Raw genomic sequence first — 56317 nt, 5'->3', positions numbered from 1 at the left:
CCTCGAACGGCTGACGCCGACTTTCATTCTGGTGGAGGACGGCGTGGAAGTGGCACGGCTGCGCGGGTATCCGGGGGCTGATTTCTTCTGGCCGATGCTGGGTGCGATGTTGTCGAAGCTCCCCGCAGAGAAAGTGAAAGCAGACGCCTCCTGATGGAGCGGACTGTCAGGCCTCAGGCGGCTTCCCGCCCAGGCAAACTGAATACTGGTACGAGTGGACGATGACCCTTCCAATCCTCAAGGCCGGAGTGGCCCCTGCCGATCTGGACGCGCTGATGGAGCAGGCCCGAAAGGCCAGTGATCTTCTGAAGGCCCTTTCCCATGAGGTGCGCCTGCTGATTCTCTGCCTTCTGGCCGAGGGGGAAAAGTCTGTTTCAGAACTGGAAGAGATCCTGACCATGCCACAGGCGGCAGTCTCCCAGCAGTTGGCGCGGCTGCGGTCCGATGGTCTCGTTGCCACCCGCCGGGATGGGCGCATGATCTATTATTCGATGGTGGATGGCGAAGTCTCGAACATCGTCTCCTCCCTCTACGAACTGTTTTGCAGGGACGTCCGGCCCGCACTGGGACAGGACGCCTGAGGCAAGCCGGCACCCGCCGAGGAGGGGATGCCGGATTTCTTGCTGAACCATGGGGGAGGAGACCATGGGAGACATCGACCCGCATTGGGCCCTGCCCATGCTGGGAGCGATTGCGGGCATCGTGCTGGGGTTCACAGCGCGGGTGAACCGCTTTTGCACCCTGTCTTCGCTGGAACGCTATTGGTACATGGGAGATGCGACTGGTCTGCGCACATGGGTGCTGGCGGCTGCCATTGCCATTGCCGCAACGCAGGCGCTGGCAGCCTTCGGGCTCGCGGATATCGAGCGCAGTTTCTATCTCTCCCCGAACCTTCCCTGGACCGGTGCCATTCTCGGCGGCCTGATGTTTGGCATCGGCATGGCGCTGGTAGGCACTTGCGGGTTCGGTGCGGTGATCCGTTTAGGGGGCGGCAGCTTGCGGGCGCTTGTTGTCCTGATCGTTCTGGGCCTTTCCGCCCTGGCAGCGCAGCGCGGTCTGATCGCGCAGCTGCGCGTGCTGATCGTCGACAATCTGATGCTGGATCTCAGCGCCGCCGGAGATCAGTCCATCGGCAGTGTCCTGACCGCTTTGACCGGGCTGAACCTCAAATCCGTGGTGCCTGTTGTGGCCGCTGGCGGACTGGCGTTCTGGGTGTTCCGCTCCAGCACCTACCGGCAAAAGCGGCTGCAGATTCTCACCGGCGTGATCATCGGTCTGGTGATTTCCTTTGGCTGGTGGGCGACCAGTTTCCTCTCCCATGAGGCCTTCTTTCCAGTGCAGATCGAGGCGGGGTCCTTCGTGGTGCCGGTGGCGGACAGCCTCTTGCAGCTTGTGACCTACACGGGGACCGCGCCCGACTATGGCGTGGGGCTTGTCGCAGGAACTTTGCTCGGCGCGTTCCTCGGCGCGCGCTGGAAGAAGGATATGCGATGGGAGGCCTGCGATGATGCGCGGGAATTGTCCCGTCATCTTCTTGGCGCGGTGCTCATGGGAGTGGGCGGGGTCTTTGCCATGGGCTGCACCATCGGCCAGGGCGTCAGCGGCGCTTCCACGCTGGCCTTGTCCGTGCCGCTGGTCATGGGGTCCATGGCGCTGGGCGCCCGCATCGGTCTGGCCTGGCTGATCGAAGGCTCGCCCTGGTCGGCGTTCCGGCGCAACTCTGCCGAAGCGCCCTGAACACGTCCTCTCGGGCGGTTCCTCAGGCCGGAACGAAGCGGTAGGCCGTTCCCTTGCGCTCCGCCATGCCGAGGCCCGGATGGGGCAGGTGATAGCCGAGTATGCGAGTGCGCTCCGTCGCAATCCGGTCCAGCAGGGCAGAGCGGGTCCTGGCCCCCAGAACAGGATCCTGGTCCGTGCCCGAATGCCAGTCCGGGCGCTCGAAGGAAATCACCGAATTGGAGATCGCATCTCCCGTCACCAGCAGGCTCTCGCCGCCCGAATGCAGCATATAGGACATGTGGCCCGGGGTATGGCCGGGCGTTGAGATGGCTTCGACGCCCGGCAGAACCTCCATTCCGTCCGTCACCATGTCGACCATGTCTGCAATTGCCTCAAGGCGGGTCTGTGCCCCTGCCACAAGGCTCTTGCGGTCGTCGGGAGTGTTGGCCAGCGTGTCTTCCGCCCGCCAGTAGTCCCATTCGCCCTGCGGCACCCAATGGCGGGCCGAGGCAAAGAGCGGGTCGCCGAAATCGTCGAGAACGCCCCACAGATGATCCGGGTGGCCATGGGTGAAGATCACGTCTGTGATTTCCTCCGGTGAGATACCGGCTGCCTCCATGTTCGCGCCAAGCTGACCGGCCGTTGCCTGAAAATTTGGACCCGCGCCGGCGTCGAACAGGACAACGCGGTTTGCGATGCGCAGCAGGGTGACATTGCAGTCCGGCAGCAAGGCATCGGTCGCAAGTCCGTAGGGTTTGAAGAGGCTTTCGATCTCCGCGGCGTTCTGGTCGGGAAGCACGAAATTCACCGGCAGCGTGAGCGATCCATCCGATATGGCTTCAACGGTTACCGAGCCGAAGGCCAATGGGGCTGCATATACCGGGCGGCCACTCCAGAGGGCGGTGCTGGCGGCAAGGCTGCCTGCGAGGAAGCTTCTGCGGTTCAGGGCGCAAGGGATCGAGCCGGCCTGATGCTGCAGCTTTGCTTTTGGTGCCTGTGGCAATCGAATGGACATGCTTCCTCCACATATGCAATTTTTTGAATTTATCGGCGTTTCCTTGCGAAACGTCAATGCGGCGCGGCATCCCGGCGCGGATTGATGGGCTTGTAACCCGATCTGGAGGTGCGGGCGAATGGATCTGACGGTTTTACTTGAGCGATTTCCCGAGCCGGTGATCCTAGCGGGAGGCGGGCTTTTCGTCGGCATGATCTTTGGGGCCTTTGCCCAGCAGAGCCGTTTCTGTCTGAGAGCTGCGGCGCTGGATTTTGCCCATGGTGTGTTTGGCGCAAGGCTGGCGGTCTGGCTCTTTGCCTTTTCGGCTGCGGTACTGACAACCCAGATACTCGTCGCGTTGGGCGAAGTGCAGGCAAGCGAAGCCCGGCAGCTGGCCTCACCGCAAAGTCTCTCCGGTGCCTTGACCGGGGGTCTGATGTTCGGCGCAGGCATGGTGATGGCGCGGGGCTGCGCGTCCCGGCTGCTGGTTCTTTCGGCCACGGGTAATCTCCGCGCCTTGCTGTCCGGTCTGGTCTTTGCCGTCATGGCGCAGGCGAGCCTGCACGGCATCCTGATGCCTCTGCGCGGCTGGATTGCCGGCTGGTGGACGACGGCGGATACAGGGGGCAACGATCTGATCGCGCTCTTATCTATCCCCGCATGGCTTTCCTTTGGGTTTCTGGGAGCGTGGCTTGTTGCGGGACTGACCATTGCCGTCCGCAGCCGGGCAGGGCTCTGGCACATGGTTTCTGCGGCGCTTGCCGGGCTTGCCGTGCCGCTGGCCTGGTGGTTCACCAGTTCCATGGCGTCCCAGGCCTTCGATCCGGTGCAGGTGGAAGCGGTCACCTTCACCGGCCCTTCCGCCGATGCCTTGATGCTGTTCCTGTCGCCTCCGGGCTCTCAGGTGGATTTCGCCATAGGTCTCGTCCCCGGTGTGTTTCTCGGGTCGTTTCTGGCCGCACTTCTCAGCCGGGAGCTGGTGCTTCAGGGATTTGAAAGCGGGCGCTCCATGGCGCGCTATCTGTCCGGCGCCGCGCTGATGGGGTTCGGTGGCATGCTGGCCGGTGGCTGCGCGGTCGGGGCCGGGGTCTCCGGTGCGTCAATCTTTGCGCTCACCGCCTGGATCACCCTCTGCGGCATCTGGCTGTCGGCTGTGGTGACGGACAGGCTAATCGGGGATCAGTGAGACGTTCGGACCCTCACCCCAGCCCTCTCCCTGAGGGAGAGGGGGCAGGCTCTGCCATGGAGAGGCGTTGTGCCTCCGGTCGAGATAATGCCCAGTATTGGCACAAACCTCGCGCCAGGCTGCAGCCGTCACCTCTCCCCGGTGGGGAGAGGTCGGACCGAAGGTCCGGGTGAGGGCTTCTACAGCGGCAGGTCCCGGCTGTCGGCAATGGCTTCCATGGTCATGTAGGAGGTCACAGTTTCCAGATCGATCTTGTCGATCATCTTCTGGTAGATCCGGTCGAAAGCGTTCATGTCCTCGGCGATCACCTTGAGCATGTAGTCGTAGTCCCCGGCGATCCGGTAGAAGTCGATCACATTGGGAATATTGGAGACTTCCTTGCGGAACTGGTCCAGCCATTCGCGCGAATGGTGCCGGGTGCGGATCATCACGAAGACGGTCAGGTTGAGCCCCAGATCGGACGGGTCCAGGCGGATCGTGTGGCCCTTGATCAGGCCGCTTTCGCTCAAGGCCTTCATCCGCCGCCAGCAGGCGTTTTGCGACAGGCCGACTTCTTCAGCGATGTCCCGCTGGGAGAGACGGGAATCACGCTGAAGCGCACGGAGGATCTTTCGATCAATCTTGTCGATTTTCTCGTTCATGATGGGTCATATGACACAAAATTAACGCAATGGCGATCAAATCAGGTGAGGAAATCACCCAGCAGCCTATCATAGGCTCTGCCCCGGGTTATTCGACGGGGAATTCCATGGCACTTCAAGGCGGTACGGCACTTCTTTCTGACTTTCGCGCGTCATTCGAAACGCCGGATCTTCTGCGCCGGCTTCAGGACGGACTGATCGGCGACGGCATGCCGGTAGAGGGCCCGTTCGGCGTCAAGCCGCTGATCTATGCCGATTATGTCGCCTCCGGCCGGGCACTGCGCCAGGTCGAAGAGTTCATGCTCACCAAGGTGCTGCCCTACTATTCCAACAGCCATACGGAAGCGTCCTTCTGCGGGGGCTACATGACCCGCCTCAGGGAAGCTGCCCGTGGCGAGATCGCCAGGCTGTGCGGAGCGGATGACCGCCACGCGACGATCTTCTGCGGATCCGGAGCGACGGCAGGCCTGAATCGTCTGGTTCATCTTCTGGGCGTCTCGGAGGCGGTTGAAGCCGGTGAAAAGCCGCTGGTCGTGATCGGCCCCTATGAGCATCACTCCAATATCCTGCCCTGGCGCGAGAGCGGGGCTGAAGTCATCGAGATTTCCGAAGCAATGGACGGAGGCCCGGACCTTGCGGAGCTCGAGGCGGTTCTGACCGGAGCCCGCAAGGGCGGAGCCGGGGAAGACCGGCTGGTGGTCGGTGCCTTCTCCATGATGTCCAATGTCACCGGCATCGTCACGGATGCCGATGAGGTGAGCCGGGTGCTGAAACGCCACGGGGCCCTGTCCGTCTGGGATTGCGCGGGCAGCGGCCCGTATCTTCCGATCGACATGGCTGTGGGCACGGACGCTGAAAAGGATGCGGTGGCCGTGTCGCCGCACAAGTTCATCGGCGGACCTGGAGCTTCGGGCGTCATGATTGTCCGGAAGGGAGCGGTCCGCCGCCGTCTGCCGGTTCTGCCTGGTGGTGGCACCGTGCGTTTCGTCTCGCCCTGGGGGCATGACTACACGGCGAAGCTGGAAGCGCGCGAAGAAGCCGGTACGCCCAATGTTGCGGGAGATATCCGCGCCGCGCTTTGCTTCCTGGTGAAGGATGCGCTCGGTGCGGCCTATCTGGACCGCCGTCATGAAGAGCTGCGGCAGAAGGCTCTGGCCGCCTGGCGGGGCAATCCTCTGATCGAGATTCTGGGCTGTGAAGCGGCCAAGCGGCGCCTGCCGGTGTTCTCTTTCCGGGTGCGGAGCGGGCAAACCGGCGGGTACCTGCATCAACAACTTGTTACTCGCATGCTTTCGGATCTCTATGGCATTCAGGCGCGCGGCGGTTGCGCCTGTGCCGGTCCCTATGCGCATCGCCTGCTTGGGTATGACCAGGCCCGCTCGCAGGAACTGCGGCAGGCGATCCTGTCCGGCCAGGAGCTGGAGAAGCCCGGCTGGACCCGTCTCAATTTCTCGGTTCTGATGAGTGAGGACAAGGTGCAGACCATCCTGGATGCAGTTGATGATCTTTCCCGGCGGGCGCCGGAGTTTGCAGGTGCCTATGCCTGCGACAGCGCGACCGCACGCTTCCGCTATCGCGGGGAGGCTGCCTGATGTGCCGCTGGGCTGCCTGGAGCGGAGCTCCGAAGTATCTGGAAGAGCTGATCTGCGATCCTGAACATTCGCTGATCCACCAGAGCCGCAACGCCTTCTCCTGCAAGACCCAGGTGAATGCGGACGGCTTCGGTATGGCCTGGTACGACAACCGCAAGGAACCCTGCATCTACAAGGATGTGCGTCCGGCCTGGGCCGATGCCAACCTGCTGCAGCTTGCCCATCATGTGCGCTCGCCGCTGTTCCTGGCTCATATCCGCGCCTCAACGGGCACGGCGACAAACCATGACAATTGCCATCCCTTCACCCATGGCCGCTGGTGCTTCATGCATAATGGCCAGGTGGGCGGCTACGAGCATATCCGCAAGAAACTGGACGGGATGATCCCGGATCATCTCTACCGATACCGGACCGGCGCGACCGACAGTGAAGCACTGTTCCTGATCGCGGTCGGCTATGGTCTCGATCATGATCCGGTCGGGGCAATGGTGCGGGCGGTGCATGACGTCGAGCAGATGGCACGGGAACAGGGCGGCTTGCCGCATATGCGCTTCGCTGCCGCATGGTCTGATGGTACCCATCTCTTCGCGGCCCGCTATGCGTCGGACAATCTGGCGCCGAGCCTGTTTTTCCGCAGCTTCCGCGATGGCACGACTGTGGTTTCTGAACCCTTTGACACTGCCAGGGATGCCTGGATGGAAGTTCCGTCTTCCAGCATTCTCATGGTCGCGGACGGATTCGTGCAGCAGCAGCCTTTCCGTGAGCCGATGGCGCCTGCCGCCTGAGGTCTAGAGGATCGGAGACATCAGCCTTGCGCCTTGCGCGGCAACGCGGAAGGCGTAGCTGCGATGTTCCAGATCGTCGGCCTCTGTTTGGCGGGCATCGGCAAAGTCCCGCTCCAGCATCTCGGTGACCTTGGAGATCATCCGCTCATGGGTGAACCACAGGGTCACTTCGAAATTGATGCGGAAGGAGCGGTTGTCGAAGTTGACGGTTCCGACCGAGGTAAGCTGATCATCGACCAGAACCACCTTCTGGTGCAGGAAGCCCTTCTGATAGCGGTAGACCTTGATCCCGCGAGAGACCATCTCGTCCGCATGGGCGTGGCTGGCGAGCCAGACCATCGTGTGATCCGCCTTTTCCGGCAGGAGAATACGCACATCCACGCCGCGCATGGCCGCCGCGTAGAGGGCGGTCTGAATGTCTGAGCCGGGGACGAAATAGGGCGTGACGATCCAGAGCCGCTCCTTGGCCCGGGAGGCCGCCTCGGCAAAAGCGATGGCGCAGTTTTCAAGATTGTCTGCAGGACCGGTGGGCATGACCAGAACGGATTCGTCACCCGGCTGGGGAATGGAGGTGATGCCCTCGAGCGAGATCTCCGTGCCATTGGCCCACTGCCAGTCTTCGCTGAAGCTGATGGCGGCGGCGACAGCGGCAGGTCCGGACACCTTTACATGGGTGTCGCGCCAATGGCCGAAACGCTTGGAGCGGCCGAGATATTCGTCCGCCAGATTGTGTCCGCCGATCCAGGTGTGCTGGAAGTCGGTGACCACCACCTTGCGGTGATTGCGATAGTTCAGCCGCATTGGGCCGAGCATGCGCAGATATTTATGCTGCTCGTTGAACCCGCTGACCATGATGCCGGCGGCGGTCAGCCGTTCCAGATAGCTCCAGGGCAGGGAATTGCTGCCGATGTCGTCGTAAAGGAAATAGACCGAGACACCGGCTTTCGCCCGTTCGATGAGGGCATCGGCGACCTGATTGCCGATCTCGTCATCCCGTACGATGAAGAACTGGATCAGGATGCTGTGCTCGGCCTTTGCGATGCCGTCGAGGATCGAATTGAAGGTCGCCGTGCCATCGATCAGGAGTTCGGTCTGATTTCCCGCAAGGAAGGGGGTGCCTGCTATACTGGTCAGCACTGGCCAATGAGCCGAGCCTTCCACATCGGACAACTTGAGCTCGTTTGCCCGGCGGGCTCTTTCGCGCCGGCCAAGCCGCTTTTGGACCTTGGAATAGTCCGAGAAGGACCGCCAGGCGAAGACCAGATAGAGCGGCACGGTGAAAAGCGGCAGATAGAACAGGGACAGAAGCCAGGCGATGGAGCCCTGTGCCGTCCGGCTGCTCATGATCTCGCGGATCGCGCAGATGATCGCCGCCGCATAGAGAACCGTTGCGGCGGCGGCAAGGATGCCCAGGTTGTTGAGGACCGTGTCGAGCAGGAAAAAGCCCGTCTTCACGTCCGTGGCGGCGTCAACGATGAGAGCGGCGTCGCCGGAAGCTGCCATGGCGGGTCCTCAGGTTTCAGGTCTCAGAGGAAAGGGGCTTTCAGGGTCACTTCCCGCTCCAGCCAGCCTGGAACCGGCAGGTTCTTGGACTTCAGGAACTGCGGATTGTAGAGCTTGGACTGGCTGCGGGTGCCATGGTCGCACAGGATGGTCACGATGGTGTGGCCCGGTCCCATGTCCTTGGCCATGCGCCGTGCACCGGCCAGGTTGATGGCCGAAGAGCCGCCCAGAAGCAGGCCTTCATGCTCGGCCAGATCAAAGACCAGCGGCAGGGCTTCTTCATCCGGGATCGCATAGGGGAAGTCGACGGTGATGTCGCCGACGATCGGCGTGGAGCGGCCAAGGCCAATGCCTTCCGCAATGGAGCTGCCGTCGGTGGCCTTGGCTTCTCCATCCTTGAAGAGGTGGTACATGCCCGCGCCCAGCGGGTCTGCGCAGCCGATCTTGATGCCCGGCTTGTTGTCCCGCAGGAAGGTGGAGACACCGGCCAGCGTGCCGCCGGAACCCACTGCGCAGATGAAACCGTCAACCTTGCCGCCGGTCTGTTCCAGGATTTCCGGACCGGTGGTCAGGTAATGGGCCTTGCGGTTGTCTAGGTTGTTCCACTGGTCGGCAAAGAGCACGCCGTTCGGCTCGGTCTTGGCCAGTTCCTCGGCGAGGCGGCGGGCAACATGCTGGTAGTTGTTCGGGTCGGAAAAGGGCTTTGCCGGAACTTCAAGAAGTTCGGCGCCGCACATGCGCAGCATGTCCTTCTTTTCCTGGGTCTGGGTTTCCGGGATGACGATCACGGTGCGGTAGCCGCGGGCGCTGGCCACCAGGGCCAGACCGATGCCGGTGTTTCCGGCCGTACCTTCCACGATCAGGCCGCCCGGCTTCAGATCGCCGCGGGCTTCCGCTTCCAGAATCATCTGGCGGGCAGGGCGGTCCTTGACCGACTGTCCCGGATTCATGAACTCGGCCTTGCCGAAGATTTCGCAGCCGGTTTCCTCGGAGAGGGCGTTGAGGCGGATCAGGGGCGTGTTGCCGATGGCATCGACAACGGAAGAGACGGCGGTCATGTCAAAAATGCTTTCCAGGTCAGGTCCGGTGTCTGCAGGGAGCAGTCCGGTTCCGGGCATAGATCGTGTTCGGATTAGGTGGGGACGCTAATGGTCCTTGCAAGCCGGATCAAGCTTTTGGCACGGCTTGTTGCTGCGAATTGGTTGAAATCCGGGCCTTGCCTGTTCTACATTGCGCCCTAGCAACAGGTGACCAAACTCGTAAAATTCGGGAATGGTGTGATCTAAATCCCGCGTGGCTCCGTAAGGTGGAACAGGTTTGCTATTTCCGCCTTTCGGGAGTGCTATGAGCAATTGCATGGAAAAGAACGTCTCGGGACTTGATGAATTGCTGGCCGGCTTTGCGGCCGGGACGCTGGCAGCGCCTGCGCGGGCCCTTGTGGGGGCGCATCTGGAGCTGTCGGACCGCAATCGTCCTTACGTTTCCGGCCTCGAAGACCTTGCCGGTCTGGCACTTGAAGAGACCGTTCCTGTGGCTGTCAGCAACCGGGAGCGGGCCCTGGCCGATATTTTCGCGCTCGATGATCTGGACCAGACCTCTGTGGCAGAGCAGCAGGCGGGCGATCCGGTGCTTCCGGACAGTCTGCGGGAAATCATCAGCAAGCCGCTTGATGCCTTGCCGTGGAAGACGCTTCTTCCCGGAGTGAAGGAATGCAAGTTCGGTGAGATTGACGGCTGCGCAGCGTCGCTCCTGTGGGTGCGCGCAGGGCGGGCCATGCCGGCCCATACCCACGAAGGCACGGAACTGACGCTGGTCCTGAAGGGTGGCTTCAAGGACGCGGAAGGACATTTCGTCCGCGGTGACATCGCCTTTGCCAATGATGAATTGGACCACAAACCCATCGCCGATGACGATGAGGATTGCATCTGCTTTGCCGTCACCGACGGCAGCTTGCGTCTGACCGGGCCCATCGGCCGGTTCTTCGCTCCCTTCATGCGCTAGGGTTTCGCCCCCAAGCCTCTGGAAAAAGGCTGATCCGGCAATAGGTTTCGCACGTAGGTTCAGGACCTGCCGCGAAAGGAGCCGTCATGGCATCAGCCCGTATATCGCTCACCAAAGCCAAGCCGGAAGATGGATGTGTCTGGATCACCGGTGCCAGTTCCGGCATTGGCAGGGCTCTTGCGCTAACCCTTGCCCGGGACGGGTGGCGCGTTGCGGTCACCGCGCGCTCTGGCGACAAGCTGGCGCGGCTGGAGGAAGAGGCGGAAGGGCTGCCCGGGCAGATCATCAGCTTTCCCGGCGATATCACCGATGCCGCCGCCATGAAGGCGCTTCTGCGCATGATCGAGACACGTGTCGCGCCGCTGGCCGTGCTGGTTGCCAATGCCGGTGTCTATCTGCCGCAGGATGGTCTTGCTGGAAACGAAGACGAGTGGCGCACGACCATCAATGTCAATCTGATGGGAACCGTGAATGTGGTTCTGCCCGCCATCGAGGTGATGAAGGCCCGCCGCAAGGGGCAGATCGCCATCGTGTCTTCCAGTGCCGGATATGCGGGATTGCCGACCTCCGCAGCCTATGGGGCAACGAAGGCCGGGTTGATCAACATGGCCGAGGCGCTGAAGTTCGATCTTGACCGGGCCGGGATCGCTATCCAGGTGATCTGCCCGGGCTTTGTCGACACGCCTGCCACCGCCGGTAACCCGTTTCCGATGCCGGACATCATCACCGTTGACCGGGCGGCGGAGGAAATTGCCACCGGCCTGCAGCGGCCCGATCAGTTCGAGATCTATTTCCCGCGCGGCTTTGTCACCCAGCTCAAGCTGCTGCGGCTGCTGCCCTATGGTCTCTATTTCCGTCTGGTCGCCAAGGCGACCGGCTGGTCGAAGAAGCCGCTCTGAGACTTTCTAGAGCGGAATTTGATGCGGAACAAACTCCCAGCAGAATGAGGGTCTTGGACGGATTGTCCGTTACATGAAGAGGCTGCTAGCTCTTGGTTCATGAGCAATGCAGTCCGCACGAGTTCCAGCAAGTTTCTAAGCGCCGTCCTGGCGCTTTCCGTGCTGCTGTTGCTTGGGGCGCATTCCGGTGGCTGGGTCTCCCTGAGCCAGTCCTCCCGGAATGACCTGTCTGCCTATGCTCTTCCCGACGGCACGTTGCCGCTCATCTGTGAGCATTCCGAAGCTGGAGCAGATGGGCAAGGTGACAGGCCCTCTGGCCTTGGCAGGGAGTGTCCGGCCTGTGTGCTCTGCAAGACACTGGTGCTTGCATCCGCTCCCGTTCTTCCCGAATTCCGGTCTTCTGTCCGTGAGATCTTCCCTGATCCGCTCTTTGATCAGTGGCGCCCGGTTGCCCGAGCCGGACGGCATCAGCCACGGGCGCCGCCGGTGAGAGTGCCTGTCTGACCATGCCGCAGCGGGTCATCCGGACTGCGGCCGCGCATTCTCCCGACACAGGGGCGGTCTGAATCCGCCCAGCCAATGGACTGAACATCATGAAATCGTTTGCAATCGCACTTGCCGCCCTTGGTTTGTCTACTGTTTCCGCCTTTGCCCATGCGACCTACGAGGCAAAGACCGTGGAGCAGGGCAGCACCGCGAAAATCGTCTTGCGGGTGCCGCATGGCTGCGGCTCGGAACCGACCCTGAAGGTGCGCATCCAGATCCCGGAGGGCATCATCTCGGTCAAGCCCATGCCCAAGGCAGGCTGGACGCTGGACGTGGTGACGGGCGACTATGCCAACACCTATGAAGCCCACGGCAAGAAGGTGACCCGTGGCGTGAAGGAGATTATCTGGACCGGGGAGCTTCCCGACGCCTTTTATGACGAGTTCACCTTCCGGGGCCAGTTCACAGATAAGCTTCCGGTGGATCAGATGGTCTACATTCCCGCTGTGCAGGAATGCGCCACCGGCACAGCGCGCTGGGTGAATATTCCGGCAGACGGTCAGGATCCGCATGATCTTGAGGACCCGGCGCCGGGCGTGAAGGTTATCGCGCCAGAAGTGCATCAACATCACTGAGCTTTACTGGCCCAAAATGACGAAAGGGGAGCGCTTCAGGCGCTCCCCTTGAGTATTTCACGACCATGCTTTGTGCAGGTTTCAAGCCTGCTTCACATAGACCATCTGGCGCACGTCGATGTTGCCGGAGCGGAAGCCTGCTTCGCAATAGTGCAGGTAGAACTCCCAGAGCCGCTTGAAACGCTCGTCGAAGCCGAGGGGGCTGATGCGCGGCCAGGCTTCGCGGAAGCGGACGCGCCATTCGGCGAGGGTGCGGGCATAGTCCTGCCCGAAGATCCTCTGGTTGGCGAGATCGAGACCGAGCCGTTTGCCGATTTCCTCCAGTTTGCCAGGAGGCGGAAGCATGCCACCCGGGAAGATATGCCGCTGGATGAAGTCCGGTGTCCGGCGGTAGTCGTCGAACATGCGGTCCTGAATGGTGATGATCTGAAGACCGGCCTTGCCGCCGGGTCTCAGACAGTCCGAAAGCTGCTGGAAATAGGTCGGCCAGTAACGCTCGCCAACCGCCTCGAACATTTCGATCGAGGCGATCCGGTCGAAGGTGCCCCGTTCGTCCCGGTAGTCCTGGAAGACGACCTTGACCCGCTCGTTGAGCCCCGCTTTGAAGATTCTTTCGCTGGCGAAGTCGAACTGTTCCCTTGAGATGGTCAGTGCCCGAACATTGGCACCGATTTCCTTGCCGGCGAATTCCGCAAAGCCGCCCCAGCCGCAGCCGATCTCCAGCACCTCATGGCCGGGACGGATGTCGGCTTCCCGGGCGAGGGAGGCATATTTCAGGCGCTGGGCGGTTTCCAGATCCTGGGTGCTCTCGTCAAAGATCGCCGAGGAATAGGTCATCGTCGGATCGAGCCATTCCCGGTAGAAGGCATTGCCGAGATCATAATGGGCCGAGATGTTGCGGCGGGACCCTTTTCGCGTGTTGGCATTCAGCCAGTGGCGCAAGGACAGGAGCAGGCGGACGATCGGACGCCCGTTCAGGGCATCGACGGTCGCATCCCGGTTGATGCAGAACAGCTCCAGGAATGTGGTGATGTCCGGAGAGGACCAGTATCCGGCCATGAAGGCCTCACCGACCCCGACGTCGCCTCCCTGGATGACCATTTTCGGGAACCGCCAGTCGTGGACATTGAGTTCTGCGGAAGGGCCGGGCTCCTGACCCTCGAAGACAAAGGCCCGCCCATCGGGCGTGGTTACTTTCAGCTTGCCGTAGCGCAGGCGAAGCAGAATCTGGAACCCAAGTTTGGTGAGTCGCGGCAGTCCGGCCATGGCGGCGCGGGCGTTCTGGCGGGTAATGACAAGTGCATCAGTCATGGGTCGCGTCAGCCTCCATATCGGTCATTCGACCAGTTCTCGCGATCAGGGTCAGATGAATGACTTCAACCAGCTTTCAGCGATCCGCGGGTCTCGTCCGGAGCAGTCTTTCCGGAGGAGCCATTTGCGGGTCGTGGGTGAAATCGTACACCTTTGCGCCAGATTTTAAAGGCCTCCCAATGGATGCCGGCCATCACCTTGAGGGGCAGGAAGGGGATCTTCGCACAGAGCTTCAGGAGGGAAGCTGAGGTGAAGGGTCTGGCCGTGCCGTTGAAGGTGGCTGACAGGAGCGGACCTTCCTTGTCACTCTCCAGAATGCGGATCCGGACAGCTTCGCCAGGAGGAAGCAGCCGGAAGCGATAGGTCTGCTCCATGCTGACAAAGGGCGAAACATAGAAGAGCTTGTCTTGCTGCTGGCGCAGCCCCGCTTCGCTCAACTCTCCGTCCTTGACGCCCAGCACGTAGTGATGGATGCCGCCGAATGTGTTGCGGACCTCGTAGATCACGCCGGTCAGGGCGCCAGCAGCATCATAGGCATAGTAGACGGCCAGAGGATTGAACACGTAGCCGAGGATGCGTGGATAGCAGAGGAGCAGCACCCGGGCCGGCCGCTCGACGCCTTCTGCTTCCAGAAGCCTGTCCGCGTGAGCCCGCAAGCTTGAGCCATCCCTCGGGCCGTGGTCCCGCGCATGAAAACTGGACAGGTTGAACCGGCCGACAGAGAAGAGCGGGGTCATCCGGTCTGCTGCCTCCAGGTGATCCAGGTCGATCAGAATGCTGAAGACGTCATAGGTGAACCGGTGTTCCTCCGGCTTCATCCGCGCATGCATCACCGGACCGGCATAGAGCGTCAGCGCAGCACCGGGGGGCGGGCCGTTGTCACTCATGCTGGCTGGTTGTGCGGCGCGTGTCATTCGGCAGCTTCCAGAACCGGGTTGGCAAGATCGGTCTCCCAGGGCAGAACCGCCCCGAGACGCCCGGCAACGCTCAGGCCCGACTTCAATCCATCCTCATGGAATCCATAACCGGCCCAGGCACCGCAGAACCATGTGTTGTTGACACCCTGGATGCTGTCCAGCTGGCGCTGGGCGGCGAGGGCACCGGCATCGAACTGCGGATGGTCATAGACGAAGTGGGCGAAGGTCAGATCTTCGCGCGGCGGTTCCGGCGGGTTCAGGGTCACGATCAGTGGACGGCTGTTGTCGATGTTCTGCAGCTTGTTCATCCAGTAGCTGACGGTCACATCCCGCGTTGCCTCGCCGTCGGACCAGGCCATGTAGTTCCAGGACGCCCATGCCCTGCGGCGCTTCGGCATCAGGGAAAGATCGCGGTGCAGGTAGACATTGTTCGGGCGGTAGCGGATCGCGCTCAAAATAGCGCGCTCGCGCAGTGAGGCGTCCTCCAGCATGGCGAGGTTCTGATCCGTGTGACCTGCCAGAATGACCTGGTCGAACGTGTCGGTTCCGCCGAGACTGTCAGACACATGCACCTTCCCGGCTTCCCGGCGGATGCCGGTGACCATGGCGCCATAGCGGATCTGGCCTTCGAGCGGCGCAAGGAGCTTGCGCACATAGTTGCGGCTGCCACCGGACACCGTGCGCCAGATCGGCCGGTCGAAGTTGATCAGGCGGTGGTTTTCGAAGAACGAGACAAAGCTCTCTGCCGGGTAGGAGCGCATTTCCTCGATCGGGGTGGACCAGATGGCCGCGCCCATAGGCAGAAGGTAGTTCTGAACGAAATAGTCCGAGTAGCCGTTGCGGGCCAGGTAATTGCCAAGGCTGATCCCGGCGAGACGTCCAGCGGCCAGATCGACCGCACATGCCTTGTTGAACCGGAAGATCTCGCGAAGCATGCGCAGGAACCGCGGAGACAGCAGGTTGGAGCGCCGTGCAAACACCGTGTTGAGGTTCTGGCCCGACCATTCCAGCCGGCCTTCGTCGCGCGACAGGGCAAAGCTCATGTCGCTGGCTTCCGTCTCGACGCCCAGATGGGAGAGCAGGGCGGTGAAGTTGGGATAGTTCAGCTCGTTATAGACGATGAAGCCCGTATCGACGGAGATCGGTACGCCGTCATAGTCGATGTCGACCGTGGCGCTGTGACCTCCTGGCCGCAAGCGCTTTTCATAAAGAACGACCTGATGGTTTGCGCTCAGTGCCCAGGCTGCGCTGTTCCCCGAAATCCCGGAGCCGATGACGGCTATCCGCATTGGCAGCATCCTTCTTGTTCTTGTGGCCGATCCAAGGCGGCGCACCCTTTTGGTCTTGTTGTCAGCTTACGGGGGAGAAAAGAGGATGGATCAGGGCAGCTGCAAAATAAGTTGCGGAATCCATTAAAAAAATCGGCCAGGCACAGGGCCCGGCCGATTTTGGCTGTCAGGGAGGGTCAGCATGGTTCATCTGCCCGTGGAACTGCAGATCACGCAGGCAGCGTGTCCTTGATCCAGTTCCAGGCGACCTGGATGCGGGACGCAGCAGCATCGAAGAAGGCCACGACGTTCGCCCAGATCACCTGACCGACGGCGGCAAGGCTGAGCATCTGTGATGGCTTTTCCTGCTTGGGGGCAGGGGCGGCTTCCACGAACTCGACCGAGGCGGAGGTGTCAGGAGATTCAACCACGCGGCGGGTCACCAGCATCGGCGTATCTGAAATGACGCGGGAAGTGTCCAGCTTCGCAACGTTGGTGTCCGAGTGGAGGTCTCGAACGACAACAGCGCGGCCGTCCGGCAGCAGATGGGTCTCGTTGGTGCCGACTTCGCTCTCGTAGACAACCTCGCCATAGCTGTCGATCAGCTCGACCCAGACCGTGTTGCGTCCCTGGATCTGAACTTCTCCGACCCAGATGGTCATTTCGCTGTCGAGCGGATCTGCCTGACCGTCTGCGGCTGCAGACACCGTCACGGCAAGATTGTCCTCATCCAGAACCACTGTCTCCTGAGGACCATGATCCAGAGCGGCCTTGTTGAAGGCCATTGCCGGAGCGGTGCCGAGGCAGGTTGCGGCGATGAGCACTCCAGCCACGCCAGCGCGAAGGGCTGCCGGCAGAGCCTTGCTGCGGGGTGCTGTGTCAGTGCGGGTGTTCTGTGTCCATAGCTGTTCCATGACGACCTCCCGTTTGGGATATTCATGAACATTAACGCGATGGTGCCGGTCTGGTTCCCTCATTTTTGGATCGCCGCATCCATCCGCCTAGGTCATGTTCTTGCCATTTTTGCACCACAATTCTCTCAAATGGTCAAAAAGACCGCAAGAAAGCGGGACTTATTTTTAACTATTTGTTAACAAATTGGGTGACGTCTGCCGGTTTTTCCAGTGACTTCACGAGTCTGTGAACTTTTCAAACTGTAAAATCAGGCGGCCAGGACAGCGGGAATTGTTAACGCTTTAAGGCGCCCGGATTTGTTTTGGAAAGAGAATTTCGCCCCGGACAGGTGCAAAAATAAATTTCTTAGGCTGTTCTTTTCCTCCCCTTGGGAACCCTGCGGATAGGGCTTTCAGGTGCGGGGAGGCTCCGTCACATTTTCGCGAGGCATACAAAAAATCCGCCGCAGAGGCTGCGGCGGATCAAATCTCTTGTCCCGAAACGGTGTCTACCGCCCCTAGTTGAAGGAAACCGGCAGACGGAATGGCCAGGAACTGCGTCCTGCTTCCGCGGGGATCGGCGGGAAGGGGGCTGCACGGCGCACGGTTTCCAGCGCCGCGGCGTCCAGAATGTCCGAGCCTGAACTGCGGATCACCGAGACCCTCGACAACTGGCCGGACTGGGTCACGGTGAAGCTGACGTAGACATCGCCCGTGATCCGCTTGCGTTTGGCGGCAGAGGGATAGCGCAGGGCGCGGCGAAGGGCACGGGCGACCTTGCCCGGATAGTTGGAGACGGCCGCATTGCCTTCAGCGCCGGATCCGATGGTCTTGGCCCCACCCTTTTGCGCGTTGGCGTTGCTCTGACCGCCCGCGCCTGACTGGGCACCGGACTTCTCAGCCCGCTTCTTGGTTTCCTTCTTTTGCGCCTGTGCGGTCTGGGTCTTCTGCTTTACGGGCTTCTGGACTTCCGGTGGCGTTTCAGGGCGTGCGGTCGGCAGAGGGACTGGTTCAACCGGTTGTTCGACCGGCAGTTCCATCGCTGTTTCCAGAGGCTTTTCAGGCTCCGGTTGAACCGTCTCAAGCGGGGGCTGTTCCGCGGGTTGAATTTCCTGGGGCTGGATCGTCTCGGGTTGAACGGCAGCCAGCGGCTCCAATGGCAACTCGCGGGGTTCTTCAGACTCCACAAAGCTGCCTTCGATGGTGCTGTTCACGGCCCTTGCCGTCAGCTGCGCCGTTTCCGCGGGCTTGATCACATCCTCGACAGGTGTCTGTTCGAGCGGCTTCACCGGCTCGGCGACTTCTTCCATCATGGTTTCAGGCTGAAGTTCCGGCATTTCCGTGCCTTCGACGAGCATGTCGTCAAAGGCCTCGCCGAGCGTGACGGCCTGGCTTGCTGCGCCGCCTGCGATCAGCACCTCATCAGGGGCCTTGGCGAAATACCACATGGCAAAGCCGCCATGGGCCACAACCGAAAGGGCGATGGCGAGGGCAAGACCCGAAAGGCGCGGGGGCTCGAGCACGTCCGTGGTCATTTCGACCTCGCAGTGACGATCGTCATGCGTCCGGCACCGGCCTTTTGCAGGTCAGCCACCACATCCAGCAGCGTTACGGCCTGCGTGTCCTTGTCGGCGATGATCCGCAGGGCTTCGTTCGGGGCTGCCACGCCGTCTTCCGATACAGCGCTGACGGCGGCCGCGGTCGTCTCAGGACGGCGGAGCAGGAACTCTTCCACGGTGATTGGCTCGCCCATGTAGTGAAGGCTGCCGTCCGCCCGCACGACGAGGGCATGGGGCGGGGGAACAGGGGGCGCATCTTCGCTGTCGATCATGGTGACCGACTTGTCGAGCGGAGGGGCAAGCTGACCGGCGACGAGAAAGAAGATCAGCATCAGGAAGACGATGTTGATCAGGGAGAGGGTGTTCTCACTCTGGCGCTGGATCGGGGCAAGCGGGAGCTTTTTCATAAGCCGGTACGCATACTCGTGTTATGTCGGGGCGGTGCCGGGCTTCCGGTCCGTTGAAAGGCCGGAAGCTCCTCGGGGTCACCTTATCGGGCGACAGTCACCGTGAGGCCTTCGATGCGGCGAACCTGCTCGAGGGCTGTGACGAGGTCCTGGGCGGTCGAGGTGCCACGCGGGATCAGGAGAACCGACTTGGCGCCCTTTTCCTGAAGCTCTGCCAGAGCTGCACCGAGCTCTTCTGCCTGAACGGGCCTGCCGTTCAGGAGCAGGCCGTTTTCGTCTACGGCCAGAATGGCATCCGGACCTTTTCCGCTGCCGGTGGACTGACCGCCCGGAGCGGCAATGTCGATTTCCCCGAAACGGGTGAAGGTCGACGTCAGCATGAAGAACAGCAGCAGGAGAAAGATCACGTCAATCAGGGACGTGAGCGACAGCTTCCGCGCCCGGGCGCGGGGCATGTTAATGTGCATGAGCTGCTGCCCCGTTCAGGGGAACGGCGCGCGGGCCGGTGGAGGCATGAGCGGCTTCAGTCGCGACACGGCCTGCGCCGGAGGACTTGCGGTCACCGCTTACGTGGGCCAGCAGAATGCCTGCGGTCAGTGTCTCGATGGCAACGCGCTCATGGTCGATGCGGCTTTCCAGGAATGTCAGGATCAATGACACCGGCATGGCAACGGCAAGGCCGGCAGCCGTCGTCAGAAGAGCGACCCAGATACCGCCTGCAAGCATGGACGGATCAACCGAGTTGCCTGCGGCCTGCAGAGCCTGGAAGGCTTCGATCATGCCGAGAACCGTGCCGAAGAGACCCAGAAGCGGAGCAATCTGTGCGATAGCATCCAGAGCCTTCAGGCCCCACTGCTGCTGATGCAGCCGTGCCATGGCCTTGCGGGTGATTTCCTGTTCGATTTCGCTGCGGTCATGTCCTTGAACGGTGAGCTGCATCGCGGTGAAGACAGCTTCGGAAGTGGCCGAGCGCGAGGAGGAGAGGCGTTCGAGCGCTTCGCGCTGCTGGCCGGAGCGCCAAAGGGCGACCGCAGAGCGGGCGCGGCCCGCGCGGCCGACGCCTTCACGGCTGAACTGCAGGAACTTGACCAGAACCAGAGCGAGGGCAATGACCGACAATCCGCCGATCAGCATGACGACCGGGCCACCGGTTTCCAGAATGCCGAGGATGGGCTGAAGCAGGCTGGACACGTCCATGATGTCAGATCTTTCGTTGGGTGTCTGGGGCGGGCCGCCCGGGGCGGCTCACGGAATAGGATTGTGCGTTACTTGATGAAGGCGATGTCGGTGCGGCTGGTCGGGGCCAGAGCGCTGACACAGGTATTCTCTGCGCCTTGAACCGGATCGGCTTGCTCGCAGCGGGCTGCGCCATTGACCAGGATCTGGCTGAGGCCAGGGCACTTGGAGCCCTTCAGTTCGAACTGGCGCACGAAGGTCTTGCCGTCCGGCATGGAGCCGAAATCGAAGGCGGACATGCGCTCGACCAATCCATCCTTGTCGAACAGGACCAGTTCATAAGCGACTGAGGACAGCGGCAGGCCGGTCTCGTTTTTGCCGACGAAGGTCAGGAGACATCCGGTCTGGGTGTCCGTTGCCTTGTTCAGTTCCAGCGCAAGCGGCTTGGCTGCATTACCTTCCGCCATCGCAGATCCCATCGAAAGGCTCAGCGCGAGGCTCGCAGCGGTCAAACCGGTGAGGGCGCCGGAGCGGAAGAGGGCTGCAGGCATGTTCAGGTCCTTAAATGTCGTGCCTTGTCCGGCGGAGAGAGGAGGAGCCGGAAAAGGTGAAAATTCAACTCATGTATTGCAGTGGCTACAAAACATGACCTATAGAGTCAAGTAAATGATGGATTGCACGATCTGCAAAGGCGCCATTTGTGGCTGAAACCGGCAGATCATAGCGAGCTTGCCTGAAGTCCTTGCCGAGAGCCGCTTCCCCGCGGGCTTTTCGAACGGGACCCTCTCATGGCCCCTGTGAAGGGCCGGTTTCAGGTGCCAGCCGTGCAGTTTTAGTGGCGGTGAGACAGCAGTCTCTCCGGCCTGAAGCGCGGCGAATCTTTGATATCCGCGCCCTCCTTTCAGATGAAGCAGCCGACTAAGCCTGATTCTTCCCGGCGGCGAGCTGCAGCGCTCACAGCAAACGGATACGACATGAACATCAGACCTCACACTGAACAGGGCTCAACGGAAAACGCTCTGCTTACCCCCTTTGAAGCTGGTGCACCTGTGGATGGAGCAAGGGTGCGGCTTGCCCGGGCAGAAAACCCGAAGCTGCGCGAGCGTGACCTTGCCCAGCGGCTTGGTATTTCCGAAGCCGAGTTTCTGGCTGCCGGCGGATCGGGTCCGGTCACGCGCCTGGATATCCGTTTCGAAGACATCTTCAACGGCCTGAAGACGGTTGGTGAAGTCATGTCGCTGGTGCGCAATGAAAGCGCCGTGCATGAAAAGATCGGCCCTTTCGAGAAGTTCCTGCCGGGTCGCCAGGCGGCCCTGGTCCTGGGCGAGCAGATCGATCAGCGGATTTTCCCCTCGCACTTTGTCTATGGTTTTGCCGTAGAGAAGGCCGATGGCACGTCCGTGCGTCACTCCCTGCAGTTCTTTGATAAATACGGCGATGCGGTGATGAAGATCCACGCGCGCGCGGCAACTGACATGGAAGCCTGGGCCAAGCTGGTTGCCAGCCTCAAATCCGCAGACCAGCCCGAGGGGCTGTCCGAACGCCTTGCGTCGGCTCCGGCTCACGTGCGTCCGACTGCTGATCTCACCAAGGAGCGTGAGTTGCGCGAGCGCTGGAAGGCCATCAACGATCCGCATCAGTTCTTCGGCATGCTGCGCGAACTGGAAATGGATCGTCTCAACGCATTGCATCTGGCCGGTGAGGAACTGGCCTGGGAGCTTGAGGGCGGCACGGTCGCAGCCATGCTCAAGCTGGCGGCTCAGGAACAGATTCCAATCATGTGCTTCATCGGCAGCCGCGGATGCATTCAGATCCACCATGGCGCCGTTCATGAAATCAAGGAAATGGGACCGTGGATCAACATCATGGATCCGACCTTCCATATGCATCTGCGCCAGGACCACATCACTGAAGTCTGGGCTGTCCGCAAGGGCGCCGATCATGGCCACGTTACCTCCATCGAGGCCTATGATGCGGCCGGTCAGCTCATCGTACAGTTCTTCGGTGTGCGGACCGAGGGGCAAGCGGAACGTGATGATTGGCGCGAGCTGGTCGAGAACCTGCCGCGTATCCGGTCCGTGGAGGTAGCGTGACATGGGTCGGACCTTTTCCCTCCTGAACACACTTGCCGTACCGGCATTGGCTTTGCTGGCGATGGGGGCTGGCTCCCTCAAGGCCGAGGAACTCGCGCAGTCGCGAAAGATCGTCTCCATCGGCGGCTCGGTCACGGAGATCGTCTACGCCCTGGGCGGTCAGGACAGGCTGGTTGCCCGGGACAGCACCAGTCTTTATCCGGCAGAAGCCACGGCCCTGCCGGATGCAGGCTACATGCGTGCCCTGTCTCCCGAAGGTGTCCTGTCGGTCGATCCGGATGGCATTCTTCTTCTGGAAGGCAGCGGACCGCCTGAAACCTTGTCTGTTCTGAAGTCGACCGGGCTGCCTTTGGTCGAAGTGCCGGAAGACTACAGTGCCGAAGGCATCCTGAAGAAGGTCGAGGTGGTCGGGCTCGCGCTTGGACTGGAGAAAGAGGCTGCTGCCCTTCAGGCGAAGCTGTCGGCCGATCTGACGGAGGCACAGGAAGAGGGCCGTACCAAGGGCAAGGGCGTCCGCGTCATGTTCATCCTGTCCACCCAGGGCGGGCGGATCATGGCATCCGGAAGTGATACGGCTGCTGCGGGCATTCTCAAGCTTGCCGGCGCGGTCAACGCCGTCGAGGGCTATTCCGGATACAAGCTCCTGACCGATGAATCCGTGATTTCGGCGGCACCGGACGTCATTCTGATGATGGACCGCGCAGGCAATCACGCAGCCAGCGCGGAAGAAGTTCTGGCTTCTCCCGCCCTGCAGCAGACACCCGCAGGCAAGAACAAGCGCATGATCCGCATGGAAGGCCTCTATCTGCTGGGCTTTGGCCCGCGGACAGCAGATGCAGTGCGCGAGCTTGCCAGTGAACTTGCCAAGTCGGGCTCCTGAGAGGATGTGAGATGATGCAAGCTCTGGAGACCATGACGTCTTCCGAGACACCGACCAAGGCACCTGGAGCAAAATCCGGCAGGCCGTTTTTCCGCTGGCGGCAGGTGGAAGACGGAGACCGGAGCGGCATCGCACGGCTGGTCATCTGCCTTCTGGCTTTGCTTCTTGCTGCCGTCATGGTCTTCAGCCTGACCGCCGGGGCAAGCGATGTCGGGCCGGCAACGCTGTTTTCCGCCTGGTTCGGAACGGGCGATATCTCCATGCGCGATGACATCATCCTCCATTCGATCCGGCTTCCCCGCGTTGTCCTCGGAGCACTGGTCGGTGCCGGGCTTGCGGTTTCCGGCGCGGTCATGCAGGGGCTTTTTCGCAATCCCCTGGCTGATCCCGGCATTATCGGAGTTTCCTCCGGAGCGGGGCTCGGAGCTGCCTTTGTCATCGTGCTCGGTGGCCTGCTGCCTGCCTCACTGGCTGCGGCCGCCGGGTTCTACATGCTGCCGATTGCGGCTTTCTTCGGGGCCCTGGCTGTCACAACGCTGCTTTACAGGATAGGCACGCGGTCCGGTCAGACCTCGATTGCCACCATGTTGCTGGCAGGCATCGCCATCGCCGCGCTTTCAGGGGCCTGCATTGGTCTTCTCGTTTTCATCGCAGATGACCAGCAGCTCAGGGATCTGAATTTCTGGGGCCTCGGATCTTTGGCGGGCGCCAACTGGGACAAGGTCCTCTCGGCCGGGCCGGTCATCGGTCTTGTTCTTGTTGCAATGCCGCTGCTTGGCAAGGGGCTCAACGGCCTCTTCATGGGAGAGGCCGTCGCCGGTCACATGGGCATCAATGTCCAGAGGCTGAAGCGAATGGCGATCGTGACGGTCTCCGCTGCAACGGGTGCCTCGGTCGCGGTCAGTGGTGGCATCGGCTTTGTCGGCATTGTCGTGCCTCATCTGCTGCGCCTGGTGATCGGTCCCGACAACCGGTATCTGCTTCCAGCTTCTGCCTTGCTCGGAGGCTCGATGCTGGTTCTGGCCGATACGGCGAGCCGCATCATGGTGGCACCGGCGGAACTGCCCATCGGCATTCTGACCGCACTTGCCGGTGCCCCCTTCTTCCTCTGGGTGCTTCTTGGCCGCAAGGGGCTCAACACGCAATGAACGGATCAAAGGGAATGCTGAGTGCAAGCGCACTTCAGGTGCATATCGGCAGACGCGCCATTGTGTCCGGCGTCCTGTTCGAAGCAAGGGCGGGTGAAATCACCGCCATCATCGGCCCGAACGGGTCCGGAAAAAGCACTCTGCTGCGCGGGCTGACCGGGGATCTGCCCTATCTGGGACGAGCATGCCTCAACGGGCAGGAAATCCGGGATATGCCCCAGCAGATGCTGGCGCGGCACCGCGGTGTCTTGCCGCAGCACAGCACCTGCAGTTTTCCGCTTACCGTGCGCGAAGTGGTGCGGCTTGGGGCGACCCAGCGCAGTCATGCCGGAGCCTTGAGTGAAGGCGAGTTGATTGCGCGCGCTCTTGCCTCGGTAGATCTGTCAGGCTTCGAGGGCCGTCCCTATCATGATCTTTCCGGAGGAGAGCAGCAGCGGGTTCAGCTCGCCCGTGTGCTCTGCCAGATCTTCGAGCCCAAGGTGGATGGGGCTCCCCGCTGGCTGTTTCTCGACGAGCCGGTCTCAAGCCTCGACATCCGGCATCAGCTGCAAGTCATGGACGTGGCAAGGGCCTATGCGGAAGCGGGCGGCGGCGTCGTCGCTGTGCTGCATGATCTGAACCTGACGGCCATGTATGCCGATCAGGTCCTGGCGCTCAAGAACGGCCGTCTTGTTGCCACCGGCGCTCCAGACGAGACACTGACCACCGCTCTGATCCGGGATCTTTACGAGTGCGATCTTTCGGTCGGAACGGTTCCCTCCGGTCACAAGCCCTTCATTCTTCCTCACGGTGCAAGGGCCTGAGGTCCAGTCTCCCGCTCCACTAAAATCTGTAGCGCGGACTTGCAGACCCTGCGTTCTGTCATAAATGATCGAAGTAGTTTCGATTATTAGGTGTGATGCTCAGAGAGAGGCACTGCCACTTGACGGATGGCCCGGAAACGAAAGGTGTTTTTGCATCTGCGAATACACGCTCCAGTCGTTTTGACAGGGGGGCGGGCCTTGGATAGGCTTCGCGGCAAGAGGGTATCTTGATGCTGCGTTGTCCTGACCGGACGGTCTTGCTGTTGTCATGCTGCAGGAGCGAACAGGGGAAGGTGCGCAGGCTTTGATATAGTCCGGATAGGCACGCGAACGGAAGATTGACCTGCAAGTCTGTCGATTGCGCCATTGGCAACGACAAGCTTCAAAATTGGCTAATGACGGGTGAGGGACCGGTTCAGGATGCTGAAGGGAACGATTGCGGCTCGTACATTCAAGACAGCGCGTTTCGTTTGCAAGGAATGCGGGCTGGACTGGCCTGCCATTGCCCGGGAGACGGGAGTCAATCCGGATCTGCCCACCATGCCATCCGAGATGATGGTGCCGTTGAACCATCTCATTTCGATCTACGAACTGATCGCCCTCAGGACTGGTGACGATGCTGTCTGTGCCCGATATGGTGCGCAGCTTCCCATTGGATCTGCCGAGATCTACGACTATGTCGCACTGACCGCCCGCAGCCTGCAAAGGGCGCTGGAAAACTGGACGAGGTTCCAGCGGCTTGCGTCGAGCCACATCGAGATGAATTTCGAGGTGTCAAATGGCTGGGGCAGCATGTCCTGGGAGTTTCCGGACCCGGAGACCGAGCACAGGCAATATCTCAGTCTCAACATGGCGGCGATGAGCCATCGGATCCACTACATGCTTGGGGGCAAGGCAGACGGCATCACCGCCGAATTCCGGTTCGCGGCCCCCCGCAACCGCGAAACCTACGAGGACGTCTTTGGACCGAAGGTACGCTTCGGCCAGACACGCAACAGGATCCTCATTCCGGCCGGTTTGCTTCCGGAAAAGCCCGTGCCAAGCGACCCCATTCTCAATGCCTTGATGGAGAAATTCGCGCTCAACCAGATGACCGCCTCGACGGCGCCGGAATCTCTTTCCGAGCGGGTGGTTCAGACGATTGCCAGCTCCCTGAGGGACGGGGATGTGTCCCTGGACAAGGTGGCTGCCAAGATGGGCATGTCCCGGCGCACATTGCAGCGCCAGTTCGAACAGGATGGGACGAATTTCCGCAAGGTTCTCGACGGGGTCCGCCGGTCTCTCGCCAAGCAATATCTGACGGAACATGACATGCAGGTGGGGGAAGTCGCCTATCTGCTCGGCTATTCGGACATGAGCAGTTTCTCCAGAGCGGCCAAGACCTGGTTCGGCACCTCGCCCAAGGCGGTCCGCCGCGCTCGCTGATGCTGCTTGATCTGGCCGGTTTGGCGTGCCTGGTTTTCAGGCCGCGCAATACTTGCGTCGGCTGCCAGCGAGTTGGGGGTTGGAGGCGGATACTGCCGCTGTGATCTCCACAATCCATCGGGAATATCTGAATGGTCAGGACCCGGTGGCAGTCATGAAACCTTGGGCAGACGGCATCAATCCTTCAGCAGTGAGGCTGAAAGCAGTGTGATGGGATTTCACTGTGTCAGCGTGTTCACCAGCTAAAACGTGAAAGCAAACACGGACCAAGCCCGGCAACCTAAGTTTTGCGGTTCAATCGAGCGCATGCAGTTGACGGTAAAACCGGACAACTCAAGCGTTTATATGTGTTTGCCCGGTCTTTTGCGATGGGGCCACATGACCGGACAAAATGGCAGACCCTATGGGCTGCAGCAGTCAATTTCAGGCCGGTTTTCCCGCAGAGACGAGGTCCGTGCTTCTGCGTGAATCCGGCATCTCATTTATGACGCTACGTTAGATTGGAGCGCGTGAGTCGTTCAAGTAAAAACACGTAGGGAATATAAAAGCTCTTCGCCGATGATTAATGCAGGGTTGAAAAGACGGTAGAAAAAGCAGAAGTCCGCCGCTTGCCATGGAGATTCTGAGAGGCTTGGAGGCGGGTGGAATGAAGCTGGACAACTATGTATGCGCACGGCGGGAAGGGAAGTTTGTTCCCCAGCATCTGAGCGCAAAAGCATGCGCAAATCTTTGCAGTGGTGCTGCAGCCGTTCAAGCAGTTATGTCGGGGTAAAAGAGCGGATGGCTCCCTGAGCAGGACTCGAACCTGCGACCATTCGATTAACAGTCGAACGCTCTACCAACTGAGCTATCAGGGATCACCGTGTCGGTGCGGCTCGTGTCCGCCCCGTCGATGGAGATGCGTATATCAAACGCTTTGCCGGTTTGCCAACCCCTCAGGTCAGATATTTTCATTGAAATGTCGAAAAGCCTGGGGAGGGTGTGGAAAACTTTCGTGTTTTCAATCTTCTAGCTGTTGTTTTTGAGATTGTATTTCCTGAATTCCTCCCGGAATCCAGCCGGTTTTCTGCTTTTTGGATGCTTGAGAGCGATGGCGCAGGCGGATGCAGCTCACATTCCCATTCTGCCGGAATGGCCGGAGGGGCGTGAGCCTGATGCGCTGAAACACGGGCAGGTGAGATGCGGGTAGGGCGTCCTGGCTTGTGTTGTTGGAGGCGAACACAAAATCGGGGCGCGCAAAAAGGGGCGCGCAAAAAAATGGACGGGCTCGGAATGGGGCGGGCGTTTGCCCTGTGGTTTCGCTCCTCAGATCTCCTTGCCGGGAGGGCCGGATGACGATAGACAGAAAGGGTCATGGTTCCCAAGTGCTGGCGCTTGCCGGTTTCAAGGGATGAAACGGGAATGCGGTGCGGAGATCTTCTCCAATGCCGCGGCTGCCCCCGCAACTGTGAGCGGCAAGGGGCCCTGCAAGAGAACCCACTGGCGGAAATCCGCCGGGAAGGGGCAGGGAACCGGTAGAGCCGCAAGCCAGGAGACCGGCCTGACGCCTTGTTTCAATCCAGCGCTGTCGGGTGGACGGCTAGGAGACCCTAGATGACTGACACCCTGCAAGGGGCGGTGTTTCCAAGGACGGTTCTTGTGCTTGGCGGCGCCAGATCCGGCAAGAGCCGGTATGCCGAATCCCTGGCCCTCAAGAGCGGCCTTTCCCGTCTATACGTGGCAACCAGCCCCTTGATCGATGCAGAGACCCGCGACCGGGTTGCCTTGCACAAGGCACAGCGCGGCGCAGGCTGGCGCACGGTGGAAGAAGAGACGGATGTGGCCGGCGTTCTGGAGTGCGAGGCAGGTCCCGGGCGCGTCATTCTGGTCGACTGCCTGACCCTCTGGCTCAACAATCTCTTCTTCAGAAACCTGGATGTGGCCGCAGAGACCGGCCGGCTGTGCCACGCGGTTTCCCACCTGAAGGGGCCAGCCATTTTTGTTTCCAATGAAATTGGTCTCGGTCTCGTGCCCGAGAGCAAGCTTTCCCGTGATTTTCGTGATGCGCAGGGGCGGATCAACCAGGCGATGGCAGAGGTCTGCCAGAGCGCTGTCTTTGTTGCCGCTGGACTGCCCTTGACCTTGAAACCCTCTCTTCAACCGGATGTGACCCTATGACCCCCGGCTCCAAGTCCCTCGGACAGAAAATTCCCGCCACCATCGTCACCGGCTTTCTGGGCGCGGGCAAGACGACGCTGATCCGCAATCTCCTGAAGAATGCTCAGGGGCGCCGCATTGCGCTGATCGTCAATGAATTCGGTGACATGGGCTTTGATGGCTCGCTGCTGAACGGTTGCGCTGATCCCGATTGTGCCGCCGACGAGGTGGTGGAGCTGACCAATGGCTGCATTTGCTGCACCGTTGCCGATGATTTTCTGCCGACCATGGAAATGCTGCTTGCCCGCGATGTTCCGCCTGAGCATATCGTGATCGAGACCTCTGGTCTGGCGCTGCCCCAGCCGCTGGTGCGCGCCTTCTCCTGGCCAAGCGTCAAGACCAAGGTGACGGTCGATGGCGTGGTGACCGTTCTGGATGCTGCTGCGCTTGCCGAAGGGCGCATCGCACTGGATGAAGAGGCGCTGGCTGCCCAGCGGGCTGCCGACGAGGCCCTGGATCATGACAGCCCGGTGGAAGAGCTGTTCCACGATCAGCTGGCCTGTGCCGATCTTGTGGTCCTGAACAAGGCGGATCTTGTCAGCCCGGAGGCTCTTGCAAAGGTCCAGGCCAAGATTGCCGAGGACGTTCGCCCGACTGTTCAGATCGTTGCTTCGGAGAAGGGGACGCTGCCGATCGAGGTTCTGCTCGGCCGGGAATCTGCCGCCGAGGACGACATGGAGGCCCGGCACGAGCATCACCATCATCATCACGACCATGATGACGACCACGACCACGACCACGATCACGATGACCATGACCATGACCATGACCATGACCATGACCATGATCATGATGACGATCATCACCATCATGATCACCACCACGACCATCATCACCATGATGATTTCGAGAGTTTCGTCATTCCTGTTCCCGCCTTCGCGAGCCTCAAGGATGTGGAAGCGCGGGTGCTGAAGGGCATGGCCACGAAAGGGGTCTTGCGGATCAAGGGGGCTGTCGCCATCGAAGGCAAGGCAGCGCCTGCCATGGTGCAGGCCGTGGGCCCGCGGGTCGAAACCTGGTTTGCCGCCGGTGCGGACGGGGCTGGCCGTCTCGTGGTCATCGGCCTGAAGGGGCTGGATCTGGCTGCGGTGAAAGCCCTGTTCGAGGCGGATGCCGCAGCTGCATGACCAACGCGCCTAAATCTGATTGCTGTCATTCCGGACGAAGCGGAAGCGGAGATCCGGGATCGGTGAGCCGAGGTCTATCCAAAAGATCTGTGGCTCTCCGGTCCCGGCTCGCGCTCCGCTTGGCCGGGATGACGAAGGCGGGGTTTGTCGGCTGATGCATATTCTGGCAAGCCAGACCCGGCGGATCGATGATGGCGGTGATGCGGTTGATCTCGGTCAGGCACCGGCGGACATCCTGTTTCTGTCCGCAGCCGACACGGAGCTGGGCAGCTTCAACGCGGCCCATCATGGGCTGGGTGTTGAGCGGGCTTCCTTGCGCCTTGCCAGCATCATGGCGCTGCAGCATCCCTATTCGGTCGACCTTTATGCCGAAAGCACTGTGCGCGGATCGAAGCTGGTTGCGCTCCGGCTTCTGGGCGGGCTGGAGTACTGGCGCTATGGCGTCGAGCGGCTGGAAGAAGAGGCGCGTGCCTATGGGGTGACGCTCATCATCGTGCCCGGAGATGACCAGTGGGATGCGGATCTTGCCAGCCGGTCGACTGTGCCGGTGGAGGCTGCCCGGCGCTTCTGGCGGTACTGCGTGGAGGGCGGAACGGCCAATTATCAAAATGGCTTGCGCTATCTCGCTCATATTCTGAATCTGGCTGAAGAGCCGCTGCCGCCCGTGCCCTTGCCAAGGGCAGGCATCTATTTGCCCGGACAGGCAGCTCCTGATCTGACTGCACTTCGGGCGACCTGGGATGCGCCGGACCGGCCGGTGGCAGCTGTCACCTTTTACCGGGCCCTGGTTCAAGGCGCACAGACAGCGCCCGTGGATGCGCTGATGGCGGCTTTGAGCAAGGCGGGGGTCAACGCGCTGCCTGTCTTTGTCTCCTCGCTCAAGGAAGCGGAATCGACGGCGGTCCTGGAGAGCCTCTTTGCAGATTGCCCGCCGGATGTAGTGATCAACGCCACGGCCTTTGCCGTTTCCAAGGCGGGAGCTGCACATCAGATGACGCCGCTGGATGCGCCGGGCAAGCCGGTGCTGCAGGTGGTGTTCTCCTCGTCCTCGAAGGAAGGCTGGCAGGAGAGCGATCAGGGTCTGTCGATCCGCGACCTTGCCATGCATGTGGTGCTGCCGGAGGTGGACGGCCGCATCCTGAGCCGGGCGGTGTCGTTCAAGGAAGAAGGGGCCTTCGATCCTTTGACCCAGTCGACGCCGGTGCGGTTTGTTCCCGTGCCCGACCGGATCGATTTTGTCGCGAAACTGGCTGCCAATTGGGCGCGGCTCGGGCATGTGCCTGCGGCAGAAAAGAAGACGGCACTCATTCTGGCGAACTATCCGAACAAGGATGGCCGCATTGCCAATGGGGTCGGTCTCGACACGCCTGCCTCCTGCGCGACGCTGCTTCAGGAGATGAAAGCGGCTGGCTACGATATCGGTTCTGCTCCTGCAACCTCCCGCGACCTGATGGATGTGCTGACTGGCGGGGTGACCAATGCCCTGGCCGGGCGCGAGGCGCGAGCCGGTTTTGAAGAGCTGCCGCTTAAGATCTACCGCGAGGCCTTCAACCGTCTTCCGGAAGCCGTTCGCAGGGGCGTGACGGAGCGTTGGGGCGAGCCTGAGGCTGACCCGCATGTGACCGGCGACGGGTTTCGGCTGGCTCTGCACCGGTTTGGCAATCAGGTTGTCGGCATTCAGCCGGCGCGGGGCTACAACATCGACCCCAAGGAAACCTATCACGATCCGGATCTGGTTCCGCCGCACCACTATTTCGCATTCTACATCTGGCTGCGCGAGGCTTATGGCGCCCATGCGGTGATCCATCTTGGAAAGCATGGCAATCTGGAGTGGCTTCCCGGCAAGGCACTGGCGCTGTCGGAAGACTGCTATCCGGAGGCTGTGCTTGGGCCTGTGCCGAATATCTATCCGTTCATTGTCAATGATCCGGGCGAGGGGGCGCAGGCCAAGCGCCGCACCGCCGCCGTCATTGTTGATCATCTGACGCCGCCGCTAACCCGGGCCGAAAGCCATGGGGCGGCGAGCGAGCTGGAGGTGCTTCTTGATGAGTATTATCTTGCCAGCGGCGTCGATCCGCGCCGCCTGAAAGCGCTGACGCGGGACATTCTGGATGTCGCGGCGCGCCATGGTCTGGATCAGGACATCGGCATCACCGGCGACATGGACGAGGCGACGAAACTTGCGCGTCTGGACGCCCATCTGTGCGATCTCAAGGAACTGCAGATCCGCGACGGGCTGCATATTCTGGGCGAAAGCCCGGAAGGCAGCCTGTTGACCGATCTTCTCGTGGCTCTTGCCCGTGTCCCGCGCGGAAAACAGGCGTCGCAGGAGAGCTTGCAGCGGGCGATTGCGCAGGATCTTGGGCTCGTGAATGCAGAGAGCCCGAATGTCCCCTCATCCGGTCCTTCGGACCACCTTCTCCCCGGAGGGGAGAAGGGCGCAGGAGGAGAGCTTCTGCAAAAATCGGGCGTCGCGAATGAGGGGGCATCACCCTCATTCCAGAGCGAGCCGAGTAAGGCTGCAGAAGTCGCGTCAATGCACAGCACCACTCCCTCTCCCCATGGGGGAGAGGGTTGGGGTGAGGGGGCCATTTTCGATCCTCTCGACTGCGACTTTTCTGCGCCCTGGATCGGTACCAGGCCTGAGGTTCTGAACAGCCTTTCCACTGATCTCTGGCGCTCCTGCGGTGATACGGTGGAGCGGATCGAACACCTGGCGCAGAAGCTCGTTGCCGGAGAGTGTAAGCCGGACGAAAGCTGGACGGCGACCCGCGCTGTCCTCAAGTCCATCGAAACGGATCTGCGCCCTGCCGTCACTGGATCGGGAGCGGCTGAAACCCGGGCCGTTCTGACGGCGCTTGCCGGCGGCTTTGTCGCGCCTGGTCCCTCCGGTGCGCCAACGCGCGGGCGGCCGGATGTGCTGCCGACGGGACGGAATTTCTATTCGGTCGATGTGCGCGCCGTGCCCACAGAAACAGCCTGGCGGTTGGGCGAGCAATCGGCGTCGCTTGTGGCAGAGCGCTATTTTCAGGAAGAGGGCGAATGGCCCAAGGCCGTGGTGTTGACTTGCTGGGGCACGGCCAACATGCGCACGGGCGGCGATGACGTGGCGCAGGCGCTGGCCCTGATCGGGGCCCGGCCCGTTTGGGAGGCAGACTCCGGACGGGTGACCGGCTTCGAGATCATGAGCCTTGCCGAGCTTGGCCGTCCGCGTATCGACGTGACCCTCAGGGTCTCCGGCTTCTTCCGCGATGCCTTTCCGCACCAGATCGATCTTTTCGACAGCGCGGTGCGTGCCGTTGCAGCTCTCAGTGAGCCGGAAGAGGCCAATCCGATTGCCGCCCGGGTGCTGAAGGATCGCTTGAGCTTCGAAGGGCAGGGGCTTGATGCCGGAGAGTCACTCCGCCGGGCGGGCTTCCGGGTCTTCGGTTCAAAGCCGGGGGCTTATGGCGCCGGGCTGCAGGCGCTGATCGATGAAGGGATCTGGGACGAGCGCGGCGATTTTGCCGAAAGCTTCCTGGAATGGGGCGGCTATGCCTATGGCGGTAGCGCTGCGGGAACCTCCGCGCGGGCCGAACTCGAAAGCCGGCTCTCCAGCACCGACGCGGTTCTGCACAATCAGGACAACCGGGAGCATGATCTGCTTGATTCCGACGATTACTACCAGTTCGAAGGCGGACTGGCGGCAACGGTCGAGACCTTGAAGGGCGAGGCGCCGAAGATCTTTCACAATGATCATTCGCGTCCCGAACGGCCTGTTGTGCGCTCCCTGTCCGAAGAGATCGGCCGGGTCGTGCGGGGACGGGCGGCGAACCCGAAATGGATCGCAGGCGTCATGCGTCACGGTTACAAGGGCGCCTTCGAAATCTCTGCGACGCTCGACTATCTCTTCGCTTTTTCCGCCACGACACGGGCGGTGGGCGATCATCATTTCGACCAGCTTTTTGCTGCCTATCTCGAAGATGACAAGGTGCGGGAGTTTCTGGAAGATGCCAATCCGGCAGCCTACCGGGAGATCCTCGCCCGCTTTGAAGAGGCCCTCCGGCGCGGGCTCTGGACGCCGCGCCGCAACAGCACCCACGCCCGCCTGGACGGGCTGACAGCAGATCTTGAAGGGAGGACGACGTCATGACGGCCAAGACCGAAGGCATGAGCGAAGAAGAACTCAACGCCCGCCACGCCGATAAGATGAAGAAGAAAAAGGCTGCCCGTGACAAGATCATGGCCACCAAGACCATCGAGAAGGGTCTGATCATCGTCAACACCGGCAAGGGCAAGGGCAAGTCCACGGCCGGCTTCGGCATGGTGTTCCGCTCTCTCGGTCATGGCCACAAGGTTGGGGTCGTGCAATTCGTCAAGGGACGGCTGGACACGGGCGAGCGGCTGGCGCTGGAGCGGTTCTCCGACCTCGTCACGGTCAAGCGCATGGGCGAGGGCTTTACCTGGGAAACCCAGGACCGGCAGCGCGACATCGATGCGGCCCGTCAAGCCTGGGAGGCGGCCAAGGAGATGATCACCAGCGGCGAGTTCCGGCTGGTCCTCTGCGATGAGCTGAACATCGTTCTGCGTTATGATTATCTGCCGGTCGAAGAAGTTGCGGAGTTCCTGAAGAACGAGAAGCCAGAAGATGTTCATGTCGTCATCACCGGGCGCAATGCCAAGGACGAGTTGATCGAGGTGGCAGATCTGGTCACGGAAATGGAACAGGTCAAGCACCCATTCCGCTCCGGTGTGAAGCCGCAGGAAGGAATTGAATTTTAAGGCGAAGTCACCCATGAATGGATGACAGAGGTAGACAGCTTTCCATTCGAGTTTGTCTGTCATCCCGGTTTGGGGCGAAGCTCCAGAGCCGAGATGCAGTATCCCGTGGAGGGGCTGTCCAAATGCCAGACAACTCAATTGATTACTGGATCCCCGCCTTTGCGGGGATGAAAATCAGGTCAGCTGATCCAGCGATGGGATTACAGGAGGCGCAATGGCGCGAAGGGTACCCGCCCTGATGATCCAGGGGACTGGCTCGAATGTGGGCAAGAGCCTGATTGTTGCCGGACTGTGCCGTCTCTTTGCCAACCGGGGCTTGCGTGTCCTGCCATTCAAACCGCAGAACATGTCGAACAACGCCGCCGTCACTTGCGATGGCGGCGAGATCGGCCGGGCGCAGGCGCTGCAGGCCATGGGCGCGCGGGTGCCGCTGACCGTCCACATGAATCCGATCCTGCTGAAGCCTGAAACCGATACGGGTGCGCAGGTAATCGTGCAGGGCAGACGCTTCGGTACCATGCGGGCACGGGAGTATGGTCGCCAGAAAGCCCAATTGCTTCCGAAGGTTCTGGAGAGTTTTTCCGAAATTGAATCCGGCGCGGATCTGGTGCTGGTCGAAGGGGCTGGCAGTCCGGCCGAGATCAATCTCAGGGCTGGCGACATTGCCAACATGGGCTTTGCGGAGGCTGCCGATCTGCCGGTAATCCTCTGCGGCGACATTGACCGGGGCGGCGTGATTGCCTCGCTGGTCGGCACCCATGCAGTGCTGGAGCCATCTGAGCGTGAGCGGATCAAGGGCTTTTTCATCAACCGGTTCCGCGGGGACACGAGCCTCTTTGACGACGGGTTGCGGGAGATCGAAAACCGCACCGGCTGGAATGGCCTTGGTGTCGTGCCATGGTTCGCTGATGCGCACCGGCTGCCTGCGGAGGACGCTTTGGGATTGGCGGATGGCATCGGCAATGGGCCGGTGAAGATTGTCGTTCCGGTGATTTCTCGGATCGCCAATTTCGACGATCTCGATCCGCTACGCCTTGAGCCGGATGTGACGCTGGAACTGATCCAGCCGGGCAATCCCTTGCCGGGAGATGCGGATCTGGTGCTGCTCCCGGGGTCAAAATCCACAGTTGGCGATCTGGCTTTCCTGCGCAAACAGGGCTGGGACATTGACCTTCTCGCCCACTATCGTCGCGGCGGGCGGATCCTCGGCATTTGCGGCGGCTATCAGATGCTGGGCAGGACGATCTCCGATCCGGACGGGATCGAAGGTCCGGTCGGGACCGTCGCCGGGCTCGGCCTGCTGGATGTGGACACGATGCTGACCCGTGAAAAGGAACTGGAGCAGGTCTCGGGCTTTCATGTCGCCACGGGCGCTGCCGTTTCCGGCTACGAGATCCACATCGGCCGCACTGAAGGGAAGGATTGCAGCCATCCCCTGCTCGAGATCGAAGGGGCTCCCGGTTACACAAAGCCGGACGGGGCTATCTCTGCGGACGGTCGGGTCGCGGGAACTTATGTCCACGGCCTCTTCACCTCCGATGTTTTCCGGGCCGTCTATCTGAAGGAAATGGGCGCCGGCTCAGGTCTTGCCTATGACACCAGCATCGACACCATCCTCGACCAGCTTGCGGTGCATCTGGAAGGGTGTCTGGATGTCGAGGCCTTGCTGGAGATTGCCCGGAAACGGTGAGCTTTTCGGCGAGAAATAGCCCTCACCCCGAGCCCTCACCCCAGCCCTCTCCCTGAGGGAGAGGGGGCAGGCTGAACAACCCGTGAGGCAGTAGATTTTCTCTAACTCCCCGGATCACGCAACTTTGCCACCCGAAAATCCTCTCCATCACCTCTCCCAAGCTTGGGAGAGGTCGCCGCGCAGCGGCGGGTGAGGGCGGCTTGGCGATGGAACTGAAAGACCCTCACCCCAGCCCTCTCGCTCATCTGCTTCTGGGGGAGAGGGGGCAGGCTGAGCATGCCGTGAGGCTGTGGATTTTCTCTAACTTTCCGGATCACACAACTTTGCCCCCCCGAACAACCTCTCCACCACCTCTCCCTCTGGGAGAGGTCGCCGCGCAGCGGCGGGTGAGGGTTCTACCCTCGCGTCCACACCAGAAGCTGGTTGTTGGCGGGCATCGGGTGATCCGCGACGAGCTTGAGCCCGATCTTTTCTGCCAGCGCATTGACCGCTTCGAAGTCGCGGATACCGCTTTCCGGATCCCGGTCGCGCAGGCTTTTGTCGAAGGCTTCGTTGCTCGGGGTCGTGAAGGCGCCGTTGTACTTGAAGGCGCCGTAGACGCAGAGCGTGCCGCCCGGTTTCAGGGTTTCGCCGACACCTTCGAAAAAGGCTTCGACCAGGGGCCAGGAGATGATGTGCAGCGAATTGGCAGTGAAAATGCCGTCATAGGCGTCTTCATAGTCGCTGGACGAGACCGGCCAGGGCAGGTCGCCAATGTCCAGCTCGATCGGCGCCAGGAGATTGTCGAGCACGGTATCCGCCTGAACGATGCGCTGATCGATGGCGGGAAGGTGCTCGGCAAGGTCGCTGGGGCGCCAGTCGAGGTGGGGAAGGTTCTCTGCAAAGAAAAGCGCGTGCTGGCCAGTGCCGCTCGCGATTTCCAGGATCCGGCTGCTGCCGGAAAAGGCTTTGCTGAGGATTTGAAGAATGGGGCGCTTGTTGTTTTCGGCCGCTGCGGAAAAGGGAAGCACGCTTTCGTCTCACATTTGGACGCGATTGGAATTTCACCACCAGACTAGCGACAAAATGGCAATGATCAACGCCTGTATTGCGCAGGCGCCCATGTAAACGCGCAAGGCAGCTGCAATATCCTCTGCATTTGCGTCCCGGCGTCCTGCCGGATTCATGTAGGGATCCTCGACCTTGTAGCCGGTATAGACGCGAGGACCTGCAAGAGCCAGACCGAGTGCGCCTGCCATCGCAGCCTCCGGCCAGCCAGCATTGGGCGAGCGGTGCTGCCCCGCATCGCGGATCATGATCCGGAGTGCATGGAGCGGAGAGCCCTTCGCAAGTCCGGCGGCACCGGCAATGAACAGACCGGCGAGGCGTGAGGCCGGCAGGTTGATCAGGTCGTCAAAGCGGGCGGAGGCCCAGCCAAAGTCCTGATAGCGTTCGTTTTTATGTCCGATCATCGAATCGGCCGTGTTCACCGCCTTGTAGGTAATCAGGCCGGGCAGGCCGAGAACGGCGAACCAGAATACCGGCGCGACGATGCCGTCCGAAAAATTCTCGGCGCAGGATTCGATGGCGGCCCGGCTGACGCCTGCCTCGTCCAGCTGCTCCGGATCCCGGCCAACGATCATGGCAACGGCCTTGCGCCCGCCACCCAGACCACCTTGCCTGAGCCCGTCGCGGACCGAAGCGACGTGGTCAAAAAGGCTCTTCTGGGCAATCAGAACGGCCACGATCAAAATCGTGATCACGCTGCCAAAAGCGATCTGATTGCTGAGCCATGTCAGGAAAAAACCGAGGACAAGACTGCCGCTCAGGAGAATCAGCAGCGTGAGGACGCCGTTTCGTTTGCGCGTGGCTGGCGAAAACGAAGTGCTGTTGAGACGGGTCTCAAGGCTTGAAATCAGCTTGCCGATCCACACCACAGGATGGGGCAGTCGGCGCCACAGCCAGTCCGGATCGCCAACCAGAGCATCAAGTGTGAGCGCTGCAAGCAGTAGAAAAAGCGCATTGCCGTCAGTCAGCATGAGGGGCCTGCGCAAAGCTCTTCAAGGCGTTTTTCAGCAGCAGCAAACCGTGCTCGGATCCGGGAAGCCCGAGGCGCATCAGGTCAGGGTCGAAATCGAAAATACGCGTCCAGATCCTGCGGGCTGCCAGAAACCCGTGAAGGCGCGCGGCCTCGCGGTTGCGGATCAGAACATAGAGAGAGGTGCCGCCGACAAGCTGGAGGCCGCAGCCGGTCAGCACGGTTTCAAGTTCCGCCATTTCACGCGCAAGCTGGTCCCGCATGGCGTCTTGCCAGGTGAGGTCGGCGAGGGCGGCAGCACCGATCTCGAGCGCGGGGCCGCTGACTGCCCAGCTGTCCAGGCGGTCTGCCATGGCATTGGACAGGGTCTGTGGGGCTGCCAGAAAACCGAGACGAAGGCCCGCCAAGCCATAGAATTTGCCGAAGGAGCGCAGGGCCGCGACGTTCTCATCGCTCAGATGAGGCAGCAGGCTGCAATCCGGATCCACATCCGCAAAGGCTTCATCCACGATCAGCCACTGGCCCTTGGCGCTGCGCGCACGGGCAAGCGCCAGAAGCTCGTCAGGAGAGACAACGCGGCCATCAGGATTGTTCGGGTTGACCAGCAGCAGGACCGGACACTCGGAATTTCGGGCGTCTTCCCAGTAGCTGAGTTCGAGGACGGTCCGTCCCGCCCGGCTCCAGCTTGCCTTGTGACTGGAATAGGTCGGCCCCAGGATCGCAATCGGACCATCGGGGAGCAGATACGGCAATTGGGCGATCAATGCCTGAGTGCCGGGAGCTGCAGTCAGGCCGAAGGCGTCCGGGCAGCGATAGGCGCGCCTGGCAGCCGTCAGAAGCTCGAAGAGCGGCGCTTCACCGGGAAGGCGCTGCCAGGCAGCCGGGCTGAGTTCGGCGGACACCGGATAGGCGTGCGGATTGATGCCGGTGGAAAGGTCGAGCCAATCAGCCAGCGTGCCGCCGTAAAGGGCCATTGCCTGGGCCAGATCTCCACCGTGAATCATCTCAGCTCAAATCCTGTGCGGGAAAGTCCGTTGCGGACGCGTAGCACCCACAGGCCGCGCAGGCAATTTGAACGGTGCGTTTGCACCGGGCAAGCGCTGCATGGCTTGATTGGACAGACAGATCTGCCTAGTTCAGCGCTTCGTATTCTGAATTTTCAGGAAAAGAAGTGGAGGCCTCTGCCGGAATCGAACCGGCGTACACGGATTTGCAATCCGCTGCGTCACCACTCCGCCAAGAGGCCATCCGTTTCGAACGCATGCATGAAGCCGGTTCTTAGCCGGTTTGTGGTGTCAACCGGCTGACTGGCGAGGTGATTACCAGAGCCTTGGGAAAAGCTCAATAAGACAAATGCGTAAAAAAGCGAGGGATGTGGATGACCAATTTGACGGCACTTGGGGGAAGGGCGCATTCTGGCGCTTGTCAGCCACTCTCTCACTCGCTAATGAACCGGGGGAGAGAGACCGGCTACCGAGATGAGGGTCGACATGACTGACTTTGCACAGTCCCGCAGAAAGATGGTGGACAACCAGCTTCGCACCAACGATGTGACGGATCACCGGATTCTGGACGCGATGGAATGGGTGCCCCGTGAGCGTTTCGTTCCGGCATCCAAGCAGGTTGTTGCCTATATTGATGAAGAGCTGCCGGTTGATACCTCCGCCAGCCGTTTCCTGATGATCCCGCATCTGTTCGGCAAGCTGGTGCAGCTCGCTGAAGTGCGTCCTGGCGACATGGTCATGGTGGTTGGCGCTGCGACGGGTTACGGCGCGGCTGTTCTTTCCCGCCTGGCCGGAACTGTTGTCGCGGTCGAGGAAAACCCGGACCTGGCCCGCAAGGCCGGTGAGATCCTGGTGGAGCTCGGCATCGAGAATGCCGCCGTGATCGAAGCCAAGCTGACCGACGGCTGCCCGTCCGAAGGCCCCTATGATGCCATCGTCATCGACGGTGCCGTGGACGTTTTGCCGGAGAGCCTGCTGGCTCAGCTGAAGGATGGTGGCCGTCTCGTCGTGATCGAGGGCCGGGGCGGTTCTGCTGCGGCCCGCGTCTATCGGGCCTCTGCCGGCAACGTGTCTTCGCGCTTCGGCTTCAACGCATCTGCAGGCGTTCTGCCGGGCTTCGAAAAGGCCGCCGAATTCGTTTTCTGATCGCTGCCGGATGTCTGGTGCACTGAACTTTGAAGGGAGCTGCCTGTGGCGGCTCCCTTTTTCGTTGTGTGGGTGAAATGACGGAGGCAAGGGCGGAATCTGTTGCCGATATGCCTCAGTTCCACAAATAAGCCCCTCTTGTGCCTTGTTTGCTTGTCTGAAAACACTGGCCAGTTTACCTAGGTCCCCTGATAGTGAGCATGGCTTTCATGGAGCGTGGGCGGGTATGCGTAAAACAGTCAAGGCAGCGGTGTTTTCGATCGCTATGGTCGGAGCAGCCGGCGCAGCACAGGCAGAAACGATCAAGGAAGCCCTTGCTCTTGCTTATTCCAACAATCCGACACTGAACGCCGCACGGGCTCAGCTGCGCGGCGTGGACGAGAATGTTCCGCAGGCGCTTGCCGGTTGGAGGCCGACGGTTTCGGCCACCGTTCAGGGCGGCGGAAACTGGGCAAGCTCGGACGGATTCGAAACCTACCGGAACAACGCATCCATCGGTCTGTCGGTCAGCCAGGCGCTGTTCCGCGGCTTCCGGACCGTCAATTCCACCCGTCAGGCCGAAGCCTTGGTGCGGGCGCAGCGCGAAAGCCTCGTCGCGACCGAGCAGGACGTTCTTCTGTCTGCCGCGCAGGCCTATGTCGACGTGATCCGCGACACGGCTCTCGTCTCCCTGCAGCGCAGTGACTTGCAGTTTCTGGCGGAACAGGTGCGGGCTGCCAAGGACAGATTCGATGTGGGTGAGGGCACCCGGACGGATGTGTCCCAGGCGGATGCGCGCCGGGCGGAAGCTCAGGCGAACCTGAACACCGCGCTTGCGAATCTCAACACCAGCCGCGCCATCTATCGCCAGATCGTCGGCACGGAAGCCAAGAACCTGTCCGCGGACACATCCATCAGCCGCATGGTTCCCAAGTCCATCGATGAGGCGCTGCGGGTCTCTGAAGACCAGCAGCCGTTAATCCAGCAGTCCCAGCATCTGGTCGACGCGGCGATCTTCTCGGTCAAGACCATCGAAGGCGAAATGCTGCCGACCGTGTCGGTCGAAGGCAATGTCGGCCGCTCCTGGAACCCCTCCACCAGCATTTCGCAGGCCAATACCGCGAGTGTGGTTGGACGGGTGACGATCCCGATCTATCAGGCAGGATCCGTCAGCTCCCGCGTCCGTCAGGCCAAGGAAGAGCTGGGTCAGACCCGTCTCCAGCTCGATGTGGTGCGTGCCCAGGTTCGTGCGAACGTGATTTCCGCCTGGGGCGTCTATCAGGCGGCCGAAGCCTCCATCAGCGCGGCGCAGTCCGCAGTGGAAGCGCAGAAGCTGGCGCTGGACGGTGTGATCGAAGAGCAGCGCGTCGGACAGCGGACGACCCTGGATGTGCTCGATGCGCAGCGCGAACTGGTCAATCAGCGCGTCAATCTGGTGGCAGCCCAGCGCAACCGTATTGTCGGCGGCTATCAGCTGGTGTCGGCGATTGGCCGTCTCGATGCAGAGGTGCTCAACCTTCAGGTGACCCACTACAAGCCGAAGGAACATTACACCGCCGTTCGTGACAAGTGGTTCGGCCTGCGTACCCCGGATGGCCGTTAAAACTTAGGCTTCCCTTTCGTGAAGTGGTAACCCTTGCAACAGGCGCTGGTCCAAAACCGGCGCCTGTCGCGTTATTGTCTCCCTGAACTCTGGATTTGGCCCGGAGCCTCCAAGGCGAAGCTCAAGGTTCCAAGTGCTTTAAAAGGGGGAAAAGGGAAGGGACGCCGGTCGAGCGGGTTCACGCAGGCATCGCCCTCGGCCTATAATTTCGGTTAACTGTTCGTTCAGATTGTTCTGGGCGATTCGTGTGTTGCCGAATTTGTACCCTGGGGGAAGGCATGGCGAAGGCGAGTCCGGCTGAAGAGCCGTCGATGGAGGAAATCCTCGCATCGATCCGCCGTATCATATCCGATGAGGAAGCCCCGGCTGAGCAGGCAGGGGCTGCTGGCTCTGCGGATCTAGACGAAAACCCTGCGGACTTCGAGGTAGAGGACGACATGGGCGACGCGACGGAAATGTCTCAGGACGATCTCGACAAGCTGTTCGATATGGACGGTGGTGACGATGATCTGGATGAAGCGGCAGCCGACAACGACATGGAAGCTGCAATGGCAGCGGCCGAAGAGGACGAGGAAGACGTTCTCGAGCTGACGGAAGATCTGGCGCTTTCCGAAGACGATGTCGCCGAAGACGAGATCGCGGAAGCGATCGAGGAAAACGACGTCACCTTCGCGCCGGAAGAGGAAGATGAGGACGATGAAGTCGACATGGCAAGCGCCATGGAGGCTCTGGAAGTGGCCGCTGCTGCCGCTCCCGCCCGTCCTGCTCCCAAGGCTTCGTCCTTCACTTCGGCCAAGCCGGTTCCCGCCGGTGACCTGCCGGACATGGAAGATGACGATCCGCTGACCTCCGATCAGACCGGGGAAGCGGTCAATGCGGCCTTCAGCAATCTGGCAAGCCTCTATGTAGGCAATGCCCAGACGGTGGAAGACCTGATCAAGGACATGCTGCGCCCGATGCTGAAGGCATGGCTGGACCAGAACCTGCCGGTGCTGGTGGAGCAGCTTGTCCAGAAGGAAATCGAGCGGGTTACCCGCCGGCGCTGAGCCGGTCCTTCGAGATGGCATTTGCGCCGCCTGACGAGGGCGGCGTTTTGCTTTTCACCGCAAGCGAAAGCCCGCTCCTCTGACGCTTCCCTTGTCCTTTCCAAGGACCCTTCCAGGGGCAATTCCCTGGCTCTGCCCCTGACTCCTGTTGACTTGACCGGCCGCATCCGATTTACACGGCTCAATCACACATTTGCCCGAGATTTTTCCATGCTTGAGAAGACCTACGACGCGGCGAGCGTTGAACCGCGGATCTATGAGAATTGGGAAAAGGCGGAAGCCTTCAAGGCTGGAGCCGGCGCCAAGGAAGGCGCGGACGCCTTTACCATCGTGATCCCGCCGCCGAACGTGACTGGGTCCCTGCACATGGGCCACGCCCTCAATAATACGCTGCAGGACATTCTGATCCGCTGGAAGCGCATGCAGGGCTATGACGTTCTGTGGCAGCCGGGCACCGACCATGCGGGCATTGCGACCCAGATGGTTGTCGAGCGTGAGCTGATGCAGACCCAGCAGCCGGGCCGCCGGGAAATGGGCCGTGAAGCCTTTGTCGAGCGCGTCTGGGAACAGAAGCGCAAGTCGGAAGGCACGATCCTTGGCCAGCTGAAGCGTCTCGGCGCCTCCTGCGACTGGAGCCGGACCGAATTCACCATGTCGCCGAACTTGTCGGCTGCGGTGCTCAAGGTGTTCGTCGATCTTTACAACGAAGGCCTGATCTACCGGTCCAAGCGTCTGGTGAACTGGGATCCGAAGTTCGAGACCGCGATTTCCGACCTTGAAGTCGAAAACATCGAGTCCGATGGCCACATGTGGCACTTCAAGTATCCGCTGGCTGGCGGCGAGACCTATGAATATGTCGAGAAGGACGAAGAGGGGAACGTTACCCTCCGCGAGACCCGCGACTATATCTCCATCGCCACGACCCGTCCGGAAACCATGCTCGGCGACGGCGCTGTTGCCGTTCATCCGGATGACGAGCGTTACAAGCCGATCATCGGCAAGCTGTGCGAGATCCCGGTCGGCCCGAAAGAGCACCGCCGTCTGATCCCGATCATCACCGACGAGTATCCGGATCCGACCTTTGGCTCCGGCGCGGTGAAGATCACCGGCGCTCATGACTTCAACGACAATGGCGTTGCTCAGCGCAACAACATTCCGATGTACCGCCTGATGGACACCAAGGGCGCCATGCGCGCTGACGGTGCGCCCTATGCGGAAGAAGCGGCCAAGGCACAGGCGATCATTGAAGGCGCTGCCTTCACGATCAACGAAGTTGATGCGATCAACATCGTACCGGAAGACCTGCGCGGTCTGGACCGGTATGAGGCCCGCAAGCGCGTCATCGACCAGATCACCGCAGAAGGTCTGGCGGTCATGGTGCCGGCTGATCATCAGGATGTTGCCTGGATGAAGGGCCGTGCGCCCGAGTGGACCGTTGCCGGCAAGGCTGTCGTCCGCGCACTTGGCGAAGACGAGGAAGCCCCGGCGCTTCTGCCGATGGTCGAGGCCAAGAAGATCATGCAGCCCTATGGCGACCGCTCCAAGGTCGTCATCGAGCCGATGCTGACCGATCAGTGGTTCGTTGATGCCAAGGTTCTGGCGGAACCGGCCCTGAAGGCCGTTCAGGACGGCGCCACCAAGCTCGTTCCGGGCAATGCCGAGAAGGTCTACTTCCACTGGCTGGACGACATTCAGCCCTGGTGCATTTCTCGCCAGCTCTGGTGGGGTCACCAGATCCCGGTCTGGTATGACGAAGACGGCAAGGAATACTGCGCGGAAAGCGAAGAGAAGGCCATCGAGATGGCCGGCGGCAAGACGCTGACCCGTGACCCGGATGTGCTCGACACCTGGTTCTCCTCCGCCCTGTGGCCGTTCTCGACCCTTGGCTGGCCGAACCAGACGCCGGAACTGGAGCGTTACTACAAGACCGACGTGCTGATCACCGGTCTCGACATCATCTTCTTCTGGGTTGCCCGGATGATGATGCAGGGCCTGCACTTCATGAAGGAAGTGCCGTTCGACACGGTCTATTTCAACTCGATCGTGGTCGACGCCCAGGGCAAGAAGATGTCCAAGTCCGTCGGCAACGTGATCGATCCGCTCGACCTGATCGACCGCTACGGCGCCGATGCGACCCGTTATGCGCTTGCCAGCCAGGAAGTGCAGGGCCGCCGGTTCCTGCGCATGTCCGATCAGGCAGCCGAAGGCGGCCAGCGCTTTGCCACCAAGCTGTGGAACGCGGCGCGCTTTGCCGAGATGAACGAGTGCCAGCGCGTGGCCGGATTTGATCCGTCCACCACGACCCAGACCCTCAACCGCTGGATTGCGACGGAAGTCGGCAAGTGTGCAGCGGAAGTGACCGAGGCTCTGGAAGGCTTCCGCTTCAACGATGCTTGCGCCGGTGTCTACCGCTTCGTCTGGAACACCTATTGCGACTGGTTCCTGGAACTGGCCAAGCCGGTGTTCAACGGTGACGATGAGGCAGCCAAGGCCGAGACCCGCGCCACCGCTGCCTGGGCCATGGACGAGATCCTCAAGATCCTCCACCCCTTCATGCCGTTCCTCACGGAAGAGTTGTGGGAGCGCATGGGCGATGCGGGTGTGAAGGCAGACCGGCTTCTGGCCCTGACCCAATGGCCGAAGGCTGAAGTTTCCGATGAAGCAGCAGCCAGCGAGATCAACTGGCTGGTGAGCCTGATTTCGGAAATCCGCTCTGTGCGCGCCGAGATGAACATTCCGGCAGGGGCCAAGGTGCAGCTGGTCGTGGTCGGTGCAAACGACGTGACCAAGGCCCGGATCGCCACCCATGAGGCTGCGATCCAGCGTCTTGCCCGCGCCGAAGGCATTGCCATCGCGGATGCCGCTCCGGCCGGATCGGCTCAGATCATCGTTGGTGAGGCTACCTTCTGCATTCCGCTGGAAGGCATCATCGACCTTGCTGCTGAACAGGCCCGCCTGACCAAGGATGCCGGCAAGCTGGAAGCTGAAATCTCGAAGATCGAGAAGAAGCTGTCCAACCCGGGCTTCCTCGCCAAGGCTCCTGAAGACGTTGTCGACGGCGAGAAGGAAAAGATCGCCGAAGCCGAAGGCAAGCTGGCTAAGATCAAGGTCGCCCTGTCCCGCCTGGCGGAGATCGGCTGATCTTTTGGTGACATGGAATGAAGGCCCGGCGGAGCTCTTGTCTTTTCCGGGCCTTATTCCGATGCTACCGCCCTTGAAATGGTGACAAACCGGCAGATTGTGATTCGATGCGCCTTCACGAGATGAGCAAGATAATGCGGCCTTTTCTCAAGACCCGGACGATGGCCGCAGGCCTTCTCGGGCTTTCTGCGGCTTTCGGATATCCGGCAAGCGCCGCAATGGCCGACGAGATCATCGAGAATCCTGTCGCGGTTTTCTCCGGTCTGGACAAGATCACCGGCCGGATAATTTCGTTTGACGTCTATATTGGCGAGACCGTCCAGTTCGGCGCGCTGCAGGTGACCCCCAAGGTCTGCCACACGCGCCCGGCGACGGAAAATCCGCTGACGACCGGCTTCGTTCAGGTCGATGAAATCACGCTCAACAACGAGGTCCGCCGGATCTTCTCCGGCTGGATGTATGCGGCAAGCCCCGGCCTTTCCGGTGTCGAGCACCCGGTCTATGACGTGTGGCTGACGGACTGCAAGACGTCCTCCGCGGTTCCGCCCCCCGCCAATTACGACGGCCCTCCGGTCACGCAGGAAACCCCAGCCGACCAGGATCCGCTTGCTGGTCCCGATGACGGCAGCCAGGGCGGCATCAAGGTGCCTTCCGCCAAACCTTGATCTTCCGGCAGGCAGGGGAACTGCCTGCCTGTCTGCACATTTGCACGGCTGCAGTGTCACATCGTTCTTTCGCGGGCGTCCCATTCGTGGGCGGCCCGAATAGCGAAAGGACAATGGGATGCGCGTGACCTTCACAACTGGACTGAGCCCGAACTTTCAGGCTGTCAGCACGTCGTTGCATGACAATCTGACGGCGCGGCTCGAGGACTCCGGAAATCTGGGCGATCCTGAGCCCTATCCCTTTCTGAAATCTCCTGCGTGCCGGAAACATCTGGCCGAGGATTCCTATCCGCTCGATTTCACGGTTCTGGGCTTTGCCTTCAAGGCGACCCCGGACCCGGCAGGGCAGTATCCTCTGCGGCGGCTCCAAGCCTGCACTGCCAATCAGGCCTGTATTTCGGCCGGTTGTGACCTGAGCGGCTCGGATCTGGCCCAGCAGTCGATCTTCGACTTCACCGCCGTGTCCGAGATCACCAAGATCACGTCATACTATTGCCAGACCAAGAGCCTTTCTTCGGATGATGCACAGCGCTATGGGCGCAGGCTTGTGGCCTTCGTGATCAGCTACATTCCCGTTATTCAGGGGGCTGCGGAAATCGACCAGCTCTTTGCCGCTCCCGGCAGCCTGTTCGATCAGGCAAGGCAGGGGCAGGTGAATCCTCCCCCTCCCAACCAGCCAACCCTGCTTCAGGCAATTGACCGGCGGGTTGCCGACTATAACACCCGGAACCAGACCTATCAGATCTGGCCGCAGGTCAATGACGACGGGCTGAAGATGATCGTTGGCGGTGGTGGGAACCAGGTGCGCCGCTCGATCGTCAACATTGCCTATAATCAGTTCGAAGGCAAAAGCCGCACCTACATCAACAATCTATCGCTGCTGACAGCAGTGCCCAGCACGTCTCAGATCGACAATCTGTTCAATGGCCTCTATGCGCTCACCTTCCAGATGCCGTTCATTGCCAATCCTCTGACCAGCACGATGGAACTGACAATGGAGCGCTCGGTCACCGATACGGTCGGCAGTGTGACGATCTACCAGAAGTCATCGATGCACAGTTTCAAGATCCCGGGCATCACGATTGCGGGCGTCGATCTGAGCGGTGTCTACAGCTACAGTTCCGGCGAGCAGATTTCCCGGCAGAAACAGCGCAGCATTGCCGAGGGACTGAAGAACACGATGAAGGTGACGGTCCCAATCGGCGGATATGTCGTGCGTGGATTTCCAGAGCGGCAGGAATTCACGGTTGGAACGGTTGTCGGCCTGATCTACGGCAATGGCGAGCAGCCGAAGTTCGAGATCTCGATCCCGACCAGCACGCCGTTTCTGAATGTCGCAAGTGCCGAAGATCTCGCCCAGGCGATTGTCGGCTTCGTTTGAAGCTGGGGACTTCAGTCCGCCGCCGAGGGGGAGGATGTGGATCTGTCCAGAACCGCAATCACCTCATCACCCGTGAGCTGCGGGGGAAGGGCGAAGAAATCGCCTTCCTCCTGCAGCGCATCATCCAGCAGGTCGGAATAGATGTCCCGGCTGATTTCGATGGTGCCGAAGCGGGCAAGATGTTCGGTGAGGAACTGGGTGTCGAGCAGCTTGTAGCCGCCGGCGATCAGCCGGGCGACAAGATGGGTCAGGCAGATCTTGGATGCGTCCGTGACGCGCGTGAACATGCTCTCGCCGAAGAACACACCGTTGAGACTGATGCCGTAAAGACCGCCTGCGAGCTTGCCCTCGTGCCAGGCTTCCACCGTGTGGCAATAGCCCTGTTCGAACAGGGCTCCATAAAGGCGCCGGATCTCGTCATTGATCCAGGTCTGGGGCCGATCCGGCCCACTTCCGGCACAGCCATTGATCACGCCTTCGAAGTCCGTGTTGATGCGGATTTCGAACTTGTCCGCACGCAAGGTGCGCTTCAGACGCTTCGGCAGATGGAAATGATCGAGGGGAAGGATGCCGCGCAGTTCCGGCTCGATCCAGAACAGGGTCGCATCTTCGGCGGATTCCGCCATGGGGAACAGGCCGCAGGCATATGCTTTGAGCAACACCTGCGGCGTGATTTCGAGAATGATGTCGTCGTTATGACTTGCCATTCTTCAGGCCATTCATCCGGTCACTTTTCAGGACTGACTCTTCCGGTCGGTCCTATTTTGCTTCCAGATACTTTTCCAGCCAATGAATATCGTACTGGCCGTTGGCAATATCCTGGTTGTCCACCAGATCCCGGAACAGCGGGATGGTGGTCTTGATCTCGTCCACGACGAACTCGTCCAGGCAGCGGCGCAGGCGCATCATGCATTCCACGCGGTTGCGGCCATGCACGATCAGCTTGCCGATGAGGCTGTCGTAATAGGGCGGGATCTTGTAGCCCTGATAGACACCGCTGTCGACGCGCACACCAAGACCTCCCGGCGGGTGGTAGTAGGTGATCGTGCCGGGAGACGGCGCGAAAGTGCGCGGGTCTTCGGCATTGATACGGCACTCGATGGCGTGACCTTCGAAGGTGATGTCTTCCTGGGTCATGTCCAGCGTGCCGCCGGCTGCGATACGGATCTGCTCGTTGACCAGATCGATGCCGGTGATCATTTCCGTTACCGGATGTTCCACCTGCAGACGGGTGTTCATTTCGATGAAATAGAACTCGCCGTTCTCATAGAGGAACTCGATCGTGCCGACGCCCCGGTACTTCAGCTTGCGCATGGCACTGGCCACGATCTCGCCGATCTTCTCGCGCTGTTCCTTGTTCAGGCAGGGCGAGGGGGCTTCTTCCAGAACTTTCTGGTGGCGGCGCTGCAGGGAGCAGTCACGTTCACCGAGGTGAACCGCATTGCCCTTGCCATCGCCCAGAACCTGGATCTCGATGTGGCGCGGCTGGCCGAGATACTTCTCCATGTAGAGCGCATCGTCGCCAAAGGCGGCCTTGGCTTCCGAACGGGCGGTCGACAGGGCGTTGTCCAGATCGGCTTCGGTCTTGGCGACCTTCATGCCGCGTCCGCCGCCGCCGGCTGCTGCCTTGACGAGAACCGGATAACCGATCTCGCGGGCGATCGCATGGGCGTCGTCCTGCGGGGTCACCGCACCATCGGAGCCCGGAACGACCGGAATGCCGAGATCCTTGGCCGTCTGCTTGGCCTGGATCTTGTCACCCATGATCCGGATATGCTCGGAGGTCGGGCCGATGAAGACGATGTTGTGAGCTTCCAGGATCTCGGCGAACTTGGCGTTCTCCGACAGGAAACCGTATCCCGGGTGGACAGCGTCCGCTCCGGTGATTTCACAGGCGGCCAGAAGCTGGGGAATGTTCAGGTAGCTGTCGCGGGCAGCGGGCGGGCCGATGCAGACGCTTTCGTCTGCCAGGCGCACGTGCATGGCGTTCGCATCCGCTGTCGAATGGACCGCCACCGTCGAAATGCCCAGCTCCTTGCAAGCGCGCAGGATGCGGAGGGCAATCTCACCACGGTTGGCAATGAGGATCTTGGAGAACATGCCGGGGCGCCCCTTACTCAACGATGATGAGCGGTTCGCCGAATTCGACCGGCTGCGCATCAGACACGAGAATTTCCTTCACGGTGCCGGACTTGGTGGCCGGGATGTGGTTCATGGTCTTCATGGCTTCGATGATCAGGATCGTCTGACCTTCGCTCACCTTGTCACCAACCTGGATGTAGGCGCGTGCGCCCGGTTCCGGGGAGAGATAGGCGGTGCCCACCATCGGGGAAGTGACGGAACCAGGATGCGGACCGGAAGCTGCGGCAGGGGCGCTGGCGGGAGCTGCTGCGGCTGCAACGGGAGCTGCGACCGGAGCCGGAGCTGCAACGGGCGCTGCGACGGTCACCGGCTGAACCTGACGGGCAACCCGGATCCGCACATCAGCTTGCTCGACTTCGATTTCGCTGAGGTTCGTCTCATCCAGCAGGATGGCGAGGTCGCGGATCAGGTCCGTGTCAAATTTCTTGTTTTCTTTCGACATTACACTCGGCTTTCGTCTTTTGGCCACGAGTGCCGGGCCAAGCCTGACCGGTAACGGGGCGGGCTTGTGGCGCTTCCGTGCCCGGTGGCTTGACCAGGGCGCGGACCGGCGTCGGGTCTCACGACAGATAGGCTGCCCGCAGGCCTGATCTGGCGCTGTGGGCAACTGTCAATCTCTAGGGTCCGGCGCCGATGTCCCCAGCGCCGGGTCAGCCACCTTATAGGCATTGAATGGGGCGAGGAAAAGCCCTGTTTGCGGGAAGCCTCCCGGCTTATCCCGCAAGTTCCGGTCCAAAACTCCTTCTCCTTGGCCTGTTTTGCCGCAACTTCCGCATCGGCAGGACAGGGGCAGCCTTGCGGGCAAGGGGCTGGATGCAAAAAAGGGAAAGCCGGTTTCCTCCAGCTTTCCCTTCTTGCTTCGTGTCCGTCTGGAACGGAATGTCTTGCCTGGATCAGCAGCTCGTCTGGCCGCAAACCCCCATGGCTTCCAGCTTGGTGCTCAGCTCGTCATAGCCGACAGCGCCCATCACCACGTCGGTGCCGATCACATAGGAAGGGGTGCCGGTGAGGCCGAGGCGGTTGGCGAGGGAATAGACTTCCTCGATGGTCTCGGCAGCAAGTTCGGCATTGCCTGCCTTGGTGATGTCGGTCTCGGCAATGCCCAGATCCGTGGCGGCCTTCAGAGCGGTTTCACGATTCGCCTGGCCGCGCTGCATCAGCAGGGCTTCATGGAAGGCTTCGTATTTATCGGGCGCGACGGCATTGACGGCAACCGCCACCTGGGCAGCTTCCACCGAGCCCTGTCCCAGAACCGGGAACTCCTTCAGCACGACGCGAAGGTCCGGGTTTTCCTGGATCAGCTTGGTCATGTCGCCATGGGCACGCTTGCAGTAGCCGCAATTGTAATCAAAGAACTCGACCAGGGTGACCTTGCCTTCCGGATTGCCCAGAACCACCTGGCGGGTGGAATTGAACAGCACGTCGGAGCTGTCGGAAACGGCCTTGAGACGGGCGTTCTGTTCGGCTTCCTTGTCGCGGCGGTCAAGCTCGACCAGGGCATCCCGGATGACTTCCGGGTTCTGCAGCAGATATTCGCGCACGATGGTTTCGACGGCGGCCTTGTCCAGCTCAGCAGCCTGAACAGGCGCAGAGGCGATCAGGACAGCAGCGGTGGCTGCGGAAAAAGTGCCGATGAGACCGGCGGCTGCGGTGCGGGCAAGACGCACCGGCGAGGACAACCCGAACAGACGGGGCATGCAGAAACTCCTTCTTGCCGCGGGAAGGCGCGGCCCTGGTGAACGCCTTTGAAAAATCAGCGGCCGTTCAGCTTCGGTGGTTTGTAGGATACAATATCGTCAGCTTGAAGCCATGCTGGAGTTCCGCGCTTCAAATTCTTTTGAGCGCGCGCCGCATAGCGGCGGGCCGCATCCACATCCCCCGCCATCATCATGCCTTTTGCCGTTGCCAGATCGGCCTCGGCGGTTTCGCCCTGACGGGCATGGGCAATGGCAAGCTGGCTATAGGCGATGCCGGAATTCGGGTCTGTGCGAATGCCTTGCTTCAAAATGGTTTCCGCTTCCGGCAGAAGCGACTTGTCGTTGGACGAGACCATCGCGTAGCCAAGCCAGATCTGGAACTGGCCTTCGCCCGGCTTCAGGGCCAGAGCCCGGCGGAACGGCTCGATGGCGGCCTTCGGGTTGCCGCTTTCCAAAAGGGCCTGCCCCTTCAGTTCCTGAAAATAGGGATTGGACGGTTCCTGACGGATCAGGGCGTCGATTTCCTTGATGGCAGCCCGGCCATCCCGCTTCATCGAGGCAATGGCCCGGGCATACTGGGCCGGAAGGCTCTTGTCTGAACGGGGATAACGGCGCAGCACTTCATTGGGATGGCTGGAGAAGGCCAGGATCTTGGCGCGGACCATGTCATGGCGGTGCTGCAGAGCCGCGGGGGCTGGCGTGTCGTAGTATTTGCTCTTCATCACATCCGTTGCCAGCGAGCGGTAGCGCTCATTGGCCATCGGGTGGCTCTGGGCGTAAGGGTCGACAAAGCGGGCGGAAAAGACCTGCTGCTCGGCAAAGCGCTCGAAAGTCTTCAGCATGCCTTTGCCGCTCTGGTGGGTCGCTTCAAGATACTTGAGCGCGGCACGGTCTGCGGCAGCTTCCTCGCCGCGCTGATAGGCGAGCATGGACCTCTGGCCGACGTTGCCTGAACTGAGCGCTGCGGCTGCACCGCCGCTGATGGCGCTGGAATTCCCTGAAGCGCCGCCGGCAACGGCTGCGCCCGCGCCCAGGATCATGCCGATCACCGCAATGATCTGCGCATTGGCTGCTGCCTCGCGCAAACGTACCAGGTGCCGGCCTGCGATGTGCCCGCTTTCATGGGCAATCACGCCGATGATTTCACCGGGCGTTTCCGCCTCAAGAATTACGCCCAGATTGATGAACATGCGGTGCGAATCGGGGACGAAGGCGTTGAAGGCCTTGTCATTCACCAGAATGATATCGATCTGGGTGTTGCCAAGACCGGCCACCTTGAAGATGGGCTGGGCATAGGAGCGCAGCAGATCTTCGGCTTCGGCATCGCGCACGAGCGGCAGCTTCCGGCCGGACTGGGCAAATGCGGTCTCCGGGGAAAGGGCAGCGGTTGCGCCAATGAACGAGGGCAGGGCAACGGACAAGGCGCTGAGCATCGCGGCAAACCTTGATCCGAGGCGCATGTCCTTCAGTTTCGCGCCGTATCCGCTCACGAACCGCTGTCCCGTTGTTTGGTGCCGTGTCATCCCGTCGTCCCGGTGGTTGTAATGCGTCTGTGGTCCTGCTTTTGCGAGAGCCTAAGAACCTCGAACTGGCCGGTCAAGCACAGGTGGCTTACCAAACCGGTGTTGCAGATGGTAGAAGCCCCGCACAACGCACAAGCGCGTGATGAAAGCCGTCGGGGGAATTGCTTCATGTCTGACCGAAACCGCCAGAGACCTGCCTTCCAAGCTTCAGGCCGCAGCGCCGTTGCGCCGTTCCTGGCAATGGATGTCCTGTCTCAGGCTGCTGCCCTCGAAGCACAGGGCCGGCGGATCATTCATATGGAAGTCGGCCAGCCGGCAGCGCCAGCGCCGTCAACGGCGCTTGCTGCCGCCCGTGCCGCGCTCGATCATGGCCGCCTCGGCTACACGGAAGCCAAGGGCCGCGCGGATGTGCGCCAGCGGCTGGCCCGCCATTATCTCGATGCTTATGGGGTCGAGGTCCATCCGGACCGCATCATGCTGACCACCGGGTCTTCGGCAGGCTTCAACCTGGCCTTTCTCGCGGCCTTTGATCCGGGTGACCGGATCGTCCTGACCTCACCTGGCTATCCCGCCTACCGCAACATCCTGAAAGCGCTCGGGCTGGTGCCGGTGGAAGTGGACGTGGGAGAGGACACCCGCTGGAGCCTGACCCCGGATCTGATTGCCAAGGCGCAGGCGGAAGGGCCGGTGAAGGGCGTGCTCGTTGCGAGCCCGGCCAATCCGACCGGCACGATGATGACCCCGGACGCTCTGGCGGATCTCGTGCGCTACTGCGAGGACGAGGGCATCTGGTTTATCTCGGACGAGATTTATCACGGGCTTGTCTATGAAGGCCGTCAGGAAACGGCGCTGACGACGTCCAGCCAGGCCATCATCATCAACAGCTTCTCGAAATACTATTGCATGACCGGCTGGCGGATCGGCTGGATGGTTCTGCCGGAGGTGCTGGTGCGTCCGGTCGAGCGGATTGCCCAGTCACTCTACATTTCGCCGCCGGATGTCTCCCAGATCGCCGCCGCTGCCGCACTCGATGGCACGGCCGAACTGGAAAAGGTCAAGGCGGGCTATGCGGAGAACCGCAGGCTGCTGCTGGAAGGGCTGCCGGGGCTCGGCTTTGACAAGCTGCTGCCGGTGGATGGCGCTTTCTACATCTATGCGGATACGAGCGCCTTCGATGCGGACAGTCTTGCCTTCACCAAGGCCATGCTGGCCGAGGCGGGGGTCGCGGCCACGCCGGGGGCGGATTTCGACCTCACCCGCGGCGCGTCCTATACGCGCTTCTCCTTTGCCGGATCCAATGAGGACATGCAGCAGGCCTTGGTGCAGCTGGGGGATTGGCTGAAGCGCTAAGAGCGCGCGCGGGAAGCTGCCCATGCACCTCGAAGACGCAAGAAGTTGAATCCCTAGAGGTCACCCCGGATCGCGCTTCGCTTGTCCGGGGTGGCCTGTGGTGGGCGGTGCCAGCAAAGGTGTGAAGCTGGACATCGCACGACTTGAAGGTCGAATACAAAAAAGGCGGATCCGAAGATCCGCCTTTTTCATTTCAACTCTTGCCGAACAGAGTTCAGAAGAAGGAACGGCGCTGCCACCAGCCGCCGCGCTTCGGCTTTTCCGGTTCGTCCGGCTCGTTCGAAGCGCTCTCGCTGGTCACGACCGGCTCGACAGGCGCCGCAGACGGAGCCGGGGTCGCGATCTCGACCTGCTTCGGAGATTCCGCGACGGGAGCCTCTTCAGCGGCTGCCGGTTCGACAGTAGCTTCCACGGGTTCAGCAGCCGGAGCAGCCGGTTCTTCGGCCTGAACTTCAGTGGCCTGAACTTCAGTGGCCTGAACTTCAGCAGTTTGAACCGCAGCCGCCGGAGCAGCTTCCGTTTCCGGAGCCTCTCCAGCGGGAGCTTCGGAAGAGCCTTCGGTGCCTTCGCCAGGAGCAGCAGCCTCATCGGAGCTGTCGTCGCCTTCTGCGGAAGCGTCGGCATCGCTGCCATCTTCCGAAGTCTCGTTCAGTTCACCGTCTTCACCGTTCCGGCGGCCACGGCGACCTCCACGGCGGCCGCGGCGGCGCTTGCGGCGGGGCTCATCAGAACCGCCTTCACCAACTTCCGCAGACCGTTCCCCGTCTTCGGCGTCCGCATCGTCACCCTGTGCGTCTTCGCCACCTTCGGCAGAGCCCTCGCGGGTTTCACCGTCCGGGCCACCTTCGGCACTGCCACCGCGCCGGCGCTTGCGGCGGCGGCGGCGGCGGCGATCACGGTCGCCACCTTCGTCCTGATTGCGGCTGACTTCGGTCTCGATCTCTTCGTCCTCAACCTCGTCTTCCGGCTCTTCGACTTCCAGATCCAGCTCGTCCATCGGCTCGATGGTGTGGGGCTGGATGACCGGCTGCACCGGCTGCGGGAAGCGCTCCCGGTCGACCGGATCTGCACGTTCCAGCACATAGTGCTGGCCGTTGTGCATGTGCTCGGCCTGAACCTCGATTTCGACAGCGAAACGGGCTTCCAAATCGGACAGGTGCGACCGCTTCTGGTTCAGGATGTAGAGCGCGACGGCAGCCGTTGTGCGGATGATCAGGTTGTGGGTGGCTGACTTCAGCAGGTTGTCTTCCAGCGACCGCAGAACATGCAGGGCGACGGATTCCACCGACCGGATCATGCCGGTGCCATGGCAATGCGGGCAGGGGGACGTGGAGCTTTCCAGAACCCCGGTGCGGATGCGCTGACGCGACATTTCCAGAAGACCGAAGTGCGAAATGCGGCCCACTTGGATGCGCGCGCGATCGTTCTTCAGACACTCCTTCAGCTTGCGCTCGACAGCCCGGTTGTTCTTGTTCTCCTCCATATCGATGAAGTCGATGACAACAAGACCGGCCAGATCGCGCAGGCG

49 protein-coding genes, 2 tRNA genes and 1 riboswitch (2 of these 52 only partly in view) are annotated in these 56317 nt (G+C 61.2%); of the genes, 27 read left to right on the top strand and 24 right to left on the bottom strand.

All coding sequences use genetic code 11. From position 1 onward, the window contains the following. From BUA94_RS07720 to BUA94_RS07710, 3 genes are all read left to right on the top strand, one after another. Window positions 1–154: the 3' portion of a thioredoxin domain-containing protein gene (locus BUA94_RS07720; protein ID WP_139251060.1), read on the top strand. Its footprint begins 146 nt before the window's first position; only the last 154 of its 300 coding nucleotides appear in the window; the start codon falls outside the window, past its left edge; the stop codon is at window positions 152–154. Between the two features lie 67 nt (window positions 155–221). Beyond that, the gene (locus BUA94_RS07715) at window positions 222–581 is read left to right on the top strand and encodes an ArsR/SmtB family transcription factor (protein WP_073011452.1); all 360 of its coding nucleotides are present in this window, start codon (window positions 222–224) and stop codon (window positions 579–581) included. A gap of 64 nt (window positions 582–645) precedes the next feature. Beyond that, window positions 646–1737: a YeeE/YedE family protein gene (locus BUA94_RS07710; protein ID WP_073013730.1), complete on the top strand. Its 1092-nt coding sequence runs from the start codon at window positions 646–648 to the stop codon at window positions 1735–1737. A gap of 22 nt (window positions 1738–1759) precedes the next feature. Here the strand turns inward: BUA94_RS07710 and BUA94_RS07705 are convergent, their stop codons facing one another. Beyond that, window positions 1760–2734 (bottom strand): MBL fold metallo-hydrolase, encoded by a 975-nt coding sequence (locus tag BUA94_RS07705; protein WP_084081860.1) that lies wholly within the window; start codon window positions 2732–2734, stop codon window positions 1760–1762. A 118-nt stretch (window positions 2735–2852) separates the two neighbouring features. Between BUA94_RS07705 and BUA94_RS07700 the strand changes: the two genes are divergently transcribed. After that, the gene (locus tag BUA94_RS07700) at window positions 2853–3899 is read left to right on the top strand and encodes a YeeE/YedE family protein (RefSeq protein ID WP_073011449.1); all 1047 of its coding nucleotides are present in this window, start codon (window positions 2853–2855) and stop codon (window positions 3897–3899) included. Between the two features lie 179 nt (window positions 3900–4078). Here BUA94_RS07700 and BUA94_RS07695 read toward each other — a convergent pair whose 3' ends face one another. Beyond that, window positions 4079–4540, bottom strand: a complete 462-nt coding sequence (locus BUA94_RS07695; RefSeq protein ID WP_073011446.1) for an Lrp/AsnC family transcriptional regulator — start codon at window positions 4538–4540, stop codon at window positions 4079–4081. Window positions 4541–4647: 107 nt separating this feature from the next. On the opposite strand from BUA94_RS07695, the gene BUA94_RS07690 reads away from it, so the two are divergent. Continuing rightward, window positions 4648–6132: an aminotransferase class V-fold PLP-dependent enzyme gene (locus BUA94_RS07690; RefSeq protein ID WP_073013728.1), complete on the top strand. Its 1485-nt coding sequence runs from the start codon at window positions 4648–4650 to the stop codon at window positions 6130–6132. Continuing rightward, a complete protein-coding gene (locus tag BUA94_RS07685) occupies window positions 6132–6917 on the top strand; it encodes a class II glutamine amidotransferase (protein WP_073011443.1) in 786 nt (261 codons plus the stop codon). The genes BUA94_RS07690 and BUA94_RS07685 overlap by 1 nt, the downstream gene beginning before the upstream one ends. Before the next feature lie 3 nt (window positions 6918–6920). Here BUA94_RS07685 and cls read toward each other — a convergent pair whose 3' ends face one another. Continuing rightward, window positions 6921–8420 carry a cardiolipin synthase gene (gene cls, locus BUA94_RS07680; protein ID WP_084081859.1) on the bottom strand — a complete coding sequence of 500 codons (1500 nt, stop codon included), beginning with the start codon at window positions 8418–8420 and terminating at the stop codon, window positions 6921–6923. 23 nt (window positions 8421–8443) lie between these two features. Further along, on the bottom strand, window positions 8444–9478 hold the full coding sequence (locus BUA94_RS07675) for a cysteine synthase A (protein WP_073013726.1): 1035 nt from the start codon (window positions 9476–9478) through the stop codon (window positions 8444–8446). A 298-nt stretch (window positions 9479–9776) separates the two neighbouring features. Between BUA94_RS07675 and BUA94_RS07670 the strand changes: the two genes are divergently transcribed. The 4 genes from BUA94_RS07670 to BUA94_RS07655 all read left to right on the top strand — a co-directional run bounded on the left by BUA94_RS07670 (window position 9777) and on the right by BUA94_RS07655 (window position 12441). Further along, entirely contained in the window at window positions 9777–10421 is a 645-nt protein-coding gene (locus BUA94_RS07670) for a ChrR family anti-sigma-E factor (protein ID WP_073011440.1), read from the top strand. A gap of 86 nt (window positions 10422–10507) precedes the next feature. Then, on the top strand, window positions 10508–11320 hold the full coding sequence (locus BUA94_RS07665) for an SDR family NAD(P)-dependent oxidoreductase (protein WP_073011436.1): 813 nt from the start codon (window positions 10508–10510) through the stop codon (window positions 11318–11320). 99 nt (window positions 11321–11419) lie between these two features. Beyond that, window positions 11420–11824, top strand: a complete 405-nt coding sequence (locus BUA94_RS07660; protein ID WP_073011433.1) for a hypothetical protein — start codon at window positions 11420–11422, stop codon at window positions 11822–11824. Window positions 11825–11913: 89 nt separating this feature from the next. Next, window positions 11914–12441 carry a YcnI family copper-binding membrane protein gene (locus BUA94_RS07655; protein WP_073011430.1) on the top strand — a complete coding sequence of 176 codons (528 nt, stop codon included), beginning with the start codon at window positions 11914–11916 and terminating at the stop codon, window positions 12439–12441. 81 nt (window positions 12442–12522) lie between these two features. On the opposite strand, the gene BUA94_RS07650 is transcribed toward BUA94_RS07655, so the two are convergent. From BUA94_RS07650 to BUA94_RS07610, 9 genes are all read right to left on the bottom strand, one after another. Next, entirely contained in the window at window positions 12523–13752 is a 1230-nt protein-coding gene (locus tag BUA94_RS07650; protein WP_073011427.1) for an SAM-dependent methyltransferase, read from the bottom strand. A gap of 65 nt (window positions 13753–13817) precedes the next feature. After that, window positions 13818–14666 (bottom strand): DUF1365 domain-containing protein, encoded by an 849-nt coding sequence (locus BUA94_RS07645; RefSeq protein ID WP_073011424.1) that lies wholly within the window; start codon window positions 14664–14666, stop codon window positions 13818–13820. Beyond that, on the bottom strand, window positions 14663–15958 hold the full coding sequence (locus tag BUA94_RS07640) for an NAD(P)/FAD-dependent oxidoreductase (protein WP_073013725.1): 1296 nt from the start codon (window positions 15956–15958) through the stop codon (window positions 14663–14665). Before BUA94_RS07640 ends, BUA94_RS07645 begins: the two co-directional genes overlap by 4 nt. A gap of 209 nt (window positions 15959–16167) precedes the next feature. Next, window positions 16168–16851: a hypothetical protein gene (locus BUA94_RS07635; RefSeq protein WP_208980022.1), complete on the bottom strand. Its 684-nt coding sequence runs from the start codon at window positions 16849–16851 to the stop codon at window positions 16168–16170. A 497-nt stretch (window positions 16852–17348) separates the two neighbouring features. Next, a complete protein-coding gene (locus BUA94_RS07630; RefSeq protein WP_073011421.1) occupies window positions 17349–18365 on the bottom strand; it encodes a TonB family protein in 1017 nt (338 codons plus the stop codon). Continuing rightward, window positions 18362–18796 carry an ExbD/TolR family protein gene (locus BUA94_RS07625; RefSeq protein ID WP_073011416.1) on the bottom strand — a complete coding sequence of 145 codons (435 nt, stop codon included), beginning with the start codon at window positions 18794–18796 and terminating at the stop codon, window positions 18362–18364. Before BUA94_RS07625 ends, BUA94_RS07630 begins: the two co-directional genes overlap by 4 nt. Window positions 18797–18879: 83 nt before the next feature. Continuing rightward, window positions 18880–19263 (bottom strand): ExbD/TolR family protein, encoded by a 384-nt coding sequence (locus BUA94_RS07620; RefSeq protein WP_073011412.1) that lies wholly within the window; start codon window positions 19261–19263, stop codon window positions 18880–18882. Beyond that, on the bottom strand, window positions 19253–19993 hold the full coding sequence (locus BUA94_RS07615) for a MotA/TolQ/ExbB proton channel family protein (protein WP_073011409.1): 741 nt from the start codon (window positions 19991–19993) through the stop codon (window positions 19253–19255). Before BUA94_RS07615 ends, BUA94_RS07620 begins: the two co-directional genes overlap by 11 nt. Window positions 19994–20061: 68 nt before the next feature. Continuing rightward, entirely contained in the window at window positions 20062–20523 is a 462-nt protein-coding gene (locus BUA94_RS07610; protein WP_073011406.1) for a hypothetical protein, read from the bottom strand. A 423-nt stretch (window positions 20524–20946) separates the two neighbouring features. Here BUA94_RS07610 and BUA94_RS07605 point away from each other — a divergent pair, with 423 nt between their 5' ends. From BUA94_RS07605 to BUA94_RS07585, 5 genes are all read left to right on the top strand, one after another. After that, window positions 20947–22065, top strand: coding sequence for a hemin-degrading factor (locus BUA94_RS07605; RefSeq protein ID WP_084081858.1), 1119 nt, complete (start codon window positions 20947–20949; stop codon window positions 22063–22065). Between the two features lies 1 nt (window position 22066). Next, window positions 22067–22945: a heme/hemin ABC transporter substrate-binding protein gene (locus tag BUA94_RS07600; protein ID WP_073011403.1), complete on the top strand. Its 879-nt coding sequence runs from the start codon at window positions 22067–22069 to the stop codon at window positions 22943–22945. A 14-nt stretch (window positions 22946–22959) separates the two neighbouring features. After that, window positions 22960–24093, top strand: a complete 1134-nt coding sequence (locus tag BUA94_RS07595) for a FecCD family ABC transporter permease (protein ID WP_408011939.1) — start codon at window positions 22960–22962, stop codon at window positions 24091–24093. 14 nt (window positions 24094–24107) lie between these two features. After that, the gene (locus BUA94_RS07590; RefSeq protein ID WP_073011400.1) at window positions 24108–24896 is read left to right on the top strand and encodes a heme ABC transporter ATP-binding protein; all 789 of its coding nucleotides are present in this window, start codon (window positions 24108–24110) and stop codon (window positions 24894–24896) included. 420 nt (window positions 24897–25316) lie between these two features. Next, window positions 25317–26321, top strand: coding sequence for a helix-turn-helix domain-containing protein (locus BUA94_RS07585; RefSeq protein ID WP_073011397.1), 1005 nt, complete (start codon window positions 25317–25319; stop codon window positions 26319–26321). A 781-nt stretch (window positions 26322–27102) separates the two neighbouring features. On the opposite strand, the gene BUA94_RS07580 is transcribed toward BUA94_RS07585, so the two are convergent. Beyond that, window positions 27103–27178: transfer RNA gene (locus BUA94_RS07580), tRNA-Asn, on the bottom strand. A gap of 480 nt (window positions 27179–27658) precedes the next feature. Then, window positions 27659–27878: riboswitch (cobalamin riboswitch) on the top strand. Between the two features lie 36 nt (window positions 27879–27914). Between BUA94_RS07580 and cobU the strand changes: the two genes are divergently transcribed. The 5 genes from cobU to BUA94_RS07555 all read left to right on the top strand — a co-directional run bounded on the left by cobU (window position 27915) and on the right by BUA94_RS07555 (window position 36095). Beyond that, the gene (gene cobU, locus BUA94_RS07575; RefSeq protein WP_073011389.1) at window positions 27915–28478 is read left to right on the top strand and encodes a bifunctional adenosylcobinamide kinase/adenosylcobinamide-phosphate guanylyltransferase; all 564 of its coding nucleotides are present in this window, start codon (window positions 27915–27917) and stop codon (window positions 28476–28478) included. Further along, complete coding sequence (gene cobW / locus BUA94_RS07570) at window positions 28475–29644, top strand: cobalamin biosynthesis protein CobW (protein ID WP_073011386.1); 1170 nt, start codon at window positions 28475–28477, stop codon at window positions 29642–29644. Before cobU ends, cobW begins: the two co-directional genes overlap by 4 nt. A 154-nt stretch (window positions 29645–29798) precedes the next feature. Then, window positions 29799–33776: a cobaltochelatase subunit CobN gene (gene cobN / locus BUA94_RS07565; RefSeq protein ID WP_073011383.1), complete on the top strand. Its 3978-nt coding sequence runs from the start codon at window positions 29799–29801 to the stop codon at window positions 33774–33776. Then, a complete protein-coding gene (gene cobO, locus BUA94_RS07560; protein ID WP_073011381.1) occupies window positions 33773–34405 on the top strand; it encodes a cob(I)yrinic acid a,c-diamide adenosyltransferase in 633 nt (210 codons plus the stop codon). The genes cobN and cobO overlap by 4 nt, the downstream gene beginning before the upstream one ends. Window positions 34406–34619: 214 nt before the next feature. Further along, a complete protein-coding gene (locus BUA94_RS07555; RefSeq protein WP_073011379.1) occupies window positions 34620–36095 on the top strand; it encodes a cobyric acid synthase in 1476 nt (491 codons plus the stop codon). Between the two features lie 395 nt (window positions 36096–36490). Here the strand turns inward: BUA94_RS07555 and BUA94_RS07550 are convergent, their stop codons facing one another. From BUA94_RS07550 to BUA94_RS07535, 4 genes are all read right to left on the bottom strand, one after another. Next, the gene (locus BUA94_RS07550; protein ID WP_073011378.1) at window positions 36491–37105 is read right to left on the bottom strand and encodes a DUF938 domain-containing protein; all 615 of its coding nucleotides are present in this window, start codon (window positions 37103–37105) and stop codon (window positions 36491–36493) included. A 33-nt stretch (window positions 37106–37138) separates the two neighbouring features. Further along, entirely contained in the window at window positions 37139–38113 is a 975-nt protein-coding gene (cbiB, locus tag BUA94_RS07545; protein WP_073011376.1) for an adenosylcobinamide-phosphate synthase CbiB, read from the bottom strand. After that, the gene (gene cobD, locus BUA94_RS07540) at window positions 38103–39116 is read right to left on the bottom strand and encodes a threonine-phosphate decarboxylase CobD (protein ID WP_073011374.1); all 1014 of its coding nucleotides are present in this window, start codon (window positions 39114–39116) and stop codon (window positions 38103–38105) included. The genes cbiB and cobD overlap by 11 nt, the downstream gene beginning before the upstream one ends. Before the next feature lie 168 nt (window positions 39117–39284). After that, window positions 39285–39358: transfer RNA gene (locus BUA94_RS07535), tRNA-Cys, on the bottom strand. Between the two features lie 244 nt (window positions 39359–39602). On the opposite strand from BUA94_RS07535, the gene BUA94_RS07530 reads away from it, so the two are divergent. The 6 genes from BUA94_RS07530 (at window position 39603) to BUA94_RS07505 (ending at window position 48077) form a co-directional block, all read left to right on the top strand. Continuing rightward, entirely contained in the window at window positions 39603–40262 is a 660-nt protein-coding gene (locus BUA94_RS07530) for a protein-L-isoaspartate O-methyltransferase family protein (protein WP_073011372.1), read from the top strand. Window positions 40263–40488: 226 nt separating this feature from the next. Next, window positions 40489–41844, top strand: a complete 1356-nt coding sequence (locus BUA94_RS07525; RefSeq protein ID WP_073011370.1) for a TolC family outer membrane protein — start codon at window positions 40489–40491, stop codon at window positions 41842–41844. A 278-nt stretch (window positions 41845–42122) separates the two neighbouring features. Further along, the gene (locus tag BUA94_RS23930; protein ID WP_073011368.1) at window positions 42123–42890 is read left to right on the top strand and encodes a PopZ family protein; all 768 of its coding nucleotides are present in this window, start codon (window positions 42123–42125) and stop codon (window positions 42888–42890) included. Between the two features lie 210 nt (window positions 42891–43100). After that, the gene (locus BUA94_RS07515) at window positions 43101–46031 is read left to right on the top strand and encodes a valine--tRNA ligase (RefSeq protein ID WP_073011366.1); all 2931 of its coding nucleotides are present in this window, start codon (window positions 43101–43103) and stop codon (window positions 46029–46031) included. A 134-nt stretch (window positions 46032–46165) separates the two neighbouring features. Continuing rightward, the gene (locus BUA94_RS07510) at window positions 46166–46696 is read left to right on the top strand and encodes a DUF2155 domain-containing protein (protein WP_408011916.1); all 531 of its coding nucleotides are present in this window, start codon (window positions 46166–46168) and stop codon (window positions 46694–46696) included. Between the two features lie 118 nt (window positions 46697–46814). Then, entirely contained in the window at window positions 46815–48077 is a 1263-nt protein-coding gene (locus BUA94_RS07505) for a hypothetical protein (protein WP_073011364.1), read from the top strand. Between the two features lie 11 nt (window positions 48078–48088). Here the strand turns inward: BUA94_RS07505 and aat are convergent, their stop codons facing one another. From aat to BUA94_RS07480, 5 genes are all read right to left on the bottom strand, one after another. Beyond that, entirely contained in the window at window positions 48089–48784 is a 696-nt protein-coding gene (gene aat / locus BUA94_RS07500) for a leucyl/phenylalanyl-tRNA--protein transferase (RefSeq protein WP_073011360.1), read from the bottom strand. A 52-nt stretch (window positions 48785–48836) separates the two neighbouring features. Continuing rightward, on the bottom strand, window positions 48837–50177 hold the full coding sequence (gene accC / locus BUA94_RS07495) for an acetyl-CoA carboxylase biotin carboxylase subunit (protein WP_073011357.1): 1341 nt from the start codon (window positions 50175–50177) through the stop codon (window positions 48837–48839). 13 nt (window positions 50178–50190) lie between these two features. Continuing rightward, entirely contained in the window at window positions 50191–50661 is a 471-nt protein-coding gene (gene accB / locus BUA94_RS07490) for an acetyl-CoA carboxylase biotin carboxyl carrier protein (RefSeq protein WP_073011354.1), read from the bottom strand. A 451-nt stretch (window positions 50662–51112) separates the two neighbouring features. After that, complete coding sequence (locus tag BUA94_RS07485; RefSeq protein WP_084081855.1) at window positions 51113–51916, bottom strand: DsbA family protein; 804 nt, start codon at window positions 51914–51916, stop codon at window positions 51113–51115. A 56-nt stretch (window positions 51917–51972) separates the two neighbouring features. Beyond that, complete coding sequence (locus BUA94_RS07480; protein WP_235860496.1) at window positions 51973–53406, bottom strand: M48 family metalloprotease; 1434 nt, start codon at window positions 53404–53406, stop codon at window positions 51973–51975. 201 nt (window positions 53407–53607) lie between these two features. Here BUA94_RS07480 and BUA94_RS07475 point away from each other — a divergent pair, with 201 nt between their 5' ends. Beyond that, complete coding sequence (locus tag BUA94_RS07475; RefSeq protein ID WP_073011351.1) at window positions 53608–54789, top strand: aminotransferase class I/II-fold pyridoxal phosphate-dependent enzyme; 1182 nt, start codon at window positions 53608–53610, stop codon at window positions 54787–54789. Between the two features lie 214 nt (window positions 54790–55003). On the opposite strand, the gene BUA94_RS07470 is transcribed toward BUA94_RS07475, so the two are convergent. Beyond that, window positions 55004–56317: the 3' end of a ribonuclease E/G gene (locus BUA94_RS07470; protein WP_073011348.1), read on the bottom strand. Its footprint extends 1335 nt past the window's final position; the window shows 1314 of its 2649 coding nt (coding positions 1336–2649); the start codon falls outside the window, past its right edge; the stop codon is at window positions 55004–55006.

Origin of the sequence: Roseibium suaedae, from assembly GCF_900142725.1 — a bacterium.
Taxonomy (GTDB): domain Bacteria; phylum Pseudomonadota; class Alphaproteobacteria; order Rhizobiales; family Stappiaceae; genus Roseibium; species Roseibium suaedae.
The sequence above is the reverse complement of the archived record's forward strand: the minus strand, read 5'-3'. Positions and strand labels throughout refer to the sequence as shown.

Excerpts from the sequence above, each read along its gene's own strand:
- BUA94_RS23930 (WP_073011368.1), top strand. The coding sequence starts at position 42,123 with ATGGCGAAGGCGAGTCCGGCTGAAGAGCCGTCGATGGAGGAAATCCTC.
- BUA94_RS07715 (WP_073011452.1), top strand. The coding sequence starts at position 222 with ATGACCCTTCCAATCCTCAAGGCCGGAGTGGCCCCTGCCGATCTGGAC.
- cls (WP_084081859.1), bottom strand. The coding sequence starts at position 8,420 with ATGGCAGCTTCCGGCGACGCCGCTCTCATCGTTGACGCCGCCACGGAC.
- BUA94_RS07600 (WP_073011403.1), top strand. The coding sequence starts at position 22,067 with ATGGGTCGGACCTTTTCCCTCCTGAACACACTTGCCGTACCGGCATTG.
- BUA94_RS07645 (WP_073011424.1), bottom strand. The coding sequence starts at position 14,666 with ATGACACGCGCCGCACAACCAGCCAGCATGAGTGACAACGGCCCGCCC.
- BUA94_RS07695 (WP_073011446.1), bottom strand. The coding sequence starts at position 4,540 with ATGAACGAGAAAATCGACAAGATTGATCGAAAGATCCTCCGTGCGCTT.
- BUA94_RS07505 (WP_073011364.1), top strand. The coding sequence starts at position 46,815 with ATGCGCGTGACCTTCACAACTGGACTGAGCCCGAACTTTCAGGCTGTC.
- accC (WP_073011357.1), bottom strand. The coding sequence starts at position 50,177 with ATGTTCTCCAAGATCCTCATTGCCAACCGTGGTGAGATTGCCCTCCGC.
- BUA94_RS07615 (WP_073011409.1), bottom strand. The coding sequence starts at position 19,993 with ATGGACGTGTCCAGCCTGCTTCAGCCCATCCTCGGCATTCTGGAAACC.
- BUA94_RS07510 (WP_408011916.1), top strand. The coding sequence starts at position 46,166 with ATGCGGCCTTTTCTCAAGACCCGGACGATGGCCGCAGGCCTTCTCGGG.
- BUA94_RS07515 (WP_073011366.1), top strand. The coding sequence starts at position 43,101 with ATGCTTGAGAAGACCTACGACGCGGCGAGCGTTGAACCGCGGATCTAT.
- BUA94_RS07635 (WP_208980022.1), bottom strand. The coding sequence starts at position 16,851 with ATGGAACAGCTATGGACACAGAACACCCGCACTGACACAGCACCCCGC.
- BUA94_RS07700 (WP_073011449.1), top strand. The coding sequence starts at position 2,853 with ATGGATCTGACGGTTTTACTTGAGCGATTTCCCGAGCCGGTGATCCTA.
- BUA94_RS07640 (WP_073013725.1), bottom strand. The coding sequence starts at position 15,958 with ATGCGGATAGCCGTCATCGGCTCCGGGATTTCGGGGAACAGCGCAGCC.
- BUA94_RS07595 (WP_408011939.1), top strand. The coding sequence starts at position 22,960 with ATGCAAGCTCTGGAGACCATGACGTCTTCCGAGACACCGACCAAGGCA.
- BUA94_RS07670 (WP_073011440.1), top strand. The coding sequence starts at position 9,777 with ATGGAAAAGAACGTCTCGGGACTTGATGAATTGCTGGCCGGCTTTGCG.
- BUA94_RS07710 (WP_073013730.1), top strand. The coding sequence starts at position 646 with ATGGGAGACATCGACCCGCATTGGGCCCTGCCCATGCTGGGAGCGATT.
- BUA94_RS07555 (WP_073011379.1), top strand. The coding sequence starts at position 34,620 with ATGGCGCGAAGGGTACCCGCCCTGATGATCCAGGGGACTGGCTCGAAT.
- BUA94_RS07690 (WP_073013728.1), top strand. The coding sequence starts at position 4,648 with ATGGCACTTCAAGGCGGTACGGCACTTCTTTCTGACTTTCGCGCGTCA.
- BUA94_RS07660 (WP_073011433.1), top strand. The coding sequence starts at position 11,420 with ATGAGCAATGCAGTCCGCACGAGTTCCAGCAAGTTTCTAAGCGCCGTC.
- BUA94_RS07610 (WP_073011406.1), bottom strand. The coding sequence starts at position 20,523 with ATGCCTGCAGCCCTCTTCCGCTCCGGCGCCCTCACCGGTTTGACCGCT.
- cobW (WP_073011386.1), top strand. The coding sequence starts at position 28,475 with ATGACCCCCGGCTCCAAGTCCCTCGGACAGAAAATTCCCGCCACCATC.
- cbiB (WP_073011376.1), bottom strand. The coding sequence starts at position 38,113 with ATGCTGACTGACGGCAATGCGCTTTTTCTACTGCTTGCAGCGCTCACA.
- BUA94_RS07475 (WP_073011351.1), top strand. The coding sequence starts at position 53,608 with ATGTCTGACCGAAACCGCCAGAGACCTGCCTTCCAAGCTTCAGGCCGC.
- BUA94_RS07625 (WP_073011416.1), bottom strand. The coding sequence starts at position 18,796 with ATGAAAAAGCTCCCGCTTGCCCCGATCCAGCGCCAGAGTGAGAACACC.
- cobU (WP_073011389.1), top strand. The coding sequence starts at position 27,915 with ATGACTGACACCCTGCAAGGGGCGGTGTTTCCAAGGACGGTTCTTGTG.
- BUA94_RS07665 (WP_073011436.1), top strand. The coding sequence starts at position 10,508 with ATGGCATCAGCCCGTATATCGCTCACCAAAGCCAAGCCGGAAGATGGA.
- BUA94_RS07705 (WP_084081860.1), bottom strand. The coding sequence starts at position 2,734 with ATGTCCATTCGATTGCCACAGGCACCAAAAGCAAAGCTGCAGCATCAG.
- BUA94_RS07530 (WP_073011372.1), top strand. The coding sequence starts at position 39,603 with ATGACTGACTTTGCACAGTCCCGCAGAAAGATGGTGGACAACCAGCTT.
- BUA94_RS07585 (WP_073011397.1), top strand. The coding sequence starts at position 25,317 with ATGCTGAAGGGAACGATTGCGGCTCGTACATTCAAGACAGCGCGTTTC.
- BUA94_RS07655 (WP_073011430.1), top strand. The coding sequence starts at position 11,914 with ATGAAATCGTTTGCAATCGCACTTGCCGCCCTTGGTTTGTCTACTGTT.
- cobD (WP_073011374.1), bottom strand. The coding sequence starts at position 39,116 with ATGATTCACGGTGGAGATCTGGCCCAGGCAATGGCCCTTTACGGCGGC.
- BUA94_RS07525 (WP_073011370.1), top strand. The coding sequence starts at position 40,489 with ATGCGTAAAACAGTCAAGGCAGCGGTGTTTTCGATCGCTATGGTCGGA.
- BUA94_RS07620 (WP_073011412.1), bottom strand. The coding sequence starts at position 19,263 with ATGCACATTAACATGCCCCGCGCCCGGGCGCGGAAGCTGTCGCTCACG.
- accB (WP_073011354.1), bottom strand. The coding sequence starts at position 50,661 with ATGTCGAAAGAAAACAAGAAATTTGACACGGACCTGATCCGCGACCTC.
- BUA94_RS07675 (WP_073013726.1), bottom strand. The coding sequence starts at position 9,478 with ATGACCGCCGTCTCTTCCGTTGTCGATGCCATCGGCAACACGCCCCTG.
- cobN (WP_073011383.1), top strand. The coding sequence starts at position 29,799 with ATGCATATTCTGGCAAGCCAGACCCGGCGGATCGATGATGGCGGTGAT.
- aat (WP_073011360.1), bottom strand. The coding sequence starts at position 48,784 with ATGGCAAGTCATAACGACGACATCATTCTCGAAATCACGCCGCAGGTG.
- BUA94_RS07630 (WP_073011421.1), bottom strand. The coding sequence starts at position 18,365 with ATGACCACGGACGTGCTCGAGCCCCCGCGCCTTTCGGGTCTTGCCCTC.
- cobO (WP_073011381.1), top strand. The coding sequence starts at position 33,773 with ATGACGGCCAAGACCGAAGGCATGAGCGAAGAAGAACTCAACGCCCGC.
- BUA94_RS07685 (WP_073011443.1), top strand. The coding sequence starts at position 6,132 with ATGTGCCGCTGGGCTGCCTGGAGCGGAGCTCCGAAGTATCTGGAAGAG.
- BUA94_RS07650 (WP_073011427.1), bottom strand. The coding sequence starts at position 13,752 with ATGACTGATGCACTTGTCATTACCCGCCAGAACGCCCGCGCCGCCATG.
- BUA94_RS07485 (WP_084081855.1), bottom strand. The coding sequence starts at position 51,916 with ATGCCCCGTCTGTTCGGGTTGTCCTCGCCGGTGCGTCTTGCCCGCACC.
- BUA94_RS07590 (WP_073011400.1), top strand. The coding sequence starts at position 24,108 with ATGCTGAGTGCAAGCGCACTTCAGGTGCATATCGGCAGACGCGCCATT.
- BUA94_RS07605 (WP_084081858.1), top strand. The coding sequence starts at position 20,947 with ATGAACATCAGACCTCACACTGAACAGGGCTCAACGGAAAACGCTCTG.